The following is a 57,671-nucleotide window of genomic DNA, read 5'->3' as shown; positions in this document are numbered from 1 at the left end:
TATAAATATAATCACTTGCTTTTAAAAGCTCTAATCCCATTTGTAAAGCTTTGTCTCTGTGTTTGTTTTCATCCAAATAGCTAAATTGTAGTATGGGTGAAACAGGTGTAAAGCCTTCACATTCACGCATAATTTTTAAGCATTCTTGCTGGGCTACACTAATAGCTTGTGCTTTTCTTTGACTTTCTCTTACAGCTAAAGCTTTGTAAGGAGAAGCGATATAAACTATTGCCATGAATTTTCCTTTCTAATAATTTTAGGGTTTTACCCTTTTTAAGTCTTTGCAAAAAAGACTTAAAAAGAAAAAACTTAATCAAAACCAGCGAAGCGACGCCGTTAAGACGAGGTTTCTATAAAGTGCTTTAATTTAAGCACTTTTGTTAAGTTTTTTACCCAAATGAAAACGAATGATTTTTTTTGCAATATAATCAGGATAAATTCCTTTTAAAACATCTACAAACACTCCACTTTCTTTATAAATAATGCTTACACCCTTTATCTCAAAAAGCGAAGCACTATAATCAGCTTTCTCACCTTTAATCATTGGTATCATTTTTTCTCGCCTTTAATTAAGTTTTCTTTCTTTACTTTTTCTTTTTTGATTAAGTCAATCGTTTCAAAGATAGCCATCCACTTGTCTTTATTTTTAGGACTCTTTAACTTTCTAAGAGCTTCAGTATAGATTTGATGAACGCGTGTCACGCTAAGATTAAGTTCTTTAGCTATCTCTTCAAAACTCATAATATAACCATCTCGCTTGCACTAGTTAATAACTCATCATTGATTTCGCACTCTTCAAGTTCTGCAAGTCTTAAGGCCTTTTTTAAAAGCTTTGCAGAGCTTCTAAAATTACCATTGCTAAATTTAAAATAGCCCTTGCCAAAAAACTCATCACTTTCTTCCTTGCTAAGTCCTCTCATCATCCATTTACCACAAATCCTTGAGTAAAGTTGTTTAAGCTCTTTGTTTTTACCCATTAGGTTTTTGTATAAAATCTCAGTTCCTACTAAAATAAGAGGCACTCTAGCAAAATCCGCAATGCGTCTTAAATCCTCCAAAGCCTTTAGTGGTAGATATTCGGCTTCATCTACGATTAAAATCTTTTCATTGGTCTTTAAAAATCTTGCAATTGCTTTTAGTTTTGAAGCATTGTTGCTATTTGCTTCGATTTTAAGAGCATTTAAAAGCTCATCAAGCATTACACCCACACTTGTATGACAAGTTGCCTCTATTAAAATACTTTGTGGTCTGGTTTTAATAAACTCGTTTATAATAGTGGTTTTTCCTGTTCCTGCTTCTCCAAAAATAAGTGCGATTTCTTTTTCATTTACAGCTTCGCTCATTACAAAAGTAGCCATAGAAAAATCACGGCTTCTAAAAAGTTGTTCTTTTTTAGGTTTTTCATTTTGCTTATCTTTGTGATTAGCGATAAAATCTCTTATCTTTTTACTCCATAAAGCCACATCACCTTTATAGCTTGCACTTTTAATCTGTGAGATTAAAGAAGCACTCGCACCAATCGCTCTTGCCAATGCACTTGGCTTCATACCGCTTTGCTCTAAAAAGCATTCTAATTCTTTGCTTAGTTCTTGCATATAAATCCTTTTGTTTTTAAGCTTTTTTAAAAGCTTTTAAAAACTTTCAAAGCGTGTTTAAATAGACTTTAAAAGCTTTTAAAGACTTTTAATATCCTGCCTTTTTGGCAGCATTTTCCCATTTTGGAATTTTGCATTTGGTATCTTTTATAACTTTTGTACTCAAATGTTCAAAATCACCATTGCTAACAAGGGCTTTTGAAAATTCAAGTTCTTTTTTAGCGTTGTTACTAGCTTTTGTTTTTGGAGCTTTAACTTTTTCTAGTTTTTCCTTGCCAAGAGCTAAATACTTTTCCATATTCTTTTCTAAAATCATTCTTTGCTCATCGATTTTGTCTTTATTTGCTTTTATGGCTCTATTTACAAGCTTTCTAGCAACTTTAGCTTCTTCAATGCTTACTCCAAGTTCTAAATCTAAGTTGTTTGCTACACAAATAAGTTCTTTTTGTTTATCAAAGCAAAAGATTTCGTTTTGGTTATTAAGATTTTCACACACAAACACTTCTTCATGGGTGTATAATTTTGGATTATAAAAAAGAGTTCCATTAAGACTTAATCCTTTATTTAGAACCTTTCTAAGCTTTAATTCACCGCCTAAATACATACTAAGGCTAAGCTCATCTATACTAATAGCATCGCTAATCTTTGCTTCAAAACTTTCTTTTGGAGTAGCACCTAAGCGATCAAGCCATTTATTATTCATAAAATACGCACTATAATCATCAATACACTCTCTCATATACTCAAGTGTTTTAAGTCTTCTTTGATTTGTCTTATAGCCTTTTTTAAGTCTTCTTTCTTTTTTAGAATAAAAAAACTCAATAGCCTGTCTTTCTTTGATGTTAGCTCCTATATATCCGACGAGATTGGCTGTGAGTGAGTTTTGTAAGTCTTTGAATTTATTTTCTACATAAGGCTTACTCCAGCCACTGTAAGCTGGCATCGCTTTATAATCAATGTTTAATCTCTCTAAAAGAGCTTTGACATTTTTACTTAAAAATGCCTTGCCATTATCTGAGTGTATGCATTTTGGCACACCATAAGTGCTGATGTATTTTGCAATGGCTCTTGCTATGCTTAAACTATCTTCACTAAAGCCTAGATAAAAGCTAGCCACACCACTATAAGTATCGATTAATGATATTATAGTGTAGCGTTTATGCCAAGAGCACTCATCGCCTTTTAGCCCATAAGTTTCATTGATAAAATCTACTTTACAAATAGCATCAAGTGGGCTTGCATCAATTTCTACGATTTCATTGATGGTATTTACTTTCCAATTACTCACACCAAGTGCTGGTAGATGTCTGCTTATAGCTCCATCTTCGCCATGCAAGATGATATTTTTTATGAGTTTGTTTTCTTTTAAGTATTTTTTCATACTTCTTAAAACACACTCATAGCTTATAAATTCATCTTTTTTGCCTAGAAAATCTTTTAAATCTAACTTGCCATTCTTTGCTAATTCATAATTTAATACCCTGTGGATATTAGAAGCATTAAGCCTTCCTTTTTGAGCAAGCAAAGTATTTATAAAAAGCTCTTTTATACCAAGAGTGCTAATGGCATCATCTTTTTTATTTTCTCTTTTATCTATTAAAGCATCAAGTCCGTTTGCTAAGTATTCTTTTTGCCAAGAAAAGAGCTTGTTTTGTGTGAGTTTAAACTCATAGATTTTTTTAGCGTTAATATAGCTTATGAAATCATTTGTGCTTATCTTGCCTTTAGCATGTAGCCATTCTTTAACCACAGCGGCTTTTTGTAAAGCTAAGTTTTGCTTTTTAGAACTGGCTTTTGCAAAGAGGCTTAAGCTATCTTTGTTTATTTGTATTTGATTTTCGCTAAGTTTGGTTTTGTTAGTGTTTTGCACTTGCAAGGCTTTAGAATTTTTAAGCAAAACATCATCATTTAATGCTTTGCTTAAAACTTCTTGTGTTGTTTTAGGAGTTATAGTAGTAGTATTGCTTATATCTTCTATGTTAAAACCTTGCTCTACTAGCTGTGTTTCTTCCTTATTTAAAGGTTTAGACCAGATTTGAAGGGTTTTACCACCGTGTCCTTTGCCTTGGGTGTATTTAAAGTGTATTATATGACTACCTGAAATACAAATTTTTTTAGTCTGCTTATTTGCACGAATACAAGATTTTTTAAGTGCTTCGTAATTTATATCATATTGCTTTGCAAATTCTTTACTGCTTATCCACATTTAAGCCACCTTAAATCCATCTTTTTCTAACATTTCTTTTAATTCTTTGGCTCTGCCTCTTATACCTTTTGTTTTGCCATAGCTCATATTTAAAAGCAGTCTATAATCGCTTTCATTTAACTTTTTAAATTTAGCCCAAGTACGAAGCTTAAAGCCTTTTTTGCTCATTTGCTCAGTTAAACTTGTAAAGCTTTTACGCATTTTTACTCCTTTATGGTATAATCACTTAAACCACTCCAAAAAAAGGAGTGGTAAAGATGATTTTATAACTCAAGTTTGAAAGTGATTTTTAGCTTCCAAACTTGAGTTTTACGACCACCTTTTTACACTTTAAAACTTTCATTTTAAAGCTCCAAAAGTGATATTATCCCCACCCACCCAAGCCACTTTTAAAAAAAATCTTTTTGTGATACAATTCTTTTAAAAGTAATAGAATTATAGTGTAATTTATTAAACTTGTCAAGACAAAAGGTGTATTTTATGAATATTTCTCAAAAAATTAAAAATGCTAGAGAAGCTAAAAACTTAACACAATTAGAATTAGCTAAATCAAGCGGTGTTTCACTGGATTCAATAAAAAGATATGAAACAAAAGAATCTAATATAACAATACATAATTTAATAAAAATTGCAAAAGTTTTAGATATTGATTTGAATTATTTTGCGAATGTCCCTAAGTTGTCCCTTAGTCTGTCTTCTAAAATGTCCCTAAGTCAAGATAAATGTGTCCCTAAGTTGGAAAATCAACAAGAAACCTTAAACGATGATATGATAAACATTCCTTTTTTTGAAAATGTAAGAGCAAGTGCTGGAAGTGGCACTTATAACGATGAAGAAAGCACTCAAGCTTTGGGACTTTCTAAAAGTTTTTTGCGTGAATGTTTTGGCTTATACTCTTTTATAAATCTCTCTGTGATTTTAGGACAAGGCGATTCTATGGCACCAACACTTCCTGAAAATTGCTATCTTTTAATCCAGCAAGGAGAAGTGGCAGAAGGCGAAATTTGTGTAACACGCATTGAAGATGAGCTTTATGTAAAACGCCTTCAAAAACGCCCCAAGCTAAAACTCCTTAGCGATAACAAAGCGTATGAGCCCATTAATTTAGAAGGTGAAAACTTTGAAATACTCGGACGCGTTGTAGGATATTTTAAAAAGACTACTCTTTAATTTTTAAAGGTGTTTAAAAGATTTTGTAAAGTATTTGTAAAAAGAATGTAAAAATGTGTAAAGCACAATGTAAAAAAATGTAAAGATAAAAGCTCACTTTGATTTCTAAAAAAATCTCATCAAAATACTATAAAATAATACTTTGATTAAAATTTCTCTCACTTTACTTTTTTACATATCTTTATAATATAGATAAAAATTATAAATAAATCATAAAATTAGTATTAATCAAAATATAAGCTTAACAAGGATAGAATAAATCCTATTTTGAATCAATGAGAAAGGGCTATCCTATGGATGTTATCTTTGCTTTGCTTCTGCTTTTAGCTTTTGGTAGTTTATGGTTTTTTATCCGTTTTTGTGAAATTCAAACTAGGACACGCGGATGATATTTTTACTAGTTTTAAGCTTAATACTTGCTCTTTATTTATTTTATGCTCTATTATATCCTGAAAAATTTTAAAGGAAAAATATGCTAGAAATTTTAATAACACTGATTATAGCTTTTATATTGGCTTTAATTTTTGGAAATTATCTTTATAAAATTGCAAGCTGTAAAAAAACTATTTTTGATTTTATTTTTAATCCAATTGATAACTTAATTTATAAAATTTGTGCGATTGATAGAAAAAATATGACTTGGCAAAAATATTCTTTGCATTTAATTGCTTTTAATGCTTTAGTGGCTATTTTTTCTTTCGTGATTTTTTATTTACAAGATAAACTTTTTTTAAATCCCAATTCGATAAATTCTATGAAAGGGGATTTGAATTTAAATACTGTAATTAGTTTTATTACAAATACAAACCTTCAGCATTATAGTGGAGAGAGTGCTTTAAGTTTGCTTTCCCAAAATACAGGCATTTTACTTGCTATGTTTGTTTCAAGTGCAAGTGGATATTCTGCTTGTATGGCTTTTTGTCGTGCTTTATGTGGTATGCAAATGGGAAATTTTTATGAAGATTTTACGCGTATTATTACGCGTTTGATGTTGCCTTTAAGTTTTATTTTGGCTGTAATTTTTATCTCTGAAGGCGTGGTGCAAAACTATCACGCAAATTTTAGCGTGCTTACTTTAGAAAATAAATTTCAAAGTATTGCCACAGGTCCTGTTGCAGCTCTTGAGTCTATAAAACATTTAGGGACAAATGGGGGTGGTTTTTTTGGTGCTAATTCAAGTATGCCTTTTGAAAATCCTACTTCACTTACAAATTTTTTACAAATTTTATCCATGATGCTTATTCCTAGCGCCTGTGTTGTAGCTTTTGGATTGATGGTTTATCATAGAAAAGAAAGACAAGGTTTTGCTCTTATGGGAAAAGAAGGGGGAGTTATTTTTGGTGCAATGGGGATTATTTTTATCATTTCTTTACTTTTAATTTATTTTAGCGAAAAAATGTCAAATCCAAATTTGGATTCTTTGGGTTTAAATGCAAATTTGGGAAATTTAGAAGGTAAAGAAATAAGATTTGGCACAGATGGTTCGAGTTTATTTAGTGCTGTAACTACTGCTTTTACTACAGGAAGCGTCAATAATATGCACGATAGTTTAAATCCTTTAAGCATCAGTGCTACTTTGTTAAATATGATGTTAAATGTAGCTTTTGGTGGCGAAGGAGTAGGGCTTATGAATATGATTATTTATGTGCTTTTAACCGTGTTTATTTGTGCATTAATGATAGGCAGAACTCCAGAATTCTTGGGTAAAAAAATAGAAAGCGCACAAATGAAGCTTATAGCTTTGGTAATTCTTATCCATCCTTTATTAATCCTTGTTTTAAGTGCATTAGCTGTTGTTTTTGCAAAAGATAGTATAAGCAATCCTAGCTTTCATGGCTTGGCTCAAATTTTGTATGAATTTAGTTCTTCGGCAGCAAATAATGGTTCAGGACTTGAAGGTTTAAAAGATGATAATTTATTTTGGAATTTAAGTACAGCTTTTGCTATGTTTTGTGGGCGTTATTTGGTTTTAATAGCTCAGCTTGCTATAGCTGGATCGCTTTTGGCTAAAAATACACAAGAAAATACTGCAAATTCTTTAAAAACGGATAATTTAACTTTTATGTTTGTGCTTGTTTGTATTATATATATTTTTGCTGCACTTACTTTTTTTCCGGTGCTTACTTTATCAAGCATTGCAGAATATTTATCTTTATGGCATTAAGGAGAGTCAATGTCTAAAAAACAAAATAAACTCATTACAAAAGAAATTTTAAATAATGCCATAAAAGGAGCATTTTTAAAATTTGATCCACGCTTTATGGTAAAAAATCCTGTTATGTTTATGGTGGAAGTTGGATTCATTCTTACTTTGATTTTAAGTATTTTTCCTACTTTGTTTAATGGAAATTCTGATGAAAGAATTTATAACATCTTAATCACTTTTATTTTATTTATAACCTTGCTTTTTGCAAATTTTGCAGAAAGTATTGCAGAAGGAAGGGGTAAAGCCCAAGCAGCTACTTTAAGACAAAGCAAAAAGGATTCTAAAGCTAGACGCATAAAAAGTGATGGCAGTGAAGAAATGCTTAATTCTAGCGAGTTAAAAATAGGTGATATAGTTTTAGTTAAAGCAGGTGAACTTATACCTAATGATGGAGAAATTATAGAAGGCGCTGCAAGTGTTGATGAATCAGCTATTACAGGTGAAAGTGCTCCTGTTATGCGTGAAGCGGGCGGTGATTTTTCTTCTGTTACAGGTGGGACTACGGTTTTAACTGATTTTTTAAAGATTAAAATTTTAGTTGGAGCTGGGGAAAGTTTTTTAGATAAAATGATCAATCTTGTAGAAGGTGCTGCGCGTCAAAAAACTCCAAATGAAATTGCTCTTAATACTCTTTTAATTGTTCTTAGTTTGAGTTTTTTGGTGGTGGTTGTAAGTTTATATCCTTTTATGCAATTTTTAGGCGTGAGTTTGCCTATTTCGTGGTTAGTAGCATTGCTTGTATGTCTTATTCCTACAACTATAGGGGGGCTTTTATCAGCTATAGGAATAGCAGGTATGGACAGGGTAACGCGTTTTAATGTGATCGCACTTTCAGGCAAAGCTGTTGAAAGTTGTGGTGATGTTGATACTATGATTTTGGATAAAACAGGAACGATTACTTTTGGAAACCGTTTGGCAAATGAATTTTATGAAGTCCAAGGTATAAGTAAAGAAGAAATGATTAAAGCTTGTGTTTTATCCTCTTTAAAAGATGAAACTCCAGAAGGTAAAAGCATAGTTGCATTGGCTCAAAAAATGGATTATGAATTAGAAGGTAATGATATTAAAGAATTTATCGAATTTAGCGCTCAAAATAGAATGAGCGGTGTGGATTTACAAGATAATACAAAAATTCGTAAAGGTGCTTTTGATGCTATAAGGGCTTGTATAAGCGAAATGAATGGAAAAATTCCTAGTGATTTAGAAACTAAGGTAATGGAAATTTCAAATCTTGGTGGCACTCCTTTGGTAGTGTGTAAAAATGAAAAAATTTTAGGAGTAATTTATCTAAAGGATACAGTAAAACCAGGACTTAAAGAGCGCTTTGATGAGCTTAGAAAAATGGGCATAAAAACTTTAATGTGTACCGGAGATAATCCTTTAACAGCAGCTACTATAGCTAAAGAAGCAGGGCTTGATGGATTTATAGCAGAATGCAAGCCTGAAGATAAAATAGAAGCCATTAAAAAAGAACAAGCTCAAGGTAAGATAGTAGCCATGACAGGAGATGGAACCAATGATGCTCCAGCTCTTGCGCAAGCTGATGTAGGTATAGCTATGAACTCAGGAACTCAAGCAGCCAAAGAAGCAGCCAATATGATAGATCTTGATTCTAATCCTACTAAAATTTTAGAAGTAGTTGAAATAGGAAAAGGTTTGCTTATTACTAGGGGTAGTCTTACAACTTTTAGTATGGCAAATGATATTGCTAAGTATTTTGCTATTTTACCTGCTATGTTTAGTGTGGTTTTACCTCAAATGCAAATTTTAAATATTATGCATTTGGCTACCCCGCAAAGTGCTATTTTATCAGCACTTATTTTTAATGCTATTATTATACCTTTGCTCATACCTATTGCTATGCGTGGAGTTAAATTTAAGCCTATGAAAAGCGAGCATTTGCTTTTAAGAAATTTGAGTATTTATGGTTTAGGTGGTATGATAGCACCTTTTATAGGGATAAAAATAATTGATATTCCTACAGCTTGGATACTTAGAATTTTAGGAGTGTGATATGCTTAGAACTTTGCTTAGTTTTTTTGTGATAATGTTAATATTGTGTACTTTTGTTTATCCTTTTGCTTTAAATACAGTTGCAAAATTTATTTTTCCTTATCAATCAAGTGGAAGTTTAGTGGATAAAGAAGGTCGTCCGACTTTGGATATAAGCAAAGCGGTAGGTTCAAAGCTTTTGGGTCAAGATTTTAATAAGCCTTATTTTCTACATTCAAGAGCATCTGTATCAAATTACAATACAAGTGATACAAATGAAAGCAGTGTAAGTTCAGGTGGATTTAATTATGCTATGTCAAATCCTGCTTTAAAAGAGCGTGTGCAAAAAGATTTGCAAAAATTTTTAGATGAAAATCCGCAAATTACAAAAGAACAAATTCCTTTGGATTTGTTAAGCGCTTCGGGATCAGGACTTGATCCTCATATCAGTCTTCAAGCAGCCCTAGTGCAAATTCCTAGGATAAGTCAATCTTCAAAAATCACCAAAGAAGAATTAGAAAAAATCATTCAAGAAAATACAGAGTCTAAATTTTTAGGGATTTTTGGGGAAGAAAAGGTTAATGTTTTAGCCGTTAATATAGCTATTGCTAAAGCCATGAAAAAAGAATAAACATGCAAAGACAAAGTCCTGAACAAATTCTTAAAAAACTTGAGGTTAAAGCCAAGGAAGAAGAAAAAAACAAACTTGCAAAATTAAAAATCTTCTTAGGTTATGCTGCAGGTTCTGGAAAAACTTATGCTATGTTAAGTGAAGCTAGAACTTTAAGGGATAATGGAGTTGATGTTGTTTTAGGCTATATAGAGCCTCACGATAGACCTGAAACAATGGCTTTAACACAAGGTTTTGAAAGTATAGCTAATCTTGAAATTCCTTATAAAAATATAGTATTAAAAGAATTTGATTTAGACGCTACCCTTAAGAGAAAACCTGCTTTGGTTTTAGTAGATGAGCTTGCACACACTAATGCTAAAGGCTTGCGTAATGAAAAGCGTTTTCAAGATATAGAAGAACTTCTAAAAGCAGGGATTGATGTTTATACTACTTTAAATATACAACATTTAGAAAGTTTAAATGATTTAGTCGCTAATATCAGTAAGATAGAAGTTAAAGAGCGTATTCCTGATCGTATTTTTGATGAGGCTGATCAGGTTGAGCTTGTTGATATTGAACCTAATAAGCTTTTAAAAAGAATGCAAGATGGTAAAATTTATAAGGAAAAACAAGCTAAACTAGCACTTGAAAATTTCTTTCGTCAAGAAAGACTTATAGCTTTGCGTGAGATTGCCTTAAGAAGACTTGCTTCAAGAGTGAATTTAAGAGCAAGTGAACAAAGGCTTATTAATGATGATTTAGCTTATCATACTGGAGAGCATATTTTAGTTTGTATTAATGCTTCAAATGCAAAGGTTATTCGTGCAGCTGCAAGACTTGCTTTAGCTTTTCATGCTAAATTGAGTGCGCTTTATATAAAAAATCCCAATATTAAAGAAGAAAAAGCCTTAGAAGAAAATATAGAACTAGCTAAAAGTTTTAATGCTGAAATCATTAGCGTATATGATGATGATATAGCAAGACAAATTGCAGAGTATTCAAGCCTTAGCAATGTTTCTAAAATTGTTTTAGGTAAAAATAAAGATAAAAAAAAGTTTAAAGAAGAGATTTTTGAAGCTGTTGCTAAAAAAGCACCCAATATTGATTTATATCTTGTTAATGAAAATCAAATTTCTACTCCTAAAATACGAAGTAAAAAAGGTTTTGATTTTTTAGGTTTTTTAAAAATCACAGGAGTTTTGCTTTTAGCAACTTTTATAGCTTTTGTATTTCATAAATTTAATACTCAACCAAGTAATATAGTTATGATTTTTATTTTAGCAGTTTTTGCTTCTTCTTTTATTTCTGATAATAAAATTTTCGCCTTTTATTCTTCTTTGGTAAGTGTTTTGATTTATAATTTTTTCTTTTTAGAACCTATTTTTAGTCTTAAAGTTCATGATAGTGGAAATATTATTACTTTTACGACTATGTTTATAGTTGGATTTTTAACAGCTGTTTTTACTAGAAGATTAAAATTGCAATCTAAAGAACTCACTAAAAGAGCTTATAGAACAGCTATTTTGCTTGAAAATAGTGAAAAGTTAGCAAGAGTGAAAAGTAAACAAGAACTTTGGGAACAACTTGGAAATCAAGCTTTAAAATTATTAAATTTACCTATTATTATTTATCCTATAAATAAAAACAATATTTTATCGAAACCTTTGTTGTTTTTTAACGATGATAAGCAAATGTTAAAAAATTGTTTTAGTGCTGATGAGATTGCTATTGCTCAATGGGTTGCAACAAATAAAGAAAGAGCAGGTGTTTGTACAAATACCCTGCCTAATGCTAATGCTATGTATTTACCTATAGAAGATGGAGAAAAAACTAAAGGGGTCATAGGTATAGTTTTAAAAGAAAAACGTCCCTTACAAGACTTTCAGTATGAAATTTTAAGTGCTTTACTTAATGAGGCAGGAGTTAGAACAAGGGATATATTTTTATTATAAATCCCTTAATTTATTAATCTCATCTCTAATTGCAGCAGCTTTTTCAAACTCAAGTGCTTTTGCTGCTTCAAGCATTTGCTTTCTTAATTCCTTGACAAGTTTTGCTCTTTCGCTAGCTGGCATTTTTTCTAGTTTTTTACCTTTGCGATAAATTTCGCCTAAATCCTCTTCATTTTTCAAACTTTCTTCAATATGGCGTTTGACTGAAGTTGGGGTAATATTGTATTTTTTATTATAAGCCATTTGAAGTTTGCGGCGTTCATTGGTGGTATCCATAGCTTCTTGCATGGATTTTGTAATCTTTTTACAAAAAAGCAAAACCTTACCATTGACATTTCTAGCTGCTCTTCCCATGGTTTGGATTAAACTTGTTGTACTTCTTAAAAAGCCTTCCTTATCTGCATCCATAATGGCAATGAGTGAAACTTCAGGCAAATCAAGTCCTTCTCTAAGTAAGTTAATGCCAATTAGCATATCAAAAGCACCGCTTCTTAAACCTCTTATGATTTCATTGCGTTCTATAGCATCGATATCTGAGTGCATGTATTTGACTTTTATACCAAGTTCTAAATAATACCTTGTAAGTTCTTCAGCGAGTTTTTTAGTCAGCACGGTTACTAAAACCCGTTCGTTTCTTTGTATGACTTTTTTAGCCTCATCAAATAAAATTTCAACCTGATTATCACTATCTTTTAATTCTATTAAAGGATCAAGCAGTCCTGTAGGACGCATGATTTGATGAAAGATATTTTCTTTACTCAGTTCAAGTTCTAAAGGTGCAGGTGTGGCTGAAACAAAAAGAAATTGACAATTTTTATGGATAAATTCATCAAACATTAAAGGACGGTTATCCAAGGCTGAAGGCAAACGAAAACCATAATCAACCAAGGTTTGTTTTCTGCTTCTATCTCCTGCAAACATACCCCTAAATTGTGGTAAAGATACATGGCTTTCATCGACTATAACAAGAAATTTTCTATCTTTAATCGCAAAATAATCAAAAAGCGTATAAGGAGTATCACCTTCTTTAAGTCCTGTTAAATGCCTTGCATAATTTTCAACACCTTTACACATTCCTGTGCTTGTAAGCATTTCAAGATCAAATTCAACCCTTTGTTTAAGGCGTTGATATTCTACGAGTTTATTTTCATGTTCAAAATAAGCAAGGCGTTCGTTAAGTTCTGCTTTGATATCTTTTATCGCTTGTTTTAGTCTTATTTCGCCCACGCTAAACTGGCTTGTAGGATAGAGTATGAAGCGTTTTAAATCTTTGCCTTTTTTATTTTCTAAAACATTGTAATGATACATAGTATCAAGCTCATCGCCAAAAAATTCAAGCCTTACTACTTCATCTTCATAATAAGCTGGATAAATGTCTATAATATCTCCTTGAACTCTAAAATCTGCACGATCAAAAAAATTATCATTTCTTTTATAACCCATATCTACAAGTTTTTTTAAAAGTTCTTTTTGTGAAATTTGCATACCTAGTTCAAAGATTAAAACCATGCCTATGTATTCATTTGGATTACCAAGTCCATAATTTGCCGAAACACTAGCTATGCAAACTACATCTTCATAACTTAAAAGAGAAGCAGTAGCACTCAGTCTTAAACGTTCTAAGTCTTCGTTAGTAGAGCTGTCTTTTTCTATGAAAACATCAGTGCGTGGGATATAGGCTTCAGGTTGATAATAATCATAATAAGATATAAAATATTCCACATGATTTTTAGAAAAAAAGCCTTTAAATTCGCTATAAAGTTGAGCGCAAAGGCTTTTGTTGTGACTCATGATAAGAGTGGGTATATTAAGTTCTTTAATGACATTTGCCATGGTAAAGGTTTTTCCACTTCCTGTAACGCCTAGTAAGGTTTGATATTTGTTGCCTTTTTTTATACTTTTTACTATGCCTTTTATGGCTTCTTGTTGATCGGGACTGGGTTTAAATTCGCTGGTAAGTTCTAACATTTTTCTACTTTATTTTTATTTTTGAAAAAATTTTAAAAGAAAATGCTTTAATTAAAAATTAATTGACAATAAAAACCTAAATTTAAATTTTTTTCTGCTACAATATCAAATAATATTTTCCATAAATTACAAATTTCTTAAGAAGGCAAAAATATGTTTGATGAAAAAATAATCAATACTATGACAGATAAAGTAAATGAATTAATTGAAAAGTATAACGAAGTTTGCGAAGCCAATGAGGCTTTAAGAAATGAGCTTGTAAGCGTTAAAGCACAAAATGAAGCAAAAAGTAATCAAATCATGCGTTTAGAAGAAGAACTTAAATCTCGCAATATAGAAAGCGAAGATATTTATAAGAAAATAGAGGCTGTTCTTGGCAGATAATCTAAAACAAGTCATTGTTAATGTCAATGCAAAAGATTTCATTGTTAAGTGCAGTGAAGAATTTGCAAATTTTTTAGAAGATGATATCGCTTTGATTTCTGGCGGTACAAAAAAAATAGAACTTAAACGCTTTGTAGATGCGTTTGTTAAAAAAAGTTATGAAAATTATATTTTAGAAAGAGAACTTAAGAAACTAATAAAAGCAATCAATGAAGAACTCCCGACAAAATGAATAAAGCTTTTACTCTGCTTGAGCTTGTTTTTGTGATTTTGATTTTGGGAATTTTATCAAGCTTATCTTTATCTTTTATCAATACTACAAAAGATGAGGTTAAAATTTTAAAATTAAAAATGGACTATGAAATGCTAAGCTCGGCTCTTGCTTTAATGCGTAGTCAAATGAGACTTAAAAATTTAAATTTTCCAGAAATTTTAGATAATGCGCAAAACAATCAAGCCAAAGAAAAACTCTTTTATTGTTTAAATGATTGTGATTATTCTTTGCTTGATACGCCTATTTATTCTGATTTTAAATCTTGGATAAAAATAGGTAAAAATCACTATAGATTTGCATTAAACGCCAAAGAGATGGTTGAATTTATTTATGATTCTAAAGAAGGTTTGTTAAAGTGTATAGGAAGTTCTAGATGCAAAGATTTGATATAAGATATTATGAACTTGCAATTTGTGGTTTGTATTTGGATAATTTAACTTTTCATAGTTTTGATGAAATCAAACCTTTAACACAAGTATTAGTGGATTTAAAAACTAAAAAAAACCTTAAAGCTATCGTGCTTAAAGAATGTCAAAAACCTGATTTTAAAACCGTAGAAATTAAAGAAATTACAGGGTATTTTCTAACTCCTTTGCAATTTGAATTAGCAAATTTTATTGTTTATTATTATGCTTCAAAACTTGGTTTTGTTTTGGGATTTTTTGAAACTAGTCCTAAGTATGAATGTCAAAAAATGTTTTTTAAAGATACCCCTAAGCTAAGCAATCAACAACAAAATGCCTTAAGTTTTCTTCAAAAAGAAAATAATTCCTTGCTTTTTGCTGATACGGGTAGTGGCAAGACTGAAATTTATATTTCTTTGATAAAAGAGTGTTTGGAACAGGGTAAGCAAGCTTTGCTTTTGATGCCAGAAATCGCACTTACTCCACAAATGAAAAAGCGTTTGGAAGTGTATTTTAAGGATAATTTTTTCCTGTGGCATTCTAAAATTTCAAAGAAAAAAAAGCAAGAATATTTAGAGCGTTTTTGCAAGGGAGAAGTGCTTTTAGTAGCGGGTGCAAGATCGGCTTTGTTTTTGCCTTTTAGAAATTTAGGACTTATTGTAGTAGATGAAGAACATGATAATTCTTACAAGGCTTCTAGTCAGCCTTTTATCAATGCAAGAGATTTAGCACTTTTTTTGGGTCAAAAAAATAATATTAAAGTGGTTTTAGGTTCTGCAACCCCATCTTTGACGAGTTTTTACAAACAAAAAAGTTTTAGACTAAAAGGAACTTTTTTTGAGAGCAAAAAACATTTTTTATATGATGAAAATGAGCTTGGTATAACACCTATGCTTTTAAGCGAATTAGAAAAAAGTTTAAAACATCAAAAACAAGCTATAGTGTTTTTACCTACAAGGGCTAATTTTAGGCAAATCATTTGCAAGGATTGCGGAGAAACGATAAAATGTCCTTTTTGTTCTATTGCTATGAGTATGCATAAAAAGAAAAATGTTTTAAAATGTCATTATTGTAATTATACTTCTTTAATAGAGCAAAATTGTCCAAGTTGTAAAGGAGAAATGTTAGAAGCTAGAAAAATGGGGACTGCTGAACTTTTAGAGCTTTTGCAAAATGCTTTGCCTTTAGCAAAAATAGCAAAATTTGATAGCGATGAAATCACAAGCGTTAAAAAGCTTAATACTATTTTAAAAGACTTTAATGAAAATAAGATCGATATACTTATTGGCACCTCTATGCTTGCTAAAGGGCATGATTATCATAGTGTGGATTTGAGTGTGATTTTAGGACTTGATGAGTATTTGTTGCGTCCTAGTTTTAGAGCGAGTGAAGAAACTTTAGCTTTAGCTATGCAAGTTGCAGGTAGGGCAGGGCGTAAAGGTGAAGCAAGAGTGCTTTTACAAACAAAAAATAGAGCTTTTTTTGAAAAGTATATAGAGGATTATGATGCTTTTTTAAAAGATGAGTTAGAAAATAGAAAAGATCTTTACCCTCCATTTAAACGCCTTTTAAGAGTTCTTATAGAAGATAAAGATCAACAATCCTCACAAAAGCTCTGCGAAAAACTTGCCTATCAATTTAAAAATATCAAACAAGTAGAATTGGTAGGCTATGGAATTTGTGGAGTTGAAATGCTGCATGGAAAATATCGTTTTTATTTATTGCTTAGAAGTGAAAATTATAAAGCTTTAGTGGCAATTGAAAATTATATTTTGCAATTTAAAAATGTAAGTGCGGATATTGATCCTATTGATTTTGTGTAAGTAAGATAATTATTTATCTTTGTATATCTTTTCAAATTCTTTATAATATTTCCAAGAGTCAATAATATGAGGATGTGTTTGTTTTAAATGATTTAGTTCATTTTCAAAAATATTAAAAAAAGTATAAATAAGTGATTTATTTTTTATAAAATAATCTATTACATCTTTTTCTTTCATCATTTTTGATTCTGTTTCATCTATGGTTATTTTAATTTGATATAAAAAATCATACAAATAATGTTTAATTGTTGAAAATAAAAGATTGTTTTGTTCTAATTGTTTAAAATCATTTTTATCAATATATACACCCATATCATTACATAGGTCGTTTTTTATAATTTCTTGTATTATGTCTATTTTTTCATGATTGATATGTTTTCTGTCTAAAATTATGGGAATGCTAGAAGTTTTATCAATATTGAAATTTTTATTATTTTTAGGAGTATTAATATAAAAGGTGTTATTAATATCTTTAGAATTTGCATAGAGTGTGATAGGAAAAAGATAGCGAATATAACCTCTAAATTCTTTAATTTTAAATAAATCTAATTTATCTTTATGGGGGGGGGGTAAAATTAAAATTTATAGCAAGCAAATTCATAGTATCAAAGGCCTTTGATTGACGGATTTCTTCCATATCAAGATAGTATACATTGTCTTTGTTAAAATATTTTAATAAATAAGAGATGATAAAAACTCCTTGTTGTAGTTCGTTTATATCGATTTTAATTTTATGATTTTGATGAGTAAGATAGTCAATATAATAACGCCAATCATAAGTTAGATTAAATTCAGAGGGATAGTTTCTTAAAACTTTACTCCAATCTCTTCCCCAGTTGTGCTTTAAAATTCCTATTGGATCGCGAACTCCGCAAATAATTTTAGAGTTAAAATCCAATAAAGATAGATATTTATCAAAATAAGGTAGATTAATTTCTGATATATTAATAGCATATTGAGTAATCGTATTGTCATTTAGACACATGTAATTAAGACAATATCTTTCTTTGGCATCAGGTGGTAAAACCCAGGAGGCAAAACAAGTTACATCGCAACATTGATTAAGGTATCTTAAAAATGCTGCTGCTCCAACGCCATGTGGAGAAATATAGATAAATTTATAGTGTTTAGGTAGGGGTAAATTTAAATCCCAGGCTAATTCTGCACAATGTCGACTAGCATCTATTTCTATGAAATTAGGATTGATTAAAGGTGGATAAGGATGTTTTGTTGATAAATATCTATTCTTAAATTCGCTAGAATTGAGCCAAGTGCAAATTGTTTCAATATTTTTCAAAACAAAGGTAAAAAATTTTTCATTATTTGAATTTTTTAAAGCTTGTAAAAGAATTTGAGCTAGGGTTGGAGTTAGGTTATTTTTTATATAGAGTAAAAGATTTTGCATATAATCTCTTTTAATTGTATTTAATTTATATATAATTCATAAATATTTAAATATCATGAAATTTAAATATATTATCAAAAATAAACTTTAATTAAAGCAATAAAAAGTTAAAATTTGATATTAAAATTTTTTTAAAGAGTGAAGTTATGGAGTATAAAAGATTCAAAACCAGACAAATCAAAGTAGGAGATGTTTTAATAGGCGGTGATGCACCCATTTCAGTTCAATCTATGCTTTTTACTAAGACAAGAGATATAGAAGGTTCTTTAGAGCAAATCAATCGTCTTTATTTTGCAGGAGCAAATATAGTGCGTTTGGCGTGCTTGGATATGGCCGATGCAAGGGCTTTAAAAGAGATTAAAGCTAAAAGTCCTTTGCCTTTAATTGTAGATATTCATTTTAATCATAATTTGGCTGTATATTGTGCTGAATTTATCGATGGAGTGCGTATAAATCCTGGCAATATAGGTTCTAAAGAAAATATCAAAGAAGTGGTAAAAGCATGTAAAGAACAGGGTATCCCTATACGCATCGGTGTAAATCACGGCTCCATAGAAAAACAATTTAGCAATAAATTTGGCTATGGTGTCGATGCTATGCTAGAAAGTGCGATGTATAATATCAAGCTTTTAGAGGATTTAGACTTTTTTGATATTAAAATTTCCATGAAGACTTCAGATGCTCAAAAAACTATAGAAGCTTATGAGAGATTAAGACCGCTTTGTGATTATCCTTTTCACTTAGGGGTAACTGAAGCAGGAACTAAATTTCATAGCACTGTAAAAAGTTCTATAGCTTTAGGAAATTTACTTCTTAAAGGTATAGGCGATACTATGCGTGTTTCTATGACGGGTGAGCTTGAAGAGGAAATTCGTGTAGCAAGAGCGATTTTGCAAGATAGTGGAGTGCAAAAAAGCGGAGTAAATATCATCTCATGTCCAACTTGCGGTAGGATTCAAAGTGATTTGTTAAGCGCGATTAAAATCGTAGAAGAAAAAACCAAGCATATAAAAGAACCTTTAAATATCAGTGTTATGGGTTGTGTAGTAAATGCTTTAGGTGAAGCTAAGGGCGCTGATGTGGCTATAGCCTTTGGGAAAAATCAAGGACTTGTTATAAGACATGGTGAAGTTGTAGCTAAATTAAAAGAAAGTGAACTTGTAGATAGATTTTTAGCTGAAGTTGAAGATGAGGTTAAAAGTAGGACTGTAAAAGAATAAAAGCTAAGAAGCAAGGTTTAACCTTGCTTTTAGAATGGCCATATCGCTTCTATAACTTTGCTACCCCAAGGTTTTCTTGTGCTTCTATCCACTTCACCTTCTGTTTTATAAAGAATTTTAGCATCTGCTATATATTTACTATCTATAGTATTGTCTTGACCGATGTCATAAGGACGAATAACACCGCTTAATTGTATGATTTGTTTCTCTCCGTTGATTAAAAGCTCTCTTGAGCCTTCGATAAAATAATTACCATTTGATAAAATTTTAATTACACGCGTTGAAATTGTAGTCTTGAAACTTTCATTTCTGCTTTGTGAGCCTGTTCCTGTGTAGTTGTTTGAACTATTGGTTTGAAAGCCTATATTAGAATAAGCATTGACTTTATTAAGAGCATTAGCTACCACTCCTGAACTTCCTGTTAAAGCACCTCCGCCTAAATTTGAGGTATTAGTTCTACTTGTTGCTTTATTAGCTTGTGTGCTTTGAGTGGTACTTTCTTGTATAACAACTGTAACTAAATCATTTACATTCATAGCTTTTTTATCTGAAAATAAAGGATTATCCCCTTTGCCAAAAAGCGATCCTGGTGCACTTTCTACATTATTACTTTGTTTTGGTGCAAGTTCTTCTACATAAGCAGGTGGTTTCATTGAAATTTGCGGATCAACCGTTGCAGAACAACCAAAAAATGCAAACGGTAACACATAAAATAAAACTTTTTTCATTTTCGTCCTTTAAAATATGAATTTTTATTTTTCTTTGTTAAAATTAGAAAAAGCAAAGAGTGTTCCACATTTATAAATTCAAGGAGAAAATGATGGCAAATCTTTATTTGATGAGATCTAGAAGTGATGAGTTAAATACTATTATTAGTACAAATTTGCTTAAAAATTATAGCAAAATTTACAAAAATATCGCAATTTATTGCCCTGTAATATACATACATCGCGTCCCTGTTTTGCAAGGTTGGTTGGAAGAATTTAATATCAATCAAACTGTAAAAAGCGCTTATGGTTTTACCTTTAGAGAGGCAATGGAGGAATTTAGCAAAGATCCTCATAATTTTTTTAATGTTATTTTAGAAGAATACGAAGAGTTAAAACGCAAATACGATTTTGTGCTTGTAAATAGCTTTTGCGAATTTGGAATACTTGATGGATTTGATCTTAGTATAAAATTGGCTAAAAATCTTAATACCCCTATCGCTGCTATTATTAACGATGAAGATAAACTTATAGCTCAAAAATATTTCGATCATGCCCTAGATGGTCGTAATTATGTTTTGATTAATGAAAAATTTAATTTTAAAGAAGTGCAAAAGCTTGAAGAGTATGATTTTATAACTCCGCATCGTTTTAAATATGAATTGATTAAACAAAGCGTAAAAAATAAAAAAACTGTTGTTTTGCCAGAAAGTAATGATGAGAGAATTTTAAAAGCTGCTGAAATTTTATTAAAAAGTAAAGTTGTTGATCTTATTTTATTGGGTGATGAGGAAAAAATCAAACAAGATGCTGCTAGATTAAGTCTTGATTTAAGTACTATACAAATTATGAATCCGCTCAATTCAGAATATAATCAAGAATTTACTTCCATTCTTTATGAGGCAAGAAAATCTAAAGGAATGAGTTTAGAAGAGGCTAAGATGCTAGTTCAGGATAAAACTTATTTTGGAACTTTGCTTATACATACTGGAAAAGCTGATGCTATGGTTAGTGGAGCATCAACTACTACGGCTGAAACAATTCGCCCTGCATTGCAGCTTATTAAAACCAAAGAAGGTATTAGTTCTGTTTCGGGAATTTTCTTTATGGGGCTTGAAGATCAAGTTTTAGCTTTTGCGGATTGTGCTGTAAATCCAAGTCCAACTGCTGAACAGCTTGCAACTAGTGCTTATGTAAGTGCTATGACTGCTAAATCTTTTGGACTTGAACCAAGAATAGCTTTGCTTTCTTATTCTAGTGGTGATAGCGGTAAAGGGGAAAGTGTAGATCTTGTAAAAGAAGCATTAAAAATTGCTAAAGAAAAATACCCTGAGTTAAATATAGATGGTCCTATGCAGTTTGATTGCGCTTATGATCTAAAGACTGCGGCAAAGAAAATGCCAAATTCTAAGATAGCAGGCCATGCAAATGTATATATTTTTCCTGATCTTAATGCAGCAAATATTTGTTACAAAGCAGTTCAAAGAACCGCTAATGCTTTAGCAATCGGTCCTATTTTACAAGGTCTTAAAAAACCTGTTAATGATTTAAGTCGTGGATGTTTGGTAGATGATATTGTAGATACTGTTATTTTAAGTGCTATACAAGCTCAATAGAAAGGAATAATAAATGAAAATTTTAGTTTTAAATTCAGGTTCTTCATCGATTAAATTTAAATTTTTTGATAATAAAATCGTTAAAGCCAGTGGCTTAGTAGAGAAAATCGGAGAGCAAAATTCAAAAGTTATATTAAAAAATGTTTTAAATAATGAAAGTTTTGAAAGAGAATTAACAATAAATAATCACGAAGAAGGACTTAGTATAGTTAATGAGCTTTTTAAAGAATCAGGAATTTTAGCGGATTTAAATGCTCTTGATGGCTGTGGTCATCGTATAGTTCATGGGGGAAGAAATTTAAGTGAGCATTGTTTAGTAGATGACTATGTTCTTAAAGAGATAGATAGGGTTAGTATTTTTGCTCCTTTGCATAATCCTGCCCATTTAGCAGGTATAAAAACAATGATTAAAGCTGCACCTAGTGTTGCTAATGCAGCTATTTTTGATACAGCTTTTCATCGCACTATGCCTGATTTTGCTTATATGTATGCTTTGCCTTATGATTTTTATGATAAGCATAATATTAGAAGATATGGTTTTCATGGGACTTCCCATGCTTATGTTAGTTCTAGAGCGGCAAAATTTCTTCAAAAAGATCAAGATGAATTAAATGTTATCTCTGCTCATCTTGGAAATGGTGCAAGTGTATGTGCTATAGAAAAAGGTAAAAGTGTGGATACTTCTATGGGATTTACTCCGCTTGAAGGACTTATTATGGGAACGCGTTGCGGGGATATAGATCCTGCTATTTTACCTTTTATAAGCCATATTAAAAGTTTAACTATAGAAGAAATAGATACACTGATGAATAAAAAAAGCGGAGTATATGGAATTTGCGGTTATAATGATTTTAGAGATATAGAACGAGAGATAGAACAAGGTAATGATAAAGCACGTTTGGCTCTTGATATGTTTTGCTATCGTCTTGTAAAATATATAGGATCCTACTTTGCTGTGTTGCCAAAAACCGATGCTATTATTTTTACAGGTGGTATAGGAGAAAATGATAGTTTGGTTCGACAAAAAGTATGTGAGAGATTAGCTCATCTTGGTATCGAGTTAAATTTTGAACTTAACAAACAAAGGATTTCGGGCGAAAGAATGATAAATCATGCCAATTCTAAAGTTAAAGTGCTTGTTATTCCTACAGATGAAGAATTAGAAATCGCTAGAATCACAGAAGAATTAATAAGCAATTGAAAGAGGTTTATATTTAGTAAAAATTAATTTTCTTTAGATAAAATTTTAATTAAAAAATAAAGCGTGGATTATGAAAAAATTTAAAGAATTTAGCCTTCGTTTTTTATTTAAAGTATCAGAACAACCTGTTTTAGTGAAGGATTTATTAGAGGCAAATGCACTTTTTAATGACGGTATGCTTGTAGATCCTTCTAAGCTAAATTTTAATTTCAAAATTCTAAATTCTTATATTTATTTTGGTGTTTTTTGTGCTGTGGTTTTGTTGCCATTGCTTTTAATTACTCATTATTTTTTAACAAAACTTGACTTTCATATAAGCATAGTGAGTGCTGTTATGGTTACTGCTTGTGTATTTATAGGATATGATATTTTTAAAGTTTATACTCGCAAAATAATCTCAAAAAAAATAATACAAAAAGCCTGGGCTTTGCATTTCCCTTATTTTGCTTATGAAAAATACTCTATAATGGCAGGTGAAATTTATAGGGAAGCCTTAAAAGAAGAAATTCCAAAAGCAAATTTAGAGCAGTATGTTTTAGATAAGATTATTCATTCTAAATAATCTAAAATTTGATTTTGGAATCGCATATTTTCAAGTCTTCTTTTTAAATCTTTATTTTCTTCGTTTAAAACGCTTTCTTCTGTTCTTAATGTAGCAATTTCTCTACTAAGATAATAAATTTGATTTCTAATATAAATTTGTGGAGCAAATAAAAATAACGCAAAACTAACAAGTAAAGCCGCAAAAAGAAGATGATTGAAATTTAGGTTTCTATCTTCTTTGGTGGCATTAGAGAAGCCTTCTAATAAAACATTTTTTGCCTTTTGAGCATCTTCATCATTTTGTTGTTTTTCTTGGGCTTGATTGGATGGTTTTGGAAGTTCTTGTTTATTTTCTTGTGGTGTTATCTTTTTTTGTAAATTTTCCAAACTTTGTTTAATATCGGGTTGTTTTTTAATATCAGGTCGTTTTTCTATAGTTTGGGAATTTTGTATTTTAGGCTCAGTTTTTTGAATTTTTTCTATAGATTTTATAGATTCTTTTTTTTCTTTTTTATCTTGGATAGGGTTTTGATCATTTTTTGTTTGAATTTTTGGTTTGGTTTGAATATTTTTTATCTCGTTTATTTTTTTTCTTCCAAACGAAAAAATCTTTTTAGTTTTTTTATTTTCTTCTTTTTTTCTTTCTTTCATTTTGGAAAAAATTTTTTTAGCAAGAGATTGCTTTTCTTCTAATTTAACATTGATCAGATCTTCTTTTAAATATATATTTGATTTTTTGGTATGTTTTGACTCATACTCTTCATCGAGTTCTTCTAAGAATTTATTAGGAGTCTTTTTTTTAAAACGACGTCTTAAAATATCATCGCTAGAAATTTCATTTCTTAAGTCATCATCAAGCGGTTTGCCTTGATTTATAGCACGAGAAAATTTCAGCATTTTTTGGCGTATGTTTTGGCGTTCTTTTATAAAATCATCTTCTAGCATTATTTATTGTCCAAATTATTAAAATAAAAAGCCCGCATTTTAGCACAACTAGAGCGAGAATTTTTTAAAAGTTCTTCCTTGCTTGCACTTATAGCTTTTTTGGTTATTATTTGCCCTAGGCTATGGTTATTTCCACATTCGCAACGCATTATTTTTTCATCACAAATGCAGTTTTTTGACCATTTTTTGAAAAAATTTTTTACTATTCTATCTTCCAAAGAATGAAAACTAATGATTGCTAAAATGCAATTTTTTGGTTTTAAATTTTCTAAATGCCCAAGAAAATCTTTAAGCACTTTAAGTTCTTGATTTACTTCTATTCTAATGGCTTGAAATGCTAAAGTGGCTTTGGAAATTTTTCTATGATTTTGTTTGCCTTTTCCTATGATTTGATAAAGTTCCTTGGCGCTTTTGATTGGATTTTTACTTCTTTCTAGGCAAATTTTTTCAGCAATAAAATGTGCATCGTGCAATTCTCCATAATCTTTAAAAATGGAAGTTAATTGCTCTTTTGTATAAGCATTAATAATCTCATAAGCCGATATTTTGGAGTTTTGATTCATTCTCATATCCAAAAAGTCAGAATTTACACTAAAACCTCTTTCGTTATTATCGAGTTGAAATGAAGAAACTCCAATGTCTGCTAAAATGCCTCTTAATTCTTCTTTATGTGAAATTTTTTCTAAAACTTCACTAAAATTACTTTGTATAAAAGTTATCCTATTGTGAAAATCTTTAAGACGTTTTTTAGAAAATTCTAAAGCTTGTTGATCTTGATCACAAGCAATGAATTTAAGATCAGGATGATTTTTAAGCAAAGCTTCACTATGTCCGCCAAATCCTAAAGTGCAGTCTAAAAAATAACCTGTTTTAAGATTTTTAAAAATCTCTTGAACTTCATTAAGCAAAACTGGGATATGAGGAATTTCCAAAATCAATCCTAATAAATTTTTATAAGCTATAATTATAACTAAATTTCATTGTAAAAATCATAAAATTTAAAGAACAAATATTTTTTGGTAAAAATTTTATAATTAAACTCCACTTAAACACTTCTACGATACAATATCTAGTTTAAATTTAATCAAGGAATGATATGCTTACTTGGATGCAACATCACAAAAAATATCTTGTTGTTACTATATGGGTTAGTACTATAGCTTTTGTTGGCGCTGGCTTTTTAGGTTGGGGTGCTTATGATTTTAATCTCAATAGAAGTTCGAGTGTTGCAACCGTAGGAAATGAAAAGATAGGTTTTAGCGAATTTGATACTAGATATAGACAAATTTTAAGTTATTATAATCAAATTAGCAATGGTGCTTTAACTCCAGAAAATGCTGAGCAACTAGGCATTAAAAATATAGCTTTAAGCTCTCTTGTTGAAGATAAGCTTTTGTTAAATTTTGCTAAAGATTTGGGTATTGGCGTAAACGAGAATGAAATTTTACAAAAACTTGCAAATACTAGAGAATTTCAAGATCCTACAGGGGATTTTAACAAAACGATTTATTATAAACTTTTAAATGCCAATAATTTAACTCCAAAAGATTATGAAACACAACTTGCAAATGAAGTAATTACCGATAAACTTAATCAAATTTTTAATATTCCTAGCAAAGATGAGGAATTAAAAATGTTAGCTTCTAGTTATTTCATGCAAGATGCTTTAAGTATTGCAAAAATTGATTATGACAAAAAAAATATTAAGATTAATGAAGAGGATTTAAAAAAGCTTTGGAATAAACATAAAGAAGATTATAAAACTAAAAAAATATATGAAATTTCAACTTATTTTTTGCCAGTTAACAATGAGAAAATTGACGACAAAGAATTAGAAAAATTTTATAATCAAGATGAAAATAAACTAAAATATAAAGATTTTGCAGGTAAAGTAATGGATTTTCAGTCTGCTAAAAATGAAGTTGCTAAAGATTACGCCTTAATGCAACTAAAGAATGTGGCTAATGCTAAATTTTTAGATTTAAAAAATGGGAAAGATAATTTTCAAAAAGATCAAAATATTAGTGAATCTGATGTTTATTATCCAATTGATCTTTTGAATAAAGCTAAAAATGGAGATGTTTTACGACCAGCACCTTATAATAACGGATATATCATAGTTAAACTAAATAAAGTAGATCCTATAAGAAATAAAACTTTTGAAGAAGCTAGAGAAGAAGTTTTACCTATGTATTTAAGCGAACAAGCTAGAAAAAATTTAGAAGAAAAAGCCAAAAATAGTTTAATAAATTTTAAAGGCGATGATATAGGCTTTGTAAGTCGAGATAGTTCTCGCGAGAGTGTAAAGCCTAGTGATAAGATATTAAATGATTCTGAATTTGCTTATTTTTTAATGAATGTATTTAATACTGATCAAAATAGTTCTTATGTGATCATTAATGACAATAAAGCAATATTATATAAAATAAATAAACAAAAATTAGATATGAACTCCGATAAATTTGAACAATACAAAACTATGCTTGAACAAAATTTGCGAAATTTAAAAGCAAATGAGCTTAAGCAAGAACTTGTTGATGAACTTAAAAAGATATATCCGATAAAAATTTATTATAAAGGGAATTGATTTTGAATATATTAGGAATTGACTTAGGCTCAACCCAGACTTGTGCCATTATTGCTCAAAAAGATGAAGATGGATTAAAAATTATTGGTTTTTCCAAGTCGAAAACCAACGGGGTTAAAAAAGGTGCCATTACCAATATAGAGCTTGCTTCTAAATCTATTGAAGAAGCTGTTAGAAGTGCTGAGATGATGAGCGGAGTTCATTATGATAAGGTTGTGGTGTCTATATCAGGTGCTTATACTAAAAGCGTTGATAGCATAGGTGTTGTTAATATTCCAAATCATGAAATAGGCATTAAAGAAATTCATCGTGCTGTAAGTACAGCTAAGCATACTGCCAATCTACCAAGTGGTTATGAAATTATCCATGTTTTGCCTTATAATTTTAAGGTTAATGATCTTGAACATGTTGATGATCCTTTGGGAATGAGTGGCAATCGTTTAGAAGTTTCAACCCATATAGTGATTTCACAAGAATCTCATATTAAAAATCTTAAGAAAGCAGTTGAATTAGCTGATTTAAGAGTGGATAATATAGTTCTTTCAGGATATGCTTCAGCTATAGCTTGTTTAGATGATAGCGAAAAGGAATTAGGTGCTGTTTTGATTGATACGGGTGGAGCGATTTGTGATATGGTTGTTCATACTGGAAATTCAATTAGATACAATGATTGTTTGCAAATTGGCTCGATTAATATCACCCAAGATTTATCAATGGCATTGCATACACCTTTAAAAGAAGCAGAAAAAATCAAGCTTAATTATGCAGCTCTTTCGCAACAGCCTAACACCCTTATACAAATTCCTTCAATGGGCGATGAAAGAAAGGTTAATGAAGTTTCTTTGGATATTATTTCAAACGTAATTTATGCAAGAGCGGAAGAAACTTTGATGATTTTGGCAAAAATCTTAAGTGATAATCGTTATGCCAATGCTATAGGTGGTGGAGTTGTTTTAACAGGTGGAATGACTAAGTTAGCAGGTATTGATGAGCTAGCTCCTGCAACATTTGATAATCGCTCAGTTAGACTGGCTACTGCAAGAAAAGATTTGATTACTGGTTTTAGTGAAATTTTTAATGATCCTGAAAATACTTGTGCTATAGGACTTTGTTTATATGGAGCAGGGTATTTTACGCCTTATGAACTTGATTCTAATGAAAAATTAAGATATAAAGGGGAAATTGAAAATTTTAATCGTCAAATTAAACAAGATATTGTTTTGCAAAAAGATGCAGAAAGTGAAATAAAATCTGATTTTTTTGATGAAAATTTGCAAGAAAATGATACAATTGCAATACAAGAACAATTAGATTTTAAAGAGCCAAAAGAAAAAAAACCTAGCGTTTTTTCAAATATCTGGCATAAAATTATGAATCAATTTTAACAAGGAGAAATTTTTATGAGTGAATTTTTAGTAGAAGAAATGCAACATAATAAAGGTGCAAAAATTAAGGTTATAGGCTGCGGTGGCGGTGGCGGTAATATGATCAACCATATGGTTAAAATGGGATTAAATGATCTTGATTTAATTGCAGCAAATACTGATGCACAAGCTATTTCAATTTCATTAGCAAAAACTAAAATTCAACTTGGCGAGAAAAAAACTAAAGGTTTAGGCGCTGGTATGCTTCCTGAAGTAGGCGCAGAAAGTGCTAGAGAAAGTTTTGAAGAAATAAAAGCAAGTCTTAGTCAAAGTGATATTGTATTTATTGCTTCAGGTTTTGGTGGAGGTACTGGAACGGGTGCCACTCCAGTTATTGCACAAGCAGCTAAAGAGATTGGAGCTTTAACTGTTTCTGTTGTAACTATGCCTTTTGCATTCGAAGGAAAACAAAGAAAAAAACTTGCTGAAAGCGGTCTCCTTGAGCTTAAAAAAGAAAGTGATTCTATTCTTGTAATTCAAAATGAAAAATTATTGAGCATTATTGATAAAAAAGCAGGCATTAAAGATGCTTTTAGATTGGTTGATGATATTTTAGCTCGTGCTGTAAAAGGTATGGTGTCTATCTTGCTTGATAATGGAGATATTAATGTTGACTTTGCGGATGTAAGAACCATCATGAGTCATCGCGGACTCGCGCTTATGGGTGTTGGTAGTGCTAGTGGTGAAAATGCTATAGAAGAGGCCCTTTCAAACGCTATAGAATCTCCTTTGCTTGATGGAATGGATATTAAGGGTGCCAAGGGAGTTATTTTACATTTTAAAACAAGTTCTAATTGCTCTTTGTTTGAAATTTCGGCAGCAGCAAATAGTATACAAGAAATTGTTGATGAAAATGCTAAGATTATTTTTGGTTCTACCACAGATGATAGCATGGAAGATAGAGTTGAAGTAACTATTATTGCGACAGGATTTGAAGATAAAGATACAGTAGCTAAAAAATCTACCGAAGAAGCTCAAGCTTCTAGGAAAAATCCTTATTTAAGTCTTAAAAAGGTAAGCGGTGGTTACGATGAAGAGATAATGGCGCAAATTGAAACACCAACTTTCTTGCGTCGTCAAATGGATTAAAATTGATTTTTAAAGCAAGATTGAGTCAAATCTTGCTTTTTGTAGTTTAAATTTCTCTCCTAATAATCTTTCAAATATTTATTTTTCTTTGTTTTTAAAAGTTGGAACACTCTTTGCTTTTATAGCTATAAAATCTTAATTTTATAGGTGAAAATATGCAAAATGGATATTATCAAGCAACTGGTGGAATGGTAACTCAGTTTAATAAACTTGATGTGATTACTAATAATCTTGCCAATATTAATACAAGTGGATACAAAAGAGATGATGTGGTTATTGCAGATTTTAAAAGGATTTTTAAAGAAACTCAGGATGAGTTGCCTATAGAAAATCACACAAGAGATGCATCTCGTTTTGTAAATACTACAATAGATGGAATCCCGCAAGTTTCTCAAGAATATACGGATTTTAGCCTAGGTTCTTTAAAGGCCACAAACAATCCTTTGGATTTGGCAATGACTAGAGAAGATGCTTTTTATTTGGTTCAAACCAAAGATGGAGAAGTAAGATTAACTAAAGATGGAAATTTTCAACTTGATGATGAGGGTTATTTGGTAAATAAGCAAGGATACAAGGTATTAAGTAGTGATTATTTTAATAATCCTCAGAATGCTGGCATACGCATTCCTAATGGTGCTGTTCAAATTAGCGTTGATAAAAACGGAAGCATTGAGGTTGATGGAGCTCAAAATGCAAGATTATTTGTAGCACAAGTAGATGATATAAGAGCTTTGCAAAAAGATGGGGATAATGTCTATAAAATAGATGATCTAACCCGCATTAGAGATTTGGAAAACTCCAATGCTATTCGCCAAGGTTTTTCTCAGGGATCAAATGTTAATCCAGTTACTGAAATGGTAGGACTGATTGAAGCAAACAGAATGGTAGAAATGTATCAAAAAGTTATGACAGCTCATATGGATGACTTAAATCAAGAAGCTATCAATAAGCTTGCAGCTGTTAAATAATTTAAAATAAAATAAAAAAAAGGATTAAAAATGATGAGATCACTTCATACTGCTGCTACGGGAATGGTAGCGCAGCAAACACAAATTGATGTTACTTCAAATAACATCGCCAATGTTAATACAGCAGGTTTTAAGAAAAGTCGCGCAGAATTTGCTGATCTTATGTATCAAGTTATGAAGTATGCAGGAACTTCAACTTCAGCTACTACTCTTTCTCCTTCGGGTATAGAAGTGGGTGTGGGTGTGCGTCCAACAGCAGTAACTAAAGTTTTTACTGAAGGAAATTTAAAATCAACAAGTACTGATGGTCTTGATATGGCTATTGCAGGTAATGGGTTTTTTCAAATACAACTTCCTGATGGCACTATAGGATATACTAGAAATGGGCAATTTACAAAAGATAATGAAGGCAATATTGTAAATTCAGATGGTTATAGACTTTTACCTGAAATGACAATACCTGAAGGCGCAACAGCAATTAATGTTGCTACAGATGGAACCGTTTCTGTAATGCTACCAGGGGAGCAACAAGAAACTCAAATTGGCCAAGTGGAGCTAGTTCAGTTTATAAATCCAGCGGGTCTTCATTCTATGGGTGATAATCTTTATCTTGAAACAGGAGCAAGTGGTGCACCTGTTGCGGGTATAGCAGGACAAGATGGACTTGGAACAATAAGACATGGATTTATAGAACTTAGTAATGTTCAGCTTGTTGAAGAAATGACAGATCTTATCACAGGACAAAGGGCTTATGAAGCGGGTTCTAAGGCAATTACAACAAGTGATGATATGCTAGGAATTGTAAATCAACTTAAGCGATAGTTGATATAAAATAAATATTTTTAATTCTTTTTTAGTTTAATGGCGTGTTAAACGCCATTAAATTTTTAGCAAGAGTAGCAAGTTTTAAATTCATAAGCAGTTGGACGAGCTTCTACTGGCCAAACTTGTGTTTCAAATTTTAAATGCTGATAGTCATCGATAAAAATATCGCTCATTACAGGTTTTAAATAAGAATTATGTCGGATTAAAGCTTCTAAACTTCCTCTTAGAGTATGTGGTAATTGCTCTATCCCTTTTTCACGTATTTCATCCAAAGTAAGATCAAATAAATTTTCATCCATAGGACCTACAGGAATGGTTTTATTTTTGATTCCATCAAGCCCTGCCATTAAAAGACTAGCAAAAGCTAAATAAGGATTAGCAGTACTATCAGGGAAGCGAATTTCTATACGAGCTGAATTTTTACCTATGCCATAAGGAACGCGACAACTTGCTGATCTGTTTTGACAAGAATAAGTTAAAATACAAGGAGCTTCAAAGCCAGGAACTATTCTTTTGTAAGAGTTGGAACTTGGATTTGTAAAAGCTGCGACACTTCTAGCATTTTTTAAAATTCCACCTATATAATTTATAGCAGTTTGACTAAGTCCACTGTATCCATCTTTATCGTAAAATAAATTTACCCCATCTTTCCATAAGCTCATATGAACATGCATACCATTGCCATTATCTCCGTATAAAGGTTTTGGCATAAAAGTGGCAGTTTTGCCATTTAAATGAGCTACCATTTTTACAACATATTTATAAATTTGAACATTGTCAGCTGCTTCTACAAGCGTGCCAAAATTTACTCCTATTTCAGCTTGTCCTTGTGCAACTTCATGATGATGAACAAAAGTTTTAAGACCTACTTTTTCAAGGGTTTGAACCATTTCAGAACGAATATCTACTAAAGAATCAATTGGCTGAACTGGAAAATATCCACCTTTGTTTCTTGGCCTGTGTCCAGTATTGTAGCTATCGGTAAATTCTCTATCATCATTCCACTCTCCTTCTTCGGTATCAACTTCATACTTAGAACAATGAGTAGTATCAACTATTTTTACACTATCAAAAACAAAGAATTCATTTTCTGGTCCAAAGTAAGCAGTATCAGCTATGCCACTATTTTTAAGGTGTTCCATTGCTTTTTTTGCTATGCTTCTTGGACATTTTTCATACATTTGTCCTTTGTAAATATCATACACATCACAAAATACTATGATAGTAGGATCAGCTGTAAAAGGATCTAAAAAAGCACTTTGAGCATCAGGTTTTAAAATCATATCTGATTTTTCTATAGGTTGCCATCCATGGATTGAGCTTCCATCAAATGGAATGCCAGTTTGAAATGTTTCTTCATTGATTGCATGAAGATTATAGGTAATATGATGCCAAGTTCCTATCATATCTGTAAAACGAAAATCAACAAAAAGCACTTCATTTTGTTTGCAAAATTTGAAAAAATCATCTATATTATTAACAAATTTTCCCATATTTTTACTCCTTTATGTAATTAAATTTATAAAATTATATCTTAAAATTTTTAATTAAGATTTAATTAATATATTTTTTTTAATAAATTTAAAAATTTAATTTAAAAAGATTAAAAAATAAAAATTTATATTTTTGTTTTAGATAAAATTGATTATAATTTTAAGCAATTATTGAAAATCTAGATTTAAAAAAGGGAAAAAAATGACTCAAGAAGAGCTTGATGCTTTGATGAATGGTGATGTTGATCTTGATTCAGAGACAGAAGCAGAGGTAAAAACCGAAGAATCGAATACCGAAGAAGATGCTTTGATGTTAGAAGATGTCAAAATAGCTGATTACAAACCTAATCCTAGTGTAGTATGGCCACCACCCCCACCAAATCAGGAACATAAAGTTGTACATCAGTTAGATGATGTTACAAAAGATAGCGAGCTTAAAGCAACGGAAATGATGGATAAGCTTGAAAGTATTAATAATTTTTTTGCGGATTCTGAAAGTTTACTCAAAGAAATAAATAAAGCAATAGAAAAAAATATTGATATTTTTTCCAAACTTAATGAAAAATTTCCTAATGTAGAAAGTTTCAGTGAAGCTTTAGAATTAAACAATCAAGCTAAAAAAAGTTCTAGGGAGATTGTCGGAAATCTTCAAAGCGGACAAGATGAAGTGATGATGGCAATGGATGCAATGCAGTATCAAGATATACATCGTCAAAAAATCGAACGTGTTATTAATGTAATGCGTGCTTTAAGCCGTTATATGAGTTCTTTATTTGAAGGTAAAATTGATGATAAAAAACGTGTAAGTTCTGCAGTGCATATTGAAGGTGATAGCACTACTGATGTTGTAAGTAATGATGATATAGAAGCTTTAATTGCAAGTTTAGGGCAAAAATGATCATTCCTGAAATAGTAGCTCCTGCAGGAAATTTCACAAAATTAAAAATTGCTTTAGCTTATGGTGCAGATGCGGTTTATGCGGGTGTGAATAATTTTTCTTTAAGATCACGTACTGCAAGAGAATTTAATTATGAAAGTTTTGAAGAAGCTATTAAATATACCCATGAGCGTGGTAAAAAAATTTATGTCACTTTAAATGGTTTTCATCTAAGCTCTCAAATTGAAGGCTTAAAAAGACATATATTAAAATTACGTGAGATGAAACCCGATGCTTTTATTGTAGCTTCTGTTGGAACTATGCGTCTTGTTAAAGAGCTTGCACCTGAAATTTCTTTACATGTTTCTACTCAGGCGAATATTTTAAATTATTTAGATGCTCAAGTTTATAAGGATATGGGCGCTAAAAGGGTTGTAATTGCGAGAGAATTAGGGCTTAAAGATGCTAAAGCTTTAAAAGAAAATTGCGATATTGAACTTGAAGCCTTTGTGCATGGTTCTATGTGTTTTGCTTATTCTGGGCGTTGTTTAATAAGCTCTGTGCAAAGTGGAAGAATGAGTAATCGTGGATCTTGTGCAAATGATTGCAGATTTAATTATGAGCTTTATGCTAAAAATCCAGAAAATGGTACTTTATTTCGTTTAGAAGAAGATGAAAATGGTACTCATGTTTTTAATTCCAAAGATTTAAATCTTTGTTCTTATATAGAAAAAATCATGCAAGAAAATTGTATCAGTGCTTTTAAGATAGAAGGACGCACCAAAAGCGAATATTATGTTGCGCTTACAACAAGAACTTATAAAATGGCTATACAGGATGTTTTAGAGGGTAAGTTTGAGTCAAACAAGTATGAAAAAGAGATTGCTACGCTTAAGAATCGTGGTTTTACAGATGGCTATCTTGTTTCGCGTCCTTTAGAAAAAACCGACACACAAAATCATAATACAAGCATAGAAGAAGGCTCTCATCAAGTGCATGCTATAAGCGAAGATGGAAGCTTTTTTAAATGCAAAGGAAAAATCGTTTTAAACACGCCTTATGAAATTTTAGCTCCTTTAGGCGATGTGATTCAAACTTGTGACAATGAACTAGGTAAAATTTATCAAAAAGAGGATAAATATTTTATAGAGTTTAAAAAACTCATTGCTAAAAACAATAAAGAATTTAGTGAAATTCATAGCGGTAATGAACATGAAATTCAATTACCAAGTAAAATCAGTGCATTAAGTTTTTTAAGAAAGGAAATATAGATGAATTTTGTTTCTATTTTAATGGGAAGCAAGAGTGATTATGAGACTATGAAAGAGGCTGCTAAAACTTTAGAAAGTTTTGGGGTAAAGTATGAACTTATTATCTCATCAGCTCATCGTAGCCCAAAAAGAACAAAAGAGTATATTACAAATGCTGAAGAAAAAGGTGCGAAAGTTTTTATAGCAGCAGCTGGAATGGCAGCGCATTTGGCTGGAGCTGTTGCAGCTTATACCACAAAACCTGTTTTAGGAGTGCCTATGCCAGGAAGTAATCTTGCAAGTATGGATTCTTTGTTTTCTACGGTGCAAATGCCTAGTGGAATTCCTGTAGGAACTTTAGCTATTGGTAAGGCTGGAGCAATCAATGCTGCTTATTTGGCTATGCAAATTTTAGCTATTTATGATGTTGATTTAGCACAAAAACTTAAAGAAGATCGTCTTGAAAAAGAAAAAAAACTTGTATCTGATTCAAAAGAAGTAGAAGTTTTATTATAAGGGATAAAAATGCAAACCTATCTTGAACTTGAAGAATTTTGTAAACTTGTGCATTTAAATGAAGATGTGGTTAAAGGTATGATGGCTAATGGGGCTTTAAATTTTAAAGAAGAAGAGGGTAAAATTTACATCGAAGCTCATCAAGGTACTTTTAGTGTGGTGCCTAGTGCTGCAAAATCTCAACCTGCAATGGTAAATTCAATGACTTTAGCAGGGGAAAGTTTTGTTGAAAAAACAATAGGAACTATTTTAAATTTACATGAAAAAGTTTTAGATGCTAAAGATGAAACACTTGAAGCATTAAAAAATGAGAATAAATTTTTAAAAGATGCTCTTTATTCTATGCAAGAACTTTATGATGAAGATAGAAAAACTATAGAAACCTTAAACAATGAGTTAAAACATGCGCGTGAAGAGATAGAATTTCTCAAACGTAAATATAAATTAATGTGGAGTAAAACTGCAGAAATTTTTGGAGCTAAGACAGAGCCTGATTTGGAAATGAATAAAAATTTAGAAAAACCTATTGAAAATATGGAACGATAAAGAGAGATACAATGACTTTTTCACAAATGATACTTAATTTACAAAATTATTGGCAAGAGCAAGGTTGTGCGATTATGCAACCTTATGATATGCCAGCAGGTGCAGGAACCTTTCATCCAGCAACTTTTTTAAGAAGTTTAGGAAAAAAACCTTGGGCAGCTGCTTATGTGGCTCCAAGTAGAAGGCCTACTGATGGACGTTATGGTGAAAATCCTAATCGCTTAGGTGCTTATTATCAATTTCAAGTTTTGATTAAACCTAGCCCTGATAATATTCAAGAATTATATCTTAAAAGTCTTGAAAATTTGGGTTTTGATTTAAAAAGTCATGATATTCGTTTTGTTGAAGATAATTGGGAGAGTCCAAGTTTGGGTGCTTGGGGTTTAGGCTGGGAAGTATGGCTTGATGGTATGGAGGTTACTCAATTTACTTATTTTCAGCAAGTTGGCGGTATAGCAGTAGATTTAGTAAGTGCTGAAATTACCTATGGCCTTGAAAGAATAGCCATGTATCTTCAAAATGTTGATAATGTTTATGATATAGTTTGGAGTGAATTTAATGGAGAAAAAATTAAATACGCAGATGTGCATAAGCAAAGTGAATATGAATTTAGTAAATACAATTTTGAAGTAAGTGATGTTAAAATCTTAAATGAGCAGTTTGAAAATTCTTACAAAGAATGTAAAAATATTTTAGAACAAGGACTAGCTTTACCTGCTTATGATTATTGTATGCTTGCTGCACATACTTTTAATCTTTTAGATGCAAGAGGAGCAATTTCTGTAGCACAAAGACAAGATTATATGTTAAAAATTCGTGAGCTTTCAAAAAATTGTGCTGAAATTTATAAGAAAAATTTAAATGAAGCTGAGTGAAATTTATAATTTTTTAGATCAATTAAGTCCCTTTAATATCCAAGAATCATGGGATAATAGTGGAATTTTGCTTGGAGATAGGGATAGTGAAATTTCAACTGTTTATTTAAGTTTAGATATTGATGAAAATATCATTAAAGAAGCGAGTGAAAATTCTTTAATTATCACACACCATCCTTTGATATTTAAAGGTTTAAAAAATTTGTATGATAAGGCTTATCCTAGGGCTTTTATTAAAGAAATGATTTGTAAAAATATTTCTTTAATCAGCATGCATACAAATTACGATTTAAGTCATTTAAATACTTATTTTGCGGAAGAAATTTTAGGTTTTAAAATTTCTTTTAAAGACGAATTTTTGATTTATGTAGAAAATTCTATGTCTTTTGAAGCTTTGTGTGACTGGGTGAAAAAAAAGTTAAATTTACAAATTTTACGTGTAAGTGATTGTGGTAAAAAAGACATTAAGCGTATTGCTATATGTACTGGAAGTGGCGGGGATTTAATTTCTAAAGTAGATGCGGATTGTTTTTTAAGTGGAGATTTTAAATATCATCAAGCTTTAGAGGCGCTTAGTAATCAAATCAGTCTTATTGATTTAGGTCATTTTGAAAGTGAGAGATATTTTTCTCAATGTTTAGCAAAAGACTTGAAAAATTTGCCGCTACAAGTTATAATAACAGTTTCAAAAAATCCATTTCAATATTTTTAAGGAAAATAAATGAATAAATATCTCGAACAATTAGTGCTTTTATCAAAAATAGATCAAGAAATTGATAGTTATGAACCAAAAATAGACAGTATTAATAAGACTTTAAAAGATGCTGAGTTAAAAATAGGAAAAATCAACACAGATTTAGAAAAAATCGATGAAGAAATTAAAGATATAGAAAATCAAAAAGTGCAAAATAATGCTCATATTTCCGAGTTTTCAGCAAAAATTAAAGAGCTTTCTAAAAAAAGTGGTGCAGTAAAAACAGAAAAAGAAGCTAATGCTTTAAAAATTGAAGAAGATATTGCAAAAGAGCAATTAGACGCTGCAAATGATGAAATTGTAAGACTAGATAAAATTTTAGAGAATAAAGAAACTTATAAAAAAGAACTTGAAGAAGAAAAAATCAAACAAGAGCAAAATATTAATGAGATTAGAGTAAGCATTAAATCTGAAATGGAAGTTCTTGAAAAAGATAGAATGAGTGTTTATGATAAAAAAACCAAACTTGTGGGCGAGATGAATCAAAAAGTTTTAAGTTTTTATGAGAAAATTCGCAAATGGGCGAAAAATACTGCTGTAGTTCCTGTTAAAAAACAAGCATGCTATGGATGTTTTATGAAAATTTACGATAAGACTTATCTGTCTGTTGTAAAAGGTGAAGAGATTGTAACTTGTCCTCATTGTGGAAGAATTCTTTATAAAGAGCAAGAAGAGCAAAATTGATCTTTTTTTATTATTTTTTAACTTGGACGGCATTTTTATTTTGTGCCGTCTTTATTCTTTTGCTTTCTTTTTTAAAATCCAAATACAAAATTAGTTTAAAATCTCGATTTTTTCTTTATAAAAATTTACATCAAGAAAAAGCTGATGTACATTTTCATGCTTGTTCTTACGGGGAGGTAAGAAGTATTAAAGCTTTGGTTTTGAAATTTGATTCAAGAATAACTACTATTACTCAAACAGGTTTTGAATGTGCAAAAGAATTTTGTAAAAAGGTAAATTATCTTGCTTTTGAAAATTTTTTGCCTTTTTGGTTTAATCCTTGTAAGGTTTTGGTAATTTTTGAAGCAGAATATTGGCTTATGCTTGTTTTTATGGCACGTATTTATAAGGCTAAGATTATTTTGCTTAATGCGAGAATATCTGATAAATCTTATCATTCTTATCAAAAATTTTCTTTTTTTTATAAAAAAATTTTTTCTTATATTGATGAAGTTTTTGCTCAAAGTGAATTAGATAAAGTAAGACTTGAAAGTTTGGGAGCTAAAAATGTTAAAATTTTTAAAAATATTAAGGCAAATTTAGAAATTAAAAATAATAAAATTTATACCAAACCTAAGGAAAAACTTATCATTTTTGCTAGTACTCATAAAGATGAAGAAGAGCTTTTACTTGATCATTTTAAACTAGAAGAAAATGAAAAACTCATTATCGCCCCACGACACCCTGAGCGTTTTAAAGAAGTTGAAAATTTACTTTTAAACAAAGGTTTAGAATTTGAAAAATTTAGTTCTTTAAAAGATGAAAATAAGAAATTTTCTAAAAAAATTTTACTTTTAGATACTTTAGGGGAGCTTGTAAATTTTTATGCAATTTCTGATGTTGTTGTGCTTGGAGGTTCTTTCATAGAAGGTATAGGAGGACATAATCCTATAGAAGTGGCATATTTTGACAATGTATTAATCAGCGGGAAATTTATTCACAATCAAAAGGCTTTGTTTGAAGAAGTAGAAAATGTATATTTTTGTGAAAATTTAAAAGATTTAAATGATAAAATCCATTATTTAAATTTAAAAGCTAAAATTTCCAAAAAAGAAAATTTAGATCTTATCATGCAAACTATACAAAAGGGAATTGATGCAAGAAAAAGCTTATAAACTCTTAGCTTTGCAAGAAAAAATTTCAAATCGTGAAGCTAAAGATTTGATTGATAAGGGTTGTGTTTTTTCACATGGAAAAAAAGTTGTGGTTGCTAGAGCTTTGATGAACGATAAGGCAAGATTTAATGTGATAAAAACCAAAAATCCTCAAATTATTTTTGAAGATGATAAGATTATTGCTATTAATAAACCTTACGCTTATGTGAGTGAAGACTTGGAGAAAAAATTTAATGCCAAGCTTTTAAATCGTTTAGACAAAGAAACAAGCGGTGTGATTTTGCTTTGCAAAGATGAAGATTTTAGAAAGCTTTGTATAGAAGAATTTAAAAAACACAGAGTTTATAAAAGTTATATTGCGGTTTTAGATGGGGTTTTGGCTGAAGAGGTTGAAGTGAATGAGCCTATTTTTACCATAAAAGCAAAATGTGGAGCATTAAGTAAAGTTTCAAAAGATGGTTTAAGTGCCTTAAGTATCATTACTCCTATTATGTTGCAGTCAAAAAAAACCTTAGCAAAAATAGTCATTCAAACAGGTAGAACTCATCAAATCAGAGCGCATGCTAAATTTATAAAACATGGCGTTGTAGGTGATGAAAAATATGCTAAAATTTCAAGCGATAGAATGTATTTACATAGTTATGAAATTAAAATTTTTGATTATTATTTTAAGGCTGAGCTAGATAATAGTTTTGCAAAAGTTGGCTTTGAGATAAAAAATTTAGATTTTTAAAGCCATTTAAGAAAAAATTTTGTATAATGCAAGGTTTAATTAAAAATTTTATAGAAAGGTGATAAAGTGTTTGAGTTAGTTAGCGAATCTTTTAAATCAGCGATTAATAAATTACGTTTTGTTGATGATGAAAAAGCACTTAAGAACGCTTTAGAAACCTTAAAAAAAGCTCTTTTAAAAGCAGATGTTCACCATAAGGTAACTAAAGAGCTTTTGACTTCGATAGAAGAAGATGTAAAGCAAAACGGAATAGGTCAAAAACAATTTTTAAATGCCATTAAAGTAAATTTAGAAAATATTTTAAGTGTCAATAGCAAAAATCAAGGTTTTGTTTTTGCTTCTAAACCCCCAACAGTAGTTCTAATGGCAGGTTTGCAAGGGGGCGGTAAGACTACAAGCACTATCAAACTTGCAAATTATTTAAAATTACGCAATAAAAAAGTTTTAGTTGCAGCTTGTGATTTACAGCGTTTAGCGGCAGTGGAGCAGCTAAGACAACTTTGTGAAGCTAATGAAATTGAACTTTTCTTCATAGAAAATGAAAAAGATCCTATTAGGGTTGCTAAAGAGGCTTTAAAAAAGGCTGAAAGTTCTATGGTGGATGTTTTGCTTGTGGATACTGCTGGGCGTTTGGCTATAGATGAGACTTTGATGAATGAATTAAAAGCAGTTAAGGATGTTTTAAATCCTGATGAGATTTTCTATGTTGCTGATGCAATGAGTGGTCAAGATGGGGTTAAGACTGCGGCTAGTTTTAATGAAGTTTTAGGTATCAGCGGGGTAATTTTATCAAAATTTGATGCAGATACTAAAGGTGGAGTAGCCTTAGGTATAGCAAAACAAATCGGTATTCCTTTAAGATTTATTGGTGTAGGTGAAAAAGTAGCAGATTTAGAAGTTTTTATACCAGATCGCATAGTAAGTCGTATCATGGGCGAGGGTGATTTGGCTACTTTAGCTGAAAAAACTGCTGCAGTGATTGATGAAAAAGAAGCTAAAAAACTCAATCAAAAAATCAAAAAAGGTGAATTTAATTTTAATGATTTTCTTAACCAAATGGAAAGTATTAAAAAATTAGGAAGTATGAAGTCTTTAATCGGTATGATACCAGGGCTTGGCGGAATGGCAAATGCGGTAAAAGATATAGATTTGGATAATTCTAAAGAGATTATACATATTAAGGCAATGATTTCTTCAATGACTCCAAAAGAAAGAGAAAATCCTGATTTGTTAAATAATGCTAGAAAACGTCGTATAGCAGAGGGAGCAGGTCTTTCTCAGGTAGAAGTCAATCGTTTTTTAAAACAATTTAGTAATGCAGCAAAACTTGCAAAAAGATTTTCAGGCAAAAAAGGAATGGAGAATTTGACACAAATGATGAGCCAAGCTAGAAGACAATTTTAAATTTTATTTATAAATACTTTTTATAGTATCTATAAATAAAATTTTTAATTTTTAAGGAGTATAAATGACAGTTATTAGACTTACAAGAATGGGTAGAACTAAAAGACCATTTTATCGTATTGTGGTTACAGACAGTAGAAAACGTCGCGATGGTGGTTGGATAGAAAGTATTGGATATTATAATCCTATGGTAGAACCTGAGGTAATTAAAGTTGATGCAGAGCGTTTAGCTTATTGGAAAAGTGTTGGTGCAAAACTTAGCGATAAAGTTGCTTCTATCACTAGCAAATAATCATGGTAGAGAATTTTCTTAGGGAATACGCAAAATTAATTGCAGATTATCCTGAACAGATTAACACTCAAAAAATTGAATTAAGTGAAAATTTTTTTGAGATTGTTCTTTTTGCACATAAGGTTGATACAGGTAAGCTTATAGGTAAAAATGGAAAAATGATCAATGCTATAAAAACCGTAATCTCTGCTTATAAGAGCAAGGATGCAAGTTCTTATAGGGTAACGGTAAAAGCACTTGAGTGAAAAAGATTTTGTTCAAGTTGCAAAACTTGGTAAAACTGTGGGTCTTAAGGGTTATGTAAAATTGCATAACCTGAGCGACTTTTCTTCTCAATTTAAAAAAGATGCTACCTTTTTTATAAAAAATACCAAAGAAATATTAAAGATTAAGCATTATAATGCAAGCAATTCTACTGTTTTATTTGAGAATTATGAAGATATAGAAAAAGCTAAAGAATTAACCAATCTTATTCTTTTTCAGAGTATCGAGAAAAGCAGACAAACTTGTAAATTAAAAAAAGATGAGTTTTTTTATTTTGATATTTTAGAGTGTGAAGTTTTTGAAGAAGATAAAAGATTAGGTAAAGTTGTTGATATCTTGGAAACTGGAGCTTCTTATTTATTTGAAATTCAAAGTGATGAAAAATGGGTGAATAAAAAATATTCTAAAATATTTTTTATTCCGTATCTAGATAAATTTGTTAAAAATATAGATATAGAAAAACGACAGATTTTTTGCACGCAAGATGCTTTTTTAATTTTAGAAAATTCATGAAATTTAGTTTCGTTTCTTTATTCCCTAATCTTATGGAATTTTACTTTCAGGATTCTATACTTGCAAGAGCAAAAGAAAAAAAACTTTTCAAACTTAATTTTTATAACCCAAGAGATTTTTCTAAAAATTCTTATCATAAAGTCGATGATTATAAAATAGGTGGTGGAGCTGGACTTTTGATGCAAGCTGAACCTATGTATGAGGTGTTAAAAAGTATTCAAGAAAAAAAAGAAAATCCCTATTTTATTTTTTTAAATCCAAGTGGTAAAACTTTTAATCAAAAAGACGCCAAACGCTTAAGTAAAAAAGAACACATAGTTTTTGTATGTGGGCGCTATGAAGGTATAGATGAAAGAGTGCTTGAAATTTTTGGGAATGAAGTTTTTAGCATAGGGGATTTTATTTTAACAGGAGGAGAATTACCTGCGCTTGTAATGTGTGATGCGATTTTAAGAAATGTTAACGGGGTTTTAGGGAATATGGAAAGTTTGGAAGAAGAAAGCTTTGAAAATAATTTACTCGAAGCACCTGCTTTTTCAAAACCTTTTATTTTTGAGAAAAAAAATCAAAAATTTTATACTCCTTCAGAGTTTTTAAAGGGTAATCACGCTAGAATTGCAAGTTTAAAAACTACTTTGGCGTCTTGCAAAACGAAATTTTTTCGTCCAGATTTATTTTTAGAGCATGAACGCAAAAAATAAGGGATTTTTATGAAAAATAAATATATAGAACAATTTGAAGCAAAACAAATTGAAGGTAAAAATGTTCCAGATTTTCGTGCTGGTGATACTTTAAAGCTTGCAATTCGTATCAAAGAAGGAGATAAAACAAGAATCCAAAATTTTGAGGGTATTTGTATTGCTAGAAGAGGTAATGGCGTAAGCGAAACTTTTATCGTACGTAAAATGGGTGCTAATAATGTTGGCGTTGAGAGAATTTTCCCTATTTATAGTGAGAGTTTGGAAAGTATTATTGTTTTGCGTCGTGGTCGTGTACGCCGTGCAAGATTATTCTACTTAAGAGACAGACGCGGTAAAGCAGCACGTATTAAAGAGCTTAAAAAATAATTTATAATTATTTTTTATTATAAGTCTAACAATTAAATAATTATAATTAATTTATAATTTTTATTATTTGATTTTAATTATTAATAATGCTCTTATATAATATTCCTTGTAAATATTATATAAGGAGAGAAAATGTTTTCTATTAAAAAAACTTTATTAATATTAGCAAGCGTGCCAATGTTTTTGAGTGCTACTGAATATCAATTAAGCACTCATGTCTTGGATATTACTTCTGGACAACCCGCTCCTAAAGTAAAAGTTGAGCTTTATAAGTTGGAAGCAAATCAACAGTGGAAAAAAGTAAGTGAAGAATTTACCGAAGAAAATGGTAGAATAGGGGATTTATTACCATATGAAAAAGCTGAAAATAGGGCTTTTGGAATTTATAAGCTTAAATTTTTTACAAAAGACTATTACACATCACACAAAATAAATACTTTTTATCCTTTTGTAGAGGTAAGTTTTGAGCTTTCTAAAGATCAAAAACATTATCATGTTCCAATAACCCTTTCTCCTTTTGGTTATTCAACTTATAGAGGAAGCTGATCAATAAAACGAAAGAAAAAACCATGTGGACTAAGAATTCTTGGAAAAACTATCCCATAAAACAGCAACCTATCTATCCAGATCAAGAGGAAATGAATAGAGTTTTAGCAAGACTTGAGAAACTTCCTCCTTTGGTTTTTGCTGGAGAAGTGAGAAATCTTCAAAAGTCTTTAGCAAGAGTTTGTAAAAAAGAAGCTTTTTTACTTCAAGGTGGAGATTGTGCTGAAAGCTTTGAAAATTTTGGCGCTGTAAATATCCGTGATATGTTTAAAATTTTACTTCAAATGGCTATAGTGCTTACATTTGCCGGTGGATGTCCTGTTGTAAAAATTGGTCGTATTGCAGGGCAGTTTGCCAAGCCAAGAAGTAGTGATTTTGAAGAGTTAAATGGTATAAGTCTTCCTAGTTATCGTGGTGATATTATTAATGGTTTTGAATTTAGCGAACAAGCACGCATTCCTGATCCACGTAGAATGCTTGAAGCTTATTATCAAAGTGCAACAACGCTAAATTTGTTGCGCGGATTTGCTAAGGGTGGTTTAGCAGATTTGCATGAAGTACATCGTTGGAATTTGGGCTTTTTAAAAAAGAGTGAACTCCATAAGCAATATACTAATATCAGTGAAAAAATTTCACAAGCTTTAGCTTTTATGGAAGCTTGTGGGATTAATACAAGTAATACCCCAAGTCTAAGAGAAGTTAGTGTTTATACTTCACATGAAGCTTTACTTTTGCCTTATGAAGAAGCTTTAACTAGAGTGGATAGTTTAAGTGGAGAAATTTACGATTGTTCAGCTCACATGCTTTGGATAGGTGAAAGAACAAGGGCGCTTGATGAAGCCCACGTACATTTTTTAAGAGGAGTAAAAAATCCTTTAGGGGTTAAAATAGGACCTAGTGCAAGTGCTGATGATATCATAGCTTTAGCAAATGTTTTAAATCCAAATAATGAAGAAGGAAGATTAAATATTATTATCCGCATGGGTGCAGATAAAATTATCAATAATTTGCCAAAAATTTTCTCTAAACTTAAAAGCGAAGGTTTAAATTTAGTATATAGTATAGATCCTATGCATGGAAATACAGTAAAAGCAGGTAATTTTAAAACACGTGAGTTTGACAAAATCATGCAAGAAGTGAGATCTTTTTTTGAGATTGCAATAAGCGAAGGAGTTTATCCAGGTGGGGTGCATCTTGAAATGACTGGGAAAGATGTAACAGAATGCACAGGTGGTGCAAGCAATGTTACTGCTCAAAGCTTGGAAGATCGTTATGAGACTCAATGCGATCCAAGACTTAATGCGGATCAAGCATTAGAACTTGCTTTTTTAATCGCAGATTTGGTAAAAAAGGCTAGAAAATGAAACTCTATGGTATTAAAAATTGCAATTCCGTAAAAAAAGCTATGGATGCTTTAACACAAAAAGGCATTGTGTTTGATTTTATGGATATTAAAAAGGTTAATCAAGATATTTTATACACATGGTTAAAACAAAAATCTTTTGAAGAACTTATCAATACTGCTGGATTAACTTCTAAAAAACTTGGTTTAAACAAAGAAAAAGTTAAAAGTTTAAATGAAAAAGAACTTGAGAAAATTGTATTAGAAAATCCAAGCTGTATTAAGCGTCCTATTATCGAGTATGAGCAAAACATATATATTGGCAAGGAATATGAGAAAATATTATGATAGAGTGTTTGATTACACTCTATTTTTTATTAATTGATTAATTTCATTTTGATATGGAAATCTTTCACTTTCGCAATTAATAAGTTGTGTTTTAGAGAAGATAACTTTTCCGTCTACTTCAACGATAAAATCACCTCTGTCGCCAATTTCAAATTCTACTTCAACATCTTTGAAATCGCTTTGTAGTTCTTCTGCAACCCTTGCAGCTTGTGGGCGATAATTTCAAAGATTGCAATAAGCAATTTTTACTTTCATCATTTCATCCTTTGAAAAGTTTATTTTATTTAAGATTAAAATCTTAAATTTTTATTATAGTTTATTTTGGCTGAATTTTTGCCTTTTTTGTAAAATTTAAGTTGAAATTTAGGGTCAATTTCTTTCAAATTCAGCGAGAAAAATTTATAATTTTTATCAAAATTAAAATAAGCCTTAAAAAACTAAAGGAAGAAAATGAGTCAATTTACACACTTGCATTTACATACAGAATATTCTTTGCTTGATGGAGCTAATAAGCTTAAAGAATTAGCTTTGACTTTAAAAGAGCAGGGTGCTACAAGTGTTGCTATGACAGATCATGGAAATATGTTTGGGGCAATTGATTTTTATCAAACAATGAAAGCACAAGGTTTAAAACCTATCATTGGTATGGAAGCGTATTTACATAATCACGATGAATTAGATGATAAAAGTTCTCGTCAGCGTTTTCACCTTTGTTTGTATGCAAAAAATGAGATCGGATATCAAAATTTAATGTATTTAAGTTCTCAAAGTTATATTAAAGGTTTGTATTATTATCCGCGTATCAATAAAAAGCTTTTAGAAAAATATAGCGAAGGTCTTATTTGTTCTTCTGCTTGCTTGCAAGGTGAAGTAAATTGGCACTTAAATACTTATAGTGAAAGAAATGTGCGTTTTGGTGCAAAAGGCTATGAAGCAGCAAAAGAAGCAGCATTATGGTATAAAAAAGTTTTTAAAGATGATTTTTATTTTGAAATCATGCGTCATGGTATAGGTGATCAAAGAATGATAGATGATGATATTATCAGACTTTCTAAAGAATTAAATATAAAAATCATTGCTACAAATGATACGCATTATACTTTTAAAGAAAGAGCGGCTGCCCATGAGGTTTTTATGTGTATAGCTATGGGAAAAAAACTTAATGACCCTGATAGAATGCGTCATAGTGTGCATGAATTTTATGTTAAAAGCCCTGAGCAAATGAGTGAGCTTTTTGCAGATATTCCAGAAGCTATAGAAAATACACAAGAAATCGCGCAAAAATGTAATTTAGAGCTTAATCTTGGCAATCCCACTCCACCGAATTTCAAATTTACAAGAGAATATGCTAAAGATCATAATATTACCTTGCCTGAAGAAACAAAAGAATTTAGCTTTGATAATGATGACATAGTTTTTGAAGAGCTTTGTAAAAAGGGACTTGAAGAGAGATTAAAATTTATCGATGAAAGCAAGCATAAAGAATATAAACAAAGACTTGAAGTAGAAATTAATATCATTAAAAATATGAAATTTTCAGGTTATATGCTTATTGTTCATGATTTTATTAAAGTGGCTAAAGATAAAGGCATTCCAGTAGGCCCTGGAAGAGGATCAGCTGCAGGAAGTTTGGTTTCTTATTGTTTGAGGATTACGGATTTAGATCCTATTCCTTATAGTCTACTTTTTGAGCGTTTTTTAAATCCTGAGCGTGTGAGCATGCCTGATATTGATGTGGATTTTTGTCAAGACAGACGTGCTGAAGTGATTGATTATGTGATTGATAAATATGGAGCAGATAAGGTTGCACAGGTTATTACCTTTGGTAAGCTTTTAGCTAAAGGGGTGATTCGTGATGTGGCTAGAGTTTGTGATATGAGTATTCAAGATGCTGATGAGCTTGCTAAACTTGTGCCTGAAGAGCTTAAAATCACTCTTGATGCTGCTTATGAAAAAGAACCTAAAATCAAAGAATTTATTGATCGTCATCCTAAAGGTCCTGAAGTTTGGGAATATGCAAGAGCTTTAGAAGGATTAAATCGCAATGCCGGTATGCACGCAGCGGGTGTTGTAATTTCTAATGAAAGTTTATGGAAGAAAACTCCGCTTTTTAGACAAAGTAAAAATGATGAAAGACATTTAGTAACGCAGTATTCTAAAGATCATTTAGAAGATGTGGATTTGATAAAATTTGACTTTTTAGGTCTAAAAACTTTAACAGTAATCAATAATGCAATCAAGCTTATTAAAAAGCGTTACAATAAAGACATTATTTGGGAAACCATAGATGTAAATGATAGCAAAGTTTATAAAACCATACAAAGTGGAAATACTTTAGGGATTTTTCAAATCGAATCAGACGGTATGCAAAGCTTAAATGCACGCTTAAAACCAGAGCGTTTTGAAGATATCATTGCGGTTCTTGCGCTTTATCGTCCAGGCCCTATGGAATCAGGAATGCTTGATGATTTTATCGACAGAAAGCATGGTTTAAAAAGTATAGAATATCCTTTTGACAGTTTAGAAAAGGTTTTAGAGCCTACTTATGGGGTTATCGTTTATCAAGAACAGGTTATGCAAATTGTTCAAATTATAGGTGGCTTTTCTTTAGGAGGTGCTGATGTAGTACGTCGTGCTATGGGTAAAAAAGATCCTGAGAAGATGAAAAAGCTTAAAACTGATTTTGCAGATGGAGCAGAAAAACAAGGATATGATAGAGCAAAAGCTGAGGATTTATGGGAGCTTATCGTAAAATTTGCAGGATATGGTTTTAATAAATCTCACTCTGCGGCTTATGCGTTGATCACTTTTCAAACAGCTTATTTAAAAACTTATTATCCTAGTGAATTTATGGCAGCGCTTTTAACAAGCGAAGAAAACAATGTGGATAAAATTGCTGTTTATATTGATGAGATGAAAAAAATGAATATTAAACTTTTACCTCCATCGATTAACAAAGCGATCCGTGAATTTAGTGCTTTAGAGCAAGATGGCAAGGATGCTATTATATACGGACTTGGGGCTATAAAAAGTGTGGGTATTCCTGCAGTTGAAAATTTACTTGAAGCAAGGCAAGATGGAGAATTTAAGGATATTAATGATTTCTTAGGTAAGATAGATCCTACCAAGATAAACCGCAGAACATTAGAAAGTCTTATTAAGGCAGGGGCTTTTGATGAGTTTGGTTTTACTAGAAAAGCTTTGTTTGATAATATGGAAAATCTTAGCGAAGCATCGCGTAAAATGGCCGAAGTAAGAAAAAATGCTGCAAGTTCTCTTTTTGGTGAAGAGGAGTTAACTTCAGGTGTTCAAGTAAATTTTACTCCCAAAAATGAAGAATTTGAGGTGATGGAAAAATTAGGATATGAAAAAGAAATTTTAGGAATTTATGTTTCAGGCCATCCTTTAGATCGATTTTATGAACAAATTAATGCCATAGATTATGTTAAAAGTTTAGATTTTGAAAGTTTAAAAAATAATGGAGAAATTTTAAGTATAGGTAAAATTGAAGATTTCAAATCTATGATGAGTAAAAATAATAAGCGTTATGGTAGAATTGAAATTTTAGATTATTATTCTTCGTTTGATGCTACTGTATTTGAAAGCAATGTAGAAGAAATAGAAAATATCATCAAAGATGAAAATTTAAAAAATAATGCCTATGGTTTTGTATTGGGATTTAAAGCTGAAGGAGGGGAGAAGCCTAGCTTTTTTTTAAAAGCAATTAAAGATTTACAAAGTCTTGAAGATGGCGAGATTAAAGCTATAAAAAAATTTGGAGCAAAAAAAGATTTTAAAAATAAAGAAGAAAATCATTTTACCGCAGAACCTAAGGAATTTGAAAAAAATATCATAGAGCTAGATTTGACAAGGTTAAATAGAGAGTTAATCTATGAAATTCATGAAATTGCTAGAAATGCACATAATCCTAATGAAAAAAACAATAAAAAACTTGTTTTAAAAGTTATTAGCGCGGGATCTTGCTTGCTTTATCATACAGATTTTATTATCTCTGATAGTATAGTAGAGGAAATTTCTAATAAATATGCTTAAGTAAGATTGTTCTTACTTAAGATTTTTAAATAAAATGCTTCCAAGTCTTACTAAGTTGGATCCGCATTTTATAGCAATTTCAAAATCATTACTCATCCCCATAGAGCAAATTTTAGCCCCATGTTTTTGAAGAATTTCATAAATTTTAAATGTAGTTTCAAAGCTTTTGATAATACTTTCTTTATCTTGGCTGTGTGATCCTATGCTCATTACGCCACAAAGATTTAGATTAGAGCATTCTTCTTGTATTTGTAAATATTCTTCTACAGCTTGATTTGGATCTAGACCGCTTTTGCTATTTTCATTTGCACTATTGATTTCTAATAAAGTATTTAATTTATAATCAAGTCTTTTGTCCATAGCTTTAGCTATTTTAATACCATTACAAGAGTGCCATAATATAGGTTTTTGTTTGATTAAGAGATTGATTTTGTTGCTTTGTAGAGTTCCTATAAAATGCCACTTTATGTCTAATTTTTTTTCATCAAGATTTTCTTTTTTTTGTGCTAGAGCTTGGACTTGATTTTCTCCAAATTCTACTATACCTTGATCAAAAAGCTTTTCAATTATACTTGCATCGACATACTTGCTTGCGGCTACAAGACGAACGTTTTTGGTTTTTTCTAAAATTTGTTCTAAAGTCATTTTGATAAAGAAATAAGCCCTATTTAGGGCTTATATTATTGTAGTAAATTAGCAATTTTGCTTTGAAGCTGCATGTTAGATTGTGCAGCAACAAAAGCAGCAGCATTTTCTTTTAGATAGTTGGCATTAAAATCATTAACATTTTTTGCCATGTCATTATTTAGTAAATTATTTTCAGCTGCTTTTGAGTTGATGCTGTTTTGAACACTTGCATTAATATTTGATGTAATGGCATTGATACCTGAGCCTATTTCACTTCTTAAACTTCCAAGTTGATCCATAAAATTTGTAATACTATCTTGATTATCTATGCTTAATCCACCTGTTGCTAATGGATTTAAATTTGTAGTTTCAGTTCCGCTACCTACTACAAAATTCATAGTTTGAAAGACATTTTTTCCATTATAAGTTGCATTATTAAAAGAATCATTGATGGATTCTTGTATGCGTGTTGCTTCTGTTCTTAGCATTCCTTTTTGAGAATCATTAAGTGCAGCATTGTTCATTTTTACTGAAAGTTCATTAAGTCTATCTGCACTTTGAGAGATATTGGTAAGGCTAGCATCTGCAATTTGTAAAACCCCTATAGCATCATAAGCATTTGCGATACCTTGATCTATAGTGCTTGATTGAGATCTTAAAGAGTCAGCAATAGCTAAATTGGCACTATCAACTCCACTTATTGCGCGAACAGCTGCAATATTTTCTAAAGCTTTATCGCTAGCTTTTTGTGCATTGTTTAAATAGTAATTTTGTTGCATCATAGTTGCATCAGAGATCATCATGGCCTACTCCTTCTCTTTTTGGATTTATTTAATATTCTATCATTTTTTTGCTATTTTAAAGCTTAAGAAATACAAAAAAACTTGCATTATCAAGATGATTTTAATCACCACTTCACTTGCATTATGGATACTGATAAATTCTTGAGTTTTTGTAGCGTTTTCACCTAAGTTTTGGAGTTCAATTATGGTATTAGTAAAATAAAAAACAAATATTAAGCTTAAAATCAAAATAAGCAAACTCAGCATAAATTTTGAAAATTTTATTTGAAATTTTATTTCATCTTTTATAAGAGAATAAATTTCATATAAAAAATTAACCACTGAAACAAAAATCAGTAAATATCCCATTTTAATAAAAATTTGCGTCATCATTAAGCCACTTTGAAAATGGCTCAACACTCCTTCCCCTATAAGATTCTGAGGAAAAAAAATTGTTGGTGCAACAACTATTCCTAGTATGAGTTCAACCCCTATGATGGAGGCAAGTAAAAATAAATTAACAGCTTTCAAAAGTTTCTCCTTTTATTTTTTATCATAACGCATATTTGTAAATTTAGCTATAAAAGCACGATTATAACCTTGTTCATCTTTGAAAAAATCAACAATGAAATTATTTTGATATAAAATTTTTTCCAAAATTTCTTTTTGATCATAGCCAAATTCACAAGCTAAAAATTTAACTTTTTTATCGAGGGAAAAATGTATGATTTCTTCTAGAATTTCATATCCTTCTTCTCCGCCAAATAAAGCTTCTTTGGGTTCTTTTTGTACCCAAATATCTATAGGATATGAATTTTTAATATAAGGTGGATTTGAAAAAATAAAATCATAATTTTCTTTAATTTGCTTAAAATTACAAAGCTTAAAGTCAATCAAATGTTCGACTTTGTGTAATTTGGCATTCTCTAAAGCTAATTCTAAGGCTTTAGGATTGATATCACAGGCTGTGATTTTTAACCCAAGTTCTTTGGCTAAAACAATGCTTAAAATTCCGCTTCCAAATCCTATTTCTAAAATCTTATTAAAAGTAATTTTTTTGCATAAATTTAAAATTTGAAAAAGTAAAATTTCACTATCGTAACGAGGGATTAGAACGCCTTTTTTTATCTTAAACTCTAAGCCCCAAAAATCCACTTTTTCAAATATATATTCAAAAGGTTCTCCAGATTTAAAACGTCCTATAAGCTCAAAATAAGGTTTGTGATCTATTTCTATATCTTGGTTTAAAAATAACCAAGCTTTATCTTTTTTTAGATATTCACAGAGTATAAATACTGCTTCATTTTCATAACCTTTTAAGCTAGATTTAGCTTCTATAAGAGCATTTTTTATAGTCAAGAAAGAGCCTTGATTCTATCGCTAATACTTGGATGACTGAGATAAAAAAATGTATATATTTTACTTGTTTTGATAAAAGCTTTATTTTCTCTTGCTAGAGCTATCAACGCATTTTTCATATCTTCTTTGCTTGTAACTTTAGCTCCGTGTTGATCAGCTGCAAATTCATTTTTTCTACTTAAGGCATTAAGTATAGGAGAGATTAAAAAGCTAAAAATATTTGCAAAGATAAATAAAAGAGCAAATACACCGCCATTTACTCCTTCTAGATGACTTTCTAAGTAAACAAATTCAGGTAAATTTGCAAAAACAAAAAAAAGTAAAAACATAGTTATAGCACCGTTAAATAAAGCTTTGATAATATCTTTATGAACAAAATGTCCAAGCTCGTGTCCTAAAACAGCTAAAAGTTCTCTTTCATTTAAAGCTTTTAATAATGTATCAAAAAGAACCACTCTTTTGCTTTTAAAAAGTCCACCAAAATAAGCATTTAAACGTTTATCTCTTTTGCTTGCATCAATAACATAAACCCCATTTGCATTAAACCCACATTGTTTCATTAAAGAGCTGATTTTTTTCAGCAAATTTTCATCGTTTAGTTTTTCCATTTTATTAAAAATAGGTGCTATCAAGGTAGGGTAAATAAGATTTATAATCACTATAATACAAAAGGCAAAAATAAAGGCCACAATCCACCAAAAAGTTCCAAAAAAATCATAGCAAAAAAGCAAAGCATAAAGGATTAAAAATCCAAATATTAAAGTTAAAATAAGACTTTTTACAGTGTCTTTGATAAAAAGTTTTGCAGTCATATTTGAAAAACCATGGGCTTTATCTTTGACAAAACTTTCATAAATACTTAAAGGTAGATTTAAAATGCTTGTGATTATTAAAAAAGATAATAAAAATAAAGTATTTTCAAAACGAGTGTTGTTTGAGATAAGTAATTCTTTAAGATATAAAAATCCAAAACCTATCCATGCAACATTGATGATTAAATTATAAAAATTGGAAAATAGTTTAAATTTTTCATTTTCGATGGCAATGTCTGCTGCATTTTGATAGTCTTTTTCGCTTAAAATTTGAGCTTGTTTGTCTTTTTCTCTTTCTAAGAAACGAATTTGAGTATAGGAAATCCAAGATAAAAGTGCTGTGTAAAGACATAAAATTGCAATTAAAGTCATTATTTTTCCTTGATTGGTTTTTTGCGAATTCTAGCTTAAAATAATGAAATAAAGTTAATAGCTTAAAATCTAAAATAATATTCTTTTCAACTAAGTTGATGTATATTTATAAAAAAGGATTAAAGAATGTTTTTTAAGAAAAAGATTTCACAAAAGCAAAAAGAAAAGCCTAAAATTCCAATCAATGATATGATTTTAGATGACAGACTTTGTAAGTTTAAAAATAAAGTGCAAAAGATAAGTAAAGATGAAGCTTCGGCAAGTCTGCTTGCTAGACAATTAAGCAGACTTATCAGAGCTAATAAATTTTAATTTTGACATTTTTTCTTAGGGCGAAAAACCTTAATAACTTCATCATTTGCTTCTATATAAGCGCCTTCTATTAAATCAATACAATAAGGTATAGCCGGAAAAACAGGCTCTAGGCATTCTTTTATAGCCTTAGGATTTCCTGGTAAATTAATGATAAAAGATTTATTGCGAATTCCTGCACTCTGTCTTGAAAGTATAGCTGTTGGGACATATTTTAAACTTTCTAAGCGCATAAGTTCTCCAAAACCTGGCATCATTTTATCGCACACGGCTTCCGTGGCTTCTGGGGTTACATCACGAAGTGCTGGACCTGTACCTCCGCTTGTAACAATCAAATCGCATTTTTTTTCATCTGCTAGATAAAGTAATTTTTTAATGATCAAATCATAATCATCAGGGATTAATTCTTTATGATAAATAATATCATTTTTTATATATGAATTTAACACTCTTTCAATTTCAGCAGTAGCTTTATCTTCGTATATGCCACTACTTGCTCTATCGCTTAGGGTTAAAATTCCTATGTTTATCATATCCATTGTTTCTCCTTAATAAATTTTTATAACCATCCTTTTTTCTTGAAAACAACCAAAGGTAAAATGATAGAAATTACCATCACCCCAAGCACTATGGGATAAGCATAGTGAAGTTCAAGTTCTGGCATGAATTTAAAATTCATACCATAAACAGTTCCTATTAAAGTAGGAGGCATCATGGCAACAGTTGCAACGGTAAAAATTTTAATGATTTTGTTTTGTTCTATGTTGATTTGGCTGGCTAAAATGGTTTGAATATTGTCTAAGATATTAAGTTGTGAAACACTAAATTCAACCAAAGAATTTAAGTCTTTTAAAACTATAGTAAGATTTTGTTTTATATCTTTATCAATTTTATCGCTTTTTAGCAAAGAAGTCATAGCACGACGTTTATCAAATAAAGAATCTCTTACACGCATATTAAGCTCTTGTAAGCTTGAAATATCCTTTAGCATTTCATCATAACTATATTCATCTTTTTTTTCTAAAACACTTGTTCTTAAGCGTCTTGCTTCTTTATCTATCCATTCTAGTAAATCCGCATCTTTTTCAACGCGCACTTCAAACATTTTATCAATAATATCAAAACCATCTTCAAAATTCTTCGGACTAGCTAAAATTCTTGCTTGAATTTCTTCAAAAGTACTAAATTCGTTATATCTTATAGTAAATAAGATATTTTTAGCTGTAGCAAAAGTAACAATTTCTGTGCGAAGCTTGATTAAATTCCTATCTTCTTCATCGCTTTTAAGATCTCTTACTAAAAAATGAGCATTGATGGTTATTGTCGCATTGTCTTCCCAATATTTTGCGCTAAGTTCTATTTCTTCTCTTTCTTCTTTTGTAGGAAACTCAAGATTAAATTCACTTGATATAAAAGCAATTTCTGCTGCACTTGGATGAAGTAAATCAATCCATAAAATATTTTGTGGTAGTTCTTGACTATCGAGATTAAAGTTGATTCTTTGAACTAAAGCATTTTGAGTTTTGATATAAACATAGAGCATAGTTATTCCTTATTTTTAACTTTAAAATTATACCTTGATTAGTTTAAAAATCAATTTTTTAATTTTTGCAAATCAAAAACCAAATTTTCCACCTAAAGCTCTTAAATTAAGCTTTAGTTTAAAATATCTTTAATCAGTTTTTGTAAATTCCTTTTTGTTTCTTCTTGTTCTTTTATGATAAAACATTTTGCTTTTGGCCAAAAATAACTTTTAGGATTTTCAAATTTTCCCCAACGCCAATCAAACCTAGGATGTAAAAGAACTATAGTAGGAATATCCATAGCTAAACTTAAATGCGCTATAGCACTATCAATACTAAGCATACAGTCAATATCATATAAATAATTTAGAGTATCATTCCAATTTTTTATAAGCTTGCTTCTATCTTCTATTACCTTAGGTAATTCTTCTTTTAATTGCATTTGAAAAGAAATGATTTCATAATCTAAGTCTTTTAATACATCAAATAAAAATTCAAATTTTACATTTCTTAATAAATCAGAATTTTCAGCATTAGGAGTAGCATAAAAAATACCAAGTTTTTTTCTTTGATTATGCGGTTTTTTCTGTGGCAATATAGGTGTTTTTAATCGTAAAATCTCATCAAGCTTAATATCAATAAAAAAAGGCAAAGAACAAATAGGAATAGCATAATCAAAATTTGTAGGTAGATTTTTTAAAACCTTTACATTTTTAAAAATATCATCATTTTGATTTAAAAATTTGATTTGATTTTTAAACATTTCATACATGGCACTTTGAGGAGCAAATAAAACCTTTGAAGCGATTTTGCAAAGTTTTTCTAAGCATCTTGCATACATTATAGTATCGCCAAAGCCTTGCTCGCAAAATACTAAAACTTCTTTATTTTTAAAAGCATCAACGCCAAATTTATTAAAAGCTTTTAGGCTTTCATTATAATGATAAGTAGAAAAAGTTTCATTATGAGCATAAAATAATCTGCTTTCATAATATTTCTTGCCCTCTTCAAAATTATCATCCACTCCCATACGCATCAAAAGATAAGCCAAATCAAATTGATAGGTTGCATGAGAATCCAAGCTAAGACATTTTTTATAAGCATGATAAGCTTCTTGATAGTTTGAGTTAAATTCTAATACCTTAGCATAGTTTTGCCAAAACTGTGCATGGTGTTGATTGGCTTCTTGTAGCGATTGAAAAAGTTCTAAAGAATCAGATATTCTAAAAAGCTTAAAAAGCAAGTATGCTTTTTGGGGTAAAATTTGATGAGTTAAAAAATCTTCTATTTTAGAAATGGTAAGATTTTCTTTGGTTTTACTATGAAGCCTATCTTCGAGTTTAATTAAATTAAGATTGGTTTGTTCAGCAATGATTCCTTTTTGTAGTTTATCAATCAAATCTTGCATAAAATGACACAAGTGCTCATGTGCATTTAATGCCTTCGTAAAATCATGTTTAAAATAAATTTCTGCATAATTTTTCCATAGATTAAGATTATACATATCTTTAGAAAGTAATTCTTTGAAAATTTGTTCAGATTCTTCTAGTTTATTACTCAGTTTATAAATAAAAGCCAATTCTAACTTAAGTTCATCCTCTAAATCATCTTTGCGAGTTAAAAGTGTTTGTAATAAATTCAAGGCTTCATCAAGTCTTAAATTTTCAATATAGCTTTTAGCAAGTATAAGACCATTAAAACTTGTAGGATTTAAAGAAAAAAGCTCTTGAGCATAATATAAAGCTTTTTGAAAAAGAGAAAGTTTATAAGAAGAAAGCGTAGCAAATTCTAAAGCAAATTTTGGACTTTCTTTTAAAAATTGCTCACTCAAGTTTAAACATTTTTCATAATTAGCATTAAAATAATAATAATGAATTTTATCAAACATGATCTTCCTAGATAATAAAATTAAAATCCTATATTATCCTATAAGTTGCATAAAAAGATAATTATATTTTTATAAAATTAAATAATAAAACAAAAATAAATACAATAAAAACATCCATCCTAATAATTTTAAAATTATCAGGATGAAATTTTTAACAAGTAGGAGAGT

58 protein-coding genes and 2 pseudogenes (1 of these 60 running past the window's edge) are annotated in these 57,671 nt (G+C 30.4%); 39 read left to right on the top strand and 21 right to left on the bottom strand.

The genetic code is table 11. The features are described 5' to 3' along the window. The 6 genes from AJN58_RS03370 to AJN58_RS03345 form a co-directional block, all read right to left on the bottom strand. Positions 1 to 235, bottom strand: partial view of a DUF4406 domain-containing protein gene (locus AJN58_RS03370; RefSeq protein ID WP_070291975.1) — the 5' portion only. 107 nt of this gene lie to the left of the window's left edge; the window shows 235 of its 342 coding nt (coding positions 1-235); the start codon lies at positions 233 to 235; the stop codon falls past the left edge of the window. 132 nt (positions 236 to 367) lie between these two features. After that, complete coding sequence (locus tag AJN58_RS03365) at positions 368 to 553, bottom strand: hypothetical protein (protein WP_002824157.1); 186 nt, start codon at positions 551 to 553, stop codon at positions 368 to 370. Beyond that, the gene (locus AJN58_RS03360) at positions 550 to 741 is read right to left on the bottom strand and encodes a sigma factor-like helix-turn-helix DNA-binding protein (protein ID WP_070291973.1); all 192 of its coding nucleotides are present in this window, start codon (positions 739 to 741) and stop codon (positions 550 to 552) included. The genes AJN58_RS03365 and AJN58_RS03360 overlap by 4 nt, the downstream gene beginning before the upstream one ends. Continuing rightward, complete coding sequence (locus AJN58_RS03355; protein WP_002790751.1) at positions 738 to 1,595, bottom strand: AAA family ATPase; 858 nt, start codon at positions 1,593 to 1,595, stop codon at positions 738 to 740. Before AJN58_RS03355 ends, AJN58_RS03360 begins: the two co-directional genes overlap by 4 nt. Before the next feature lie 88 nt (positions 1,596 to 1,683). Then, a complete protein-coding gene (locus AJN58_RS03350) occupies positions 1,684 to 3,801 on the bottom strand; it encodes a Mu transposase C-terminal domain-containing protein (protein WP_070291971.1) in 2,118 nt (705 codons plus the stop codon). Further along, positions 3,802 to 4,002: a hypothetical protein gene (locus tag AJN58_RS03345; protein ID WP_002790505.1), complete on the bottom strand. Its 201-nt coding sequence runs from the start codon at positions 4,000 to 4,002 to the stop codon at positions 3,802 to 3,804. A gap of 279 nt (positions 4,003 to 4,281) precedes the next feature. On the opposite strand from AJN58_RS03345, the gene AJN58_RS03340 reads away from it, so the two are divergent. The 6 genes and pseudogenes from AJN58_RS03340 to AJN58_RS03320 all read left to right on the top strand — a co-directional run bounded on the left by AJN58_RS03340 (position 4,282) and on the right by AJN58_RS03320 (position 11,734). Beyond that, entirely contained in the window at positions 4,282 to 4,971 is a 690-nt protein-coding gene (locus AJN58_RS03340; protein ID WP_070278910.1) for an XRE family transcriptional regulator, read from the top strand. 275 nt (positions 4,972 to 5,246) lie between these two features. Continuing rightward, positions 5,247 to 5,434 (top strand): annotated as a pseudogene (kdpF, locus tag AJN58_RS09750) (K(+)-transporting ATPase subunit F). A gap of 9 nt (positions 5,435 to 5,443) precedes the next feature. Then, positions 5,444 to 7,135 (top strand): potassium-transporting ATPase subunit KdpA, encoded by a 1,692-nt coding sequence (gene kdpA, locus AJN58_RS03335; protein WP_070210739.1) that lies wholly within the window; start codon positions 5,444 to 5,446, stop codon positions 7,133 to 7,135. Positions 7,136 to 7,144: 9 nt separating this feature from the next. Further along, the gene (gene kdpB / locus AJN58_RS03330; protein WP_070233189.1) at positions 7,145 to 9,190 is read left to right on the top strand and encodes a potassium-transporting ATPase subunit KdpB; all 2,046 of its coding nucleotides are present in this window, start codon (positions 7,145 to 7,147) and stop codon (positions 9,188 to 9,190) included. Position 9,191: 1 nt separating this feature from the next. Next, the gene (gene kdpC, locus AJN58_RS03325; RefSeq protein WP_070233191.1) at positions 9,192 to 9,800 is read left to right on the top strand and encodes a potassium-transporting ATPase subunit KdpC; all 609 of its coding nucleotides are present in this window, start codon (positions 9,192 to 9,194) and stop codon (positions 9,798 to 9,800) included. Between the two features lie 2 nt (positions 9,801 to 9,802). After that, positions 9,803 to 11,734, top strand: coding sequence for a sensor histidine kinase (locus AJN58_RS03320; protein WP_070233193.1), 1,932 nt, complete (start codon positions 9,803 to 9,805; stop codon positions 11,732 to 11,734). Here the strand turns inward: AJN58_RS03320 and uvrB are convergent. Continuing rightward, the gene (uvrB, locus tag AJN58_RS03315; protein ID WP_070278447.1) at positions 11,729 to 13,702 is read right to left on the bottom strand and encodes an excinuclease ABC subunit UvrB; all 1,974 of its coding nucleotides are present in this window, start codon (positions 13,700 to 13,702) and stop codon (positions 11,729 to 11,731) included. The genes AJN58_RS03320 and uvrB overlap by 6 nt on opposite strands. 153 nt (positions 13,703 to 13,855) lie before the next feature. Here uvrB and AJN58_RS03310 point away from each other — a divergent pair, with 153 nt between their 5' ends. The 4 genes from AJN58_RS03310 to AJN58_RS03295 are packed head-to-tail and all read left to right on the top strand — an operon-like array spanning position 13,856 to position 16,587. Further along, a complete protein-coding gene (locus AJN58_RS03310) occupies positions 13,856 to 14,086 on the top strand; it encodes a hypothetical protein (protein WP_002852327.1) in 231 nt (76 codons plus the stop codon). Beyond that, positions 14,076 to 14,318, top strand: a complete 243-nt coding sequence (locus AJN58_RS03305; RefSeq protein WP_002854947.1) for a hypothetical protein — start codon at positions 14,076 to 14,078, stop codon at positions 14,316 to 14,318. Before AJN58_RS03310 ends, AJN58_RS03305 begins: the two co-directional genes overlap by 11 nt. Further along, positions 14,315 to 14,752 (top strand): prepilin-type N-terminal cleavage/methylation domain-containing protein, encoded by a 438-nt coding sequence (locus tag AJN58_RS03300; RefSeq protein WP_002852324.1) that lies wholly within the window; start codon positions 14,315 to 14,317, stop codon positions 14,750 to 14,752. Before AJN58_RS03305 ends, AJN58_RS03300 begins: the two co-directional genes overlap by 4 nt. After that, complete coding sequence (locus AJN58_RS03295) at positions 14,734 to 16,587, top strand: primosomal protein N' (RefSeq protein WP_074469951.1); 1,854 nt, start codon at positions 14,734 to 14,736, stop codon at positions 16,585 to 16,587. The genes AJN58_RS03300 and AJN58_RS03295 overlap by 19 nt, the downstream gene beginning before the upstream one ends. 9 nt (positions 16,588 to 16,596) lie before the next feature. Here AJN58_RS03295 and AJN58_RS03290 read toward each other — a convergent pair. Further along, positions 16,597 to 17,992 (bottom strand): annotated as a pseudogene (locus tag AJN58_RS03290) (DUF2972 domain-containing protein). Positions 17,993 to 18,138: 146 nt separating this feature from the next. Between AJN58_RS03290 and ispG the strand changes: the two are divergent. Continuing rightward, positions 18,139 to 19,212 carry a flavodoxin-dependent (E)-4-hydroxy-3-methylbut-2-enyl-diphosphate synthase gene (gene ispG / locus AJN58_RS03285; protein WP_070276190.1) on the top strand — a complete coding sequence of 358 codons (1,074 nt, stop codon included), beginning with the start codon at positions 18,139 to 18,141 and terminating at the stop codon, positions 19,210 to 19,212. Between the two features lie 29 nt (positions 19,213 to 19,241). On the opposite strand, the gene flgH is transcribed toward ispG, so the two are convergent. After that, positions 19,242 to 19,940, bottom strand: coding sequence for a flagellar basal body L-ring protein FlgH (gene flgH / locus AJN58_RS03280; RefSeq protein WP_052801800.1), 699 nt, complete (start codon positions 19,938 to 19,940; stop codon positions 19,242 to 19,244). 89 nt (positions 19,941 to 20,029) lie between these two features. Between flgH and pta the strand changes: the two genes are divergently transcribed. The 3 genes from pta (at position 20,030) to AJN58_RS03265 (ending at position 23,298) form a co-directional block, all read left to right on the top strand. Beyond that, positions 20,030 to 21,535, top strand: a complete 1,506-nt coding sequence (pta, locus tag AJN58_RS03275; RefSeq protein ID WP_083265158.1) for a phosphate acetyltransferase — start codon at positions 20,030 to 20,032, stop codon at positions 21,533 to 21,535. 13 nt (positions 21,536 to 21,548) lie between these two features. After that, positions 21,549 to 22,736 (top strand): acetate kinase, encoded by a 1,188-nt coding sequence (locus AJN58_RS03270; protein ID WP_070233202.1) that lies wholly within the window; start codon positions 21,549 to 21,551, stop codon positions 22,734 to 22,736. Positions 22,737 to 22,806: 70 nt separating this feature from the next. Further along, positions 22,807 to 23,298 (top strand): hypothetical protein, encoded by a 492-nt coding sequence (locus tag AJN58_RS03265; RefSeq protein ID WP_070233204.1) that lies wholly within the window; start codon positions 22,807 to 22,809, stop codon positions 23,296 to 23,298. Here AJN58_RS03265 and AJN58_RS03260 read toward each other — a convergent pair. Beyond that, positions 23,286 to 24,224, bottom strand: a complete 939-nt coding sequence (locus tag AJN58_RS03260) for a hypothetical protein (RefSeq protein WP_070233206.1) — start codon at positions 24,222 to 24,224, stop codon at positions 23,286 to 23,288. The genes AJN58_RS03265 and AJN58_RS03260 overlap by 13 nt on opposite strands. Next, the gene (gene rsmH / locus AJN58_RS03255; protein WP_074469948.1) at positions 24,224 to 25,162 is read right to left on the bottom strand and encodes a 16S rRNA (cytosine(1402)-N(4))-methyltransferase RsmH; all 939 of its coding nucleotides are present in this window, start codon (positions 25,160 to 25,162) and stop codon (positions 24,224 to 24,226) included. The genes AJN58_RS03260 and rsmH overlap by 1 nt, the downstream gene beginning before the upstream one ends. 158 nt (positions 25,163 to 25,320) lie before the next feature. Between rsmH and AJN58_RS03250 the strand changes: the two genes are divergently transcribed. The 5 genes from AJN58_RS03250 to flgG all read left to right on the top strand — a co-directional run bounded on the left by AJN58_RS03250 (position 25,321) and on the right by flgG (position 31,114). Continuing rightward, positions 25,321 to 26,811, top strand: a complete 1,491-nt coding sequence (locus AJN58_RS03250; RefSeq protein WP_070233211.1) for a peptidylprolyl isomerase — start codon at positions 25,321 to 25,323, stop codon at positions 26,809 to 26,811. Then, entirely contained in the window at positions 26,808 to 28,196 is a 1,389-nt protein-coding gene (ftsA, locus tag AJN58_RS03245) for a cell division protein FtsA (RefSeq protein WP_079860116.1), read from the top strand. Before AJN58_RS03250 ends, ftsA begins: the two co-directional genes overlap by 4 nt. A 15-nt stretch (positions 28,197 to 28,211) precedes the next feature. After that, positions 28,212 to 29,324: a cell division protein FtsZ gene (ftsZ, locus tag AJN58_RS03240; protein ID WP_002921956.1), complete on the top strand. Its 1,113-nt coding sequence runs from the start codon at positions 28,212 to 28,214 to the stop codon at positions 29,322 to 29,324. Between the two features lie 155 nt (positions 29,325 to 29,479). Continuing rightward, positions 29,480 to 30,292 carry a flagellar hook-basal body protein gene (locus tag AJN58_RS03235; RefSeq protein WP_002854829.1) on the top strand — a complete coding sequence of 271 codons (813 nt, stop codon included), beginning with the start codon at positions 29,480 to 29,482 and terminating at the stop codon, positions 30,290 to 30,292. Between the two features lie 30 nt (positions 30,293 to 30,322). Further along, complete coding sequence (gene flgG / locus AJN58_RS03230; protein ID WP_002852142.1) at positions 30,323 to 31,114, top strand: flagellar basal-body rod protein FlgG; 792 nt, start codon at positions 30,323 to 30,325, stop codon at positions 31,112 to 31,114. A 65-nt stretch (positions 31,115 to 31,179) separates the two neighbouring features. Here flgG and glnA read toward each other — a convergent pair whose 3' ends face one another. Next, a complete protein-coding gene (gene glnA, locus AJN58_RS03225; protein ID WP_070233216.1) occupies positions 31,180 to 32,610 on the bottom strand; it encodes a type I glutamate--ammonia ligase in 1,431 nt (476 codons plus the stop codon). Positions 32,611 to 32,812: 202 nt separating this feature from the next. Between glnA and AJN58_RS03220 the strand changes: the two genes are divergently transcribed. From AJN58_RS03220 to AJN58_RS03135, 18 genes are all read left to right on the top strand, one after another. After that, entirely contained in the window at positions 32,813 to 33,508 is a 696-nt protein-coding gene (locus AJN58_RS03220; protein ID WP_044794184.1) for a chemotaxis protein, read from the top strand. Further along, complete coding sequence (locus AJN58_RS03215) at positions 33,505 to 34,758, top strand: peptidase U32 family protein (RefSeq protein ID WP_044780520.1); 1,254 nt, start codon at positions 33,505 to 33,507, stop codon at positions 34,756 to 34,758. Before AJN58_RS03220 ends, AJN58_RS03215 begins: the two co-directional genes overlap by 4 nt. Further along, positions 34,759 to 35,253: a 5-(carboxyamino)imidazole ribonucleotide mutase gene (gene purE / locus AJN58_RS03210; RefSeq protein WP_070274961.1), complete on the top strand. Its 495-nt coding sequence runs from the start codon at positions 34,759 to 34,761 to the stop codon at positions 35,251 to 35,253. A gap of 9 nt (positions 35,254 to 35,262) precedes the next feature. Then, complete coding sequence (locus tag AJN58_RS03205; protein ID WP_004305571.1) at positions 35,263 to 35,799, top strand: DUF3972 domain-containing protein; 537 nt, start codon at positions 35,263 to 35,265, stop codon at positions 35,797 to 35,799. 11 nt (positions 35,800 to 35,810) lie between these two features. Further along, positions 35,811 to 36,674 carry a glycine--tRNA ligase subunit alpha gene (glyQ, locus tag AJN58_RS03200; RefSeq protein WP_002852069.1) on the top strand — a complete coding sequence of 288 codons (864 nt, stop codon included), beginning with the start codon at positions 35,811 to 35,813 and terminating at the stop codon, positions 36,672 to 36,674. After that, the gene (locus tag AJN58_RS03195; protein ID WP_002932958.1) at positions 36,661 to 37,386 is read left to right on the top strand and encodes a Nif3-like dinuclear metal center hexameric protein; all 726 of its coding nucleotides are present in this window, start codon (positions 36,661 to 36,663) and stop codon (positions 37,384 to 37,386) included. Before glyQ ends, AJN58_RS03195 begins: the two co-directional genes overlap by 14 nt. Before the next feature lie 9 nt (positions 37,387 to 37,395). Further along, complete coding sequence (locus AJN58_RS03190) at positions 37,396 to 38,112, top strand: zinc ribbon domain-containing protein (RefSeq protein WP_002888864.1); 717 nt, start codon at positions 37,396 to 37,398, stop codon at positions 38,110 to 38,112. Then, a complete protein-coding gene (gene waaA, locus AJN58_RS03185) occupies positions 38,109 to 39,266 on the top strand; it encodes a lipid IV(A) 3-deoxy-D-manno-octulosonic acid transferase (RefSeq protein WP_004305574.1) in 1,158 nt (385 codons plus the stop codon). Before AJN58_RS03190 ends, waaA begins: the two co-directional genes overlap by 4 nt. Continuing rightward, the gene (locus AJN58_RS03180) at positions 39,247 to 39,999 is read left to right on the top strand and encodes an RluA family pseudouridine synthase (protein WP_053872572.1); all 753 of its coding nucleotides are present in this window, start codon (positions 39,247 to 39,249) and stop codon (positions 39,997 to 39,999) included. The genes waaA and AJN58_RS03180 overlap by 20 nt, the downstream gene beginning before the upstream one ends. Positions 40,000 to 40,065: 66 nt before the next feature. Further along, a complete protein-coding gene (gene ffh, locus AJN58_RS03175) occupies positions 40,066 to 41,403 on the top strand; it encodes a signal recognition particle protein (RefSeq protein ID WP_070233227.1) in 1,338 nt (445 codons plus the stop codon). 64 nt (positions 41,404 to 41,467) lie between these two features. Continuing rightward, entirely contained in the window at positions 41,468 to 41,695 is a 228-nt protein-coding gene (rpsP, locus tag AJN58_RS03170) for a 30S ribosomal protein S16 (RefSeq protein WP_002852274.1), read from the top strand. 2 nt (positions 41,696 to 41,697) lie between these two features. Continuing rightward, on the top strand, positions 41,698 to 41,940 hold the full coding sequence (locus AJN58_RS03165; protein ID WP_002861392.1) for a KH domain-containing protein: 243 nt from the start codon (positions 41,698 to 41,700) through the stop codon (positions 41,938 to 41,940). After that, entirely contained in the window at positions 41,933 to 42,472 is a 540-nt protein-coding gene (gene rimM, locus AJN58_RS03160) for a ribosome maturation factor RimM (protein ID WP_053872574.1), read from the top strand. Before AJN58_RS03165 ends, rimM begins: the two co-directional genes overlap by 8 nt. Continuing rightward, positions 42,469 to 43,173, top strand: a complete 705-nt coding sequence (gene trmD, locus AJN58_RS03155) for a tRNA (guanosine(37)-N1)-methyltransferase TrmD (protein WP_053872575.1) — start codon at positions 42,469 to 42,471, stop codon at positions 43,171 to 43,173. Before rimM ends, trmD begins: the two co-directional genes overlap by 4 nt. A 9-nt stretch (positions 43,174 to 43,182) precedes the next feature. After that, on the top strand, positions 43,183 to 43,539 hold the full coding sequence (gene rplS, locus AJN58_RS03150; protein WP_002861395.1) for a 50S ribosomal protein L19: 357 nt from the start codon (positions 43,183 to 43,185) through the stop codon (positions 43,537 to 43,539). A 132-nt stretch (positions 43,540 to 43,671) separates the two neighbouring features. Beyond that, entirely contained in the window at positions 43,672 to 44,085 is a 414-nt protein-coding gene (gene uraH, locus AJN58_RS03145) for a hydroxyisourate hydrolase (protein WP_002852246.1), read from the top strand. Positions 44,086 to 44,108: 23 nt separating this feature from the next. Continuing rightward, positions 44,109 to 45,449 carry a class II 3-deoxy-7-phosphoheptulonate synthase gene (locus AJN58_RS03140; protein WP_070233229.1) on the top strand — a complete coding sequence of 447 codons (1,341 nt, stop codon included), beginning with the start codon at positions 44,109 to 44,111 and terminating at the stop codon, positions 45,447 to 45,449. Further along, complete coding sequence (locus AJN58_RS03135; protein ID WP_053872266.1) at positions 45,446 to 45,775, top strand: ArsC/Spx/MgsR family protein; 330 nt, start codon at positions 45,446 to 45,448, stop codon at positions 45,773 to 45,775. The genes AJN58_RS03140 and AJN58_RS03135 overlap by 4 nt, the downstream gene beginning before the upstream one ends. Before the next feature lie 12 nt (positions 45,776 to 45,787). Here AJN58_RS03135 and AJN58_RS09745 read toward each other — a convergent pair whose 3' ends face one another. Beyond that, positions 45,788 to 46,030, bottom strand: coding sequence for a SelT/SelW/SelH family (seleno)protein (locus AJN58_RS09745; RefSeq protein ID WP_257841545.1), 243 nt, complete (start codon positions 46,028 to 46,030; stop codon positions 45,788 to 45,790). Between the two features lie 195 nt (positions 46,031 to 46,225). Here AJN58_RS09745 and dnaE point away from each other — a divergent pair, with 195 nt between their 5' ends. Next, positions 46,226 to 49,828, top strand: coding sequence for a DNA polymerase III subunit alpha (gene dnaE, locus AJN58_RS03130; protein WP_004305583.1), 3,603 nt, complete (start codon positions 46,226 to 46,228; stop codon positions 49,826 to 49,828). Positions 49,829 to 49,840: 12 nt separating this feature from the next. Here the strand turns inward: dnaE and AJN58_RS03125 are convergent, their stop codons facing one another. The 5 genes from AJN58_RS03125 to AJN58_RS03105 are packed head-to-tail and all read right to left on the bottom strand — an operon-like array spanning position 49,841 to position 53,780. Then, complete coding sequence (locus AJN58_RS03125; protein ID WP_002855231.1) at positions 49,841 to 50,473, bottom strand: YggS family pyridoxal phosphate-dependent enzyme; 633 nt, start codon at positions 50,471 to 50,473, stop codon at positions 49,841 to 49,843. Positions 50,474 to 50,508: 35 nt separating this feature from the next. After that, positions 50,509 to 51,258, bottom strand: coding sequence for a flagellin C (flaC, locus tag AJN58_RS03120; RefSeq protein ID WP_070233231.1), 750 nt, complete (start codon positions 51,256 to 51,258; stop codon positions 50,509 to 50,511). A gap of 39 nt (positions 51,259 to 51,297) precedes the next feature. Continuing rightward, on the bottom strand, positions 51,298 to 51,768 hold the full coding sequence (locus AJN58_RS03115; RefSeq protein WP_002871299.1) for a DUF4149 domain-containing protein: 471 nt from the start codon (positions 51,766 to 51,768) through the stop codon (positions 51,298 to 51,300). Positions 51,769 to 51,780: 12 nt separating this feature from the next. Further along, complete coding sequence (locus tag AJN58_RS03110; RefSeq protein ID WP_070291967.1) at positions 51,781 to 52,596, bottom strand: HemK/PrmC family methyltransferase; 816 nt, start codon at positions 52,594 to 52,596, stop codon at positions 51,781 to 51,783. Beyond that, a complete protein-coding gene (locus tag AJN58_RS03105) occupies positions 52,593 to 53,780 on the bottom strand; it encodes a M48 family metallopeptidase (RefSeq protein ID WP_053872775.1) in 1,188 nt (395 codons plus the stop codon). The genes AJN58_RS03110 and AJN58_RS03105 overlap by 4 nt, the downstream gene beginning before the upstream one ends. 126 nt (positions 53,781 to 53,906) lie before the next feature. Between AJN58_RS03105 and AJN58_RS03100 the strand changes: the two genes are divergently transcribed. Then, positions 53,907 to 54,092 carry a hypothetical protein gene (locus AJN58_RS03100; protein WP_002861403.1) on the top strand — a complete coding sequence of 62 codons (186 nt, stop codon included), beginning with the start codon at positions 53,907 to 53,909 and terminating at the stop codon, positions 54,090 to 54,092. Here AJN58_RS03100 and mog read toward each other — a convergent pair. The 3 genes from mog to AJN58_RS03085 form a co-directional block, all read right to left on the bottom strand. Further along, positions 54,089 to 54,631 (bottom strand): molybdopterin adenylyltransferase, encoded by a 543-nt coding sequence (gene mog / locus AJN58_RS03095; RefSeq protein ID WP_070291965.1) that lies wholly within the window; start codon positions 54,629 to 54,631, stop codon positions 54,089 to 54,091. The genes AJN58_RS03100 and mog overlap by 4 nt on opposite strands. 20 nt (positions 54,632 to 54,651) lie before the next feature. Then, positions 54,652 to 55,635: a magnesium/cobalt transporter CorA gene (corA, locus tag AJN58_RS03090; protein ID WP_002861405.1), complete on the bottom strand. Its 984-nt coding sequence runs from the start codon at positions 55,633 to 55,635 to the stop codon at positions 54,652 to 54,654. A gap of 113 nt (positions 55,636 to 55,748) precedes the next feature. Next, entirely contained in the window at positions 55,749 to 57,503 is a 1,755-nt protein-coding gene (locus AJN58_RS03085; protein WP_070291938.1) for a hypothetical protein, read from the bottom strand. Positions 57,504 to 57,671 lie beyond the last annotated feature (168 nt).

The organism is Campylobacter sp. BCW_4321 (assembly GCF_001763075.1).
Taxonomy (GTDB): domain Bacteria; phylum Campylobacterota; class Campylobacteria; order Campylobacterales; family Campylobacteraceae; genus Campylobacter_D; species Campylobacter_D jejuni.
Note: the sequence above shows the minus strand (reverse complement) of the source record. Positions and strands in the feature narration are given on the sequence as shown.

Excerpts from the sequence above, each read along its gene's own strand:
- glyQ (WP_002852069.1), top strand. The coding sequence starts at position 35,811 with ATGACTTTTTCACAAATGATACTTAATTTACAAAATTATTGGCAAGAG.
- AJN58_RS03165 (WP_002861392.1), top strand. The coding sequence starts at position 41,698 with ATGGTAGAGAATTTTCTTAGGGAATACGCAAAATTAATTGCAGATTAT.
- pta (WP_083265158.1), top strand. The coding sequence starts at position 20,030 with ATGATGGCAAATCTTTATTTGATGAGATCTAGAAGTGATGAGTTAAAT.
- flaC (WP_070233231.1), bottom strand. The coding sequence starts at position 51,258 with ATGATGATCTCTGATGCAACTATGATGCAACAAAATTACTATTTAAAC.
- flgH (WP_052801800.1), bottom strand. The coding sequence starts at position 19,940 with ATGAAAAAAGTTTTATTTTATGTGTTACCGTTTGCATTTTTTGGTTGT.
- AJN58_RS03235 (WP_002854829.1), top strand. The coding sequence starts at position 29,480 with ATGCAAAATGGATATTATCAAGCAACTGGTGGAATGGTAACTCAGTTT.
- AJN58_RS03365 (WP_002824157.1), bottom strand. The coding sequence starts at position 553 with ATGATACCAATGATTAAAGGTGAGAAAGCTGATTATAGTGCTTCGCTT.
- AJN58_RS03340 (WP_070278910.1), top strand. The coding sequence starts at position 4,282 with ATGAATATTTCTCAAAAAATTAAAAATGCTAGAGAAGCTAAAAACTTA.
- trmD (WP_053872575.1), top strand. The coding sequence starts at position 42,469 with ATGAAATTTAGTTTCGTTTCTTTATTCCCTAATCTTATGGAATTTTAC.
- AJN58_RS03125 (WP_002855231.1), bottom strand. The coding sequence starts at position 50,473 with ATGACTTTAGAACAAATTTTAGAAAAAACCAAAAACGTTCGTCTTGTA.
- kdpB (WP_070233189.1), top strand. The coding sequence starts at position 7,145 with ATGTCTAAAAAACAAAATAAACTCATTACAAAAGAAATTTTAAATAAT.
- AJN58_RS03105 (WP_053872775.1), bottom strand. The coding sequence starts at position 53,780 with ATGACTTTAATTGCAATTTTATGTCTTTACACAGCACTTTTATCTTGG.
- rpsP (WP_002852274.1), top strand. The coding sequence starts at position 41,468 with ATGACAGTTATTAGACTTACAAGAATGGGTAGAACTAAAAGACCATTT.
- purE (WP_070274961.1), top strand. The coding sequence starts at position 34,759 with ATGAATTTTGTTTCTATTTTAATGGGAAGCAAGAGTGATTATGAGACT.
- AJN58_RS03195 (WP_002932958.1), top strand. The coding sequence starts at position 36,661 with ATGAAGCTGAGTGAAATTTATAATTTTTTAGATCAATTAAGTCCCTTT.
- corA (WP_002861405.1), bottom strand. The coding sequence starts at position 55,635 with ATGCTCTATGTTTATATCAAAACTCAAAATGCTTTAGTTCAAAGAATC.
- AJN58_RS03270 (WP_070233202.1), top strand. The coding sequence starts at position 21,549 with ATGAAAATTTTAGTTTTAAATTCAGGTTCTTCATCGATTAAATTTAAA.
- uvrB (WP_070278447.1), bottom strand. The coding sequence starts at position 13,702 with ATGTTAGAACTTACCAGCGAATTTAAACCCAGTCCCGATCAACAAGAA.
- AJN58_RS03085 (WP_070291938.1), bottom strand. The coding sequence starts at position 57,503 with ATGTTTGATAAAATTCATTATTATTATTTTAATGCTAATTATGAAAAA.
- kdpC (WP_070233191.1), top strand. The coding sequence starts at position 9,192 with ATGCTTAGAACTTTGCTTAGTTTTTTTGTGATAATGTTAATATTGTGT.
- AJN58_RS03205 (WP_004305571.1), top strand. The coding sequence starts at position 35,263 with ATGCAAACCTATCTTGAACTTGAAGAATTTTGTAAACTTGTGCATTTA.
- uraH (WP_002852246.1), top strand. The coding sequence starts at position 43,672 with ATGTTTTCTATTAAAAAAACTTTATTAATATTAGCAAGCGTGCCAATG.
- AJN58_RS03320 (WP_070233193.1), top strand. The coding sequence starts at position 9,803 with ATGCAAAGACAAAGTCCTGAACAAATTCTTAAAAAACTTGAGGTTAAA.
- glnA (WP_070233216.1), bottom strand. The coding sequence starts at position 32,610 with ATGGGAAAATTTGTTAATAATATAGATGATTTTTTCAAATTTTGCAAA.
- AJN58_RS03100 (WP_002861403.1), top strand. The coding sequence starts at position 53,907 with ATGTTTTTTAAGAAAAAGATTTCACAAAAGCAAAAAGAAAAGCCTAAA.
- AJN58_RS03355 (WP_002790751.1), bottom strand. The coding sequence starts at position 1,595 with ATGCAAGAACTAAGCAAAGAATTAGAATGCTTTTTAGAGCAAAGCGGT.
- ftsZ (WP_002921956.1), top strand. The coding sequence starts at position 28,212 with ATGAGTGAATTTTTAGTAGAAGAAATGCAACATAATAAAGGTGCAAAA.
- rplS (WP_002861395.1), top strand. The coding sequence starts at position 43,183 with ATGAAAAATAAATATATAGAACAATTTGAAGCAAAACAAATTGAAGGT.
- kdpA (WP_070210739.1), top strand. The coding sequence starts at position 5,444 with ATGCTAGAAATTTTAATAACACTGATTATAGCTTTTATATTGGCTTTA.
- AJN58_RS03220 (WP_044794184.1), top strand. The coding sequence starts at position 32,813 with ATGACTCAAGAAGAGCTTGATGCTTTGATGAATGGTGATGTTGATCTT.
- AJN58_RS03265 (WP_070233204.1), top strand. The coding sequence starts at position 22,807 with ATGAAAAAATTTAAAGAATTTAGCCTTCGTTTTTTATTTAAAGTATCA.
- flgG (WP_002852142.1), top strand. The coding sequence starts at position 30,323 with ATGATGAGATCACTTCATACTGCTGCTACGGGAATGGTAGCGCAGCAA.
- dnaE (WP_004305583.1), top strand. The coding sequence starts at position 46,226 with ATGAGTCAATTTACACACTTGCATTTACATACAGAATATTCTTTGCTT.
- AJN58_RS03190 (WP_002888864.1), top strand. The coding sequence starts at position 37,396 with ATGAATAAATATCTCGAACAATTAGTGCTTTTATCAAAAATAGATCAA.
- AJN58_RS03300 (WP_002852324.1), top strand. The coding sequence starts at position 14,315 with ATGAATAAAGCTTTTACTCTGCTTGAGCTTGTTTTTGTGATTTTGATT.
- AJN58_RS03215 (WP_044780520.1), top strand. The coding sequence starts at position 33,505 with ATGATCATTCCTGAAATAGTAGCTCCTGCAGGAAATTTCACAAAATTA.
- AJN58_RS03260 (WP_070233206.1), bottom strand. The coding sequence starts at position 24,224 with ATGCTAGAAGATGATTTTATAAAAGAACGCCAAAACATACGCCAAAAA.
- AJN58_RS03350 (WP_070291971.1), bottom strand. The coding sequence starts at position 3,801 with ATGTGGATAAGCAGTAAAGAATTTGCAAAGCAATATGATATAAATTAC.
- AJN58_RS03140 (WP_070233229.1), top strand. The coding sequence starts at position 44,109 with ATGTGGACTAAGAATTCTTGGAAAAACTATCCCATAAAACAGCAACCT.
- AJN58_RS03360 (WP_070291973.1), bottom strand. The coding sequence starts at position 741 with ATGAGTTTTGAAGAGATAGCTAAAGAACTTAATCTTAGCGTGACACGC.
- AJN58_RS03295 (WP_074469951.1), top strand. The coding sequence starts at position 14,734 with ATGCAAAGATTTGATATAAGATATTATGAACTTGCAATTTGTGGTTTG.
- AJN58_RS03180 (WP_053872572.1), top strand. The coding sequence starts at position 39,247 with ATGCAAGAAAAAGCTTATAAACTCTTAGCTTTGCAAGAAAAAATTTCA.
- ispG (WP_070276190.1), top strand. The coding sequence starts at position 18,139 with ATGGAGTATAAAAGATTCAAAACCAGACAAATCAAAGTAGGAGATGTT.
- AJN58_RS03345 (WP_002790505.1), bottom strand. The coding sequence starts at position 4,002 with ATGCGTAAAAGCTTTACAAGTTTAACTGAGCAAATGAGCAAAAAAGGC.
- AJN58_RS03310 (WP_002852327.1), top strand. The coding sequence starts at position 13,856 with ATGTTTGATGAAAAAATAATCAATACTATGACAGATAAAGTAAATGAA.
- AJN58_RS03135 (WP_053872266.1), top strand. The coding sequence starts at position 45,446 with ATGAAACTCTATGGTATTAAAAATTGCAATTCCGTAAAAAAAGCTATG.
- AJN58_RS03250 (WP_070233211.1), top strand. The coding sequence starts at position 25,321 with ATGCTTACTTGGATGCAACATCACAAAAAATATCTTGTTGTTACTATA.
- mog (WP_070291965.1), bottom strand. The coding sequence starts at position 54,631 with ATGGATATGATAAACATAGGAATTTTAACCCTAAGCGATAGAGCAAGT.